This is a genomic window from Pseudomonas sp. GL-B-12 (assembly GCF_019955895.1).
Taxonomy (GTDB): Bacteria; Pseudomonadota; Gammaproteobacteria; order Pseudomonadales; family Pseudomonadaceae; genus Aquipseudomonas.
Genome location: NZ_JAHBCX010000023.1, coordinates 1 through 54,492 on the forward strand (window position 1 = coordinate 1; position 54,492 = coordinate 54,492).

62 protein-coding genes and 1 pseudogene (1 of these 63 only partly in view) are annotated in these 54,492 nt (G+C 60.2%); 16 read left to right on the forward strand and 47 right to left on the reverse strand.

Going from position 1 to position 54,492, the window contains the following annotated elements:
* The first annotated feature begins 94 nt into the window (after positions 1 to 94).
* Complete coding sequence (locus KGA85_RS14465; RefSeq protein WP_223453634.1) at positions 95 to 1,978, forward strand: TonB-dependent receptor domain-containing protein; 1,884 nt, start codon at positions 95 to 97, stop codon at positions 1,976 to 1,978.
* A gap of 166 nt (positions 1,979 to 2,144) precedes the next feature.
* Here KGA85_RS14465 and KGA85_RS14470 read toward each other — a convergent pair whose 3' ends face one another.
* From KGA85_RS14470 to nrdR, 12 genes are all read right to left on the reverse strand, one after another.
* Positions 2,145 to 2,945: a cobalamin-binding protein gene (locus tag KGA85_RS14470; RefSeq protein WP_223533901.1), complete on the reverse strand. Its 801-nt coding sequence runs from the start codon at positions 2,943 to 2,945 to the stop codon at positions 2,145 to 2,147.
* Entirely contained in the window at positions 2,945 to 3,364 is a 420-nt protein-coding gene (locus KGA85_RS14475) for an MFS transporter (RefSeq protein ID WP_223453638.1), read from the reverse strand. The genes KGA85_RS14470 and KGA85_RS14475 overlap by 1 nt, the downstream gene beginning before the upstream one ends.
* The gene (gene ribA / locus KGA85_RS14480) at positions 3,361 to 3,978 is read right to left on the reverse strand and encodes a GTP cyclohydrolase II (RefSeq protein ID WP_150726901.1); all 618 of its coding nucleotides are present in this window, start codon (positions 3,976 to 3,978) and stop codon (positions 3,361 to 3,363) included. Before ribA ends, KGA85_RS14475 begins: the two co-directional genes overlap by 4 nt.
* 233 nt (positions 3,979 to 4,211) lie before the next feature.
* A complete protein-coding gene (locus KGA85_RS14490) occupies positions 4,212 to 4,970 on the reverse strand; it encodes a substrate-binding periplasmic protein (RefSeq protein ID WP_223534529.1) in 759 nt (252 codons plus the stop codon).
* 53 nt (positions 4,971 to 5,023) lie between these two features.
* Entirely contained in the window at positions 5,024 to 5,527 is a 504-nt protein-coding gene (locus tag KGA85_RS14495) for a phosphatidylglycerophosphatase A (protein ID WP_007970166.1), read from the reverse strand.
* Entirely contained in the window at positions 5,524 to 6,489 is a 966-nt protein-coding gene (gene thiL, locus KGA85_RS14500) for a thiamine-phosphate kinase (RefSeq protein ID WP_223453641.1), read from the reverse strand. Before thiL ends, KGA85_RS14495 begins: the two co-directional genes overlap by 4 nt.
* 18 nt (positions 6,490 to 6,507) lie before the next feature.
* Positions 6,508 to 7,008, reverse strand: coding sequence for a transcription antitermination factor NusB (gene nusB / locus KGA85_RS14505; RefSeq protein ID WP_003185935.1), 501 nt, complete (start codon positions 7,006 to 7,008; stop codon positions 6,508 to 6,510).
* On the reverse strand, positions 7,005 to 7,481 hold the full coding sequence (gene ribE / locus KGA85_RS14510; protein ID WP_003228649.1) for a 6,7-dimethyl-8-ribityllumazine synthase: 477 nt from the start codon (positions 7,479 to 7,481) through the stop codon (positions 7,005 to 7,007). Before ribE ends, nusB begins: the two co-directional genes overlap by 4 nt.
* A gap of 91 nt (positions 7,482 to 7,572) precedes the next feature.
* On the reverse strand, positions 7,573 to 8,664 hold the full coding sequence (gene ribBA, locus KGA85_RS14515; protein ID WP_090325554.1) for a bifunctional 3,4-dihydroxy-2-butanone-4-phosphate synthase/GTP cyclohydrolase II: 1,092 nt from the start codon (positions 8,662 to 8,664) through the stop codon (positions 7,573 to 7,575).
* A 16-nt stretch (positions 8,665 to 8,680) separates the two neighbouring features.
* Complete coding sequence (locus KGA85_RS14520; protein ID WP_046041642.1) at positions 8,681 to 9,358, reverse strand: riboflavin synthase; 678 nt, start codon at positions 9,356 to 9,358, stop codon at positions 8,681 to 8,683.
* A 191-nt stretch (positions 9,359 to 9,549) separates the two neighbouring features.
* Positions 9,550 to 10,680 (reverse strand): bifunctional diaminohydroxyphosphoribosylaminopyrimidine deaminase/5-amino-6-(5-phosphoribosylamino)uracil reductase RibD, encoded by a 1,131-nt coding sequence (ribD, locus tag KGA85_RS14525; RefSeq protein ID WP_223453643.1) that lies wholly within the window; start codon positions 10,678 to 10,680, stop codon positions 9,550 to 9,552.
* Entirely contained in the window at positions 10,677 to 11,141 is a 465-nt protein-coding gene (gene nrdR / locus KGA85_RS14530; RefSeq protein WP_003228656.1) for a transcriptional regulator NrdR, read from the reverse strand. The genes ribD and nrdR overlap by 4 nt, the downstream gene beginning before the upstream one ends.
* A 127-nt stretch (positions 11,142 to 11,268) precedes the next feature.
* On the opposite strand from nrdR, the gene KGA85_RS14535 reads away from it, so the two are divergent.
* The 3 genes from KGA85_RS14535 (at position 11,269) to trxA (ending at position 13,438) form a co-directional block, all read left to right on the forward strand.
* Positions 11,269 to 11,733, forward strand: coding sequence for a YbaY family lipoprotein (locus KGA85_RS14535; protein WP_223533898.1), 465 nt, complete (start codon positions 11,269 to 11,271; stop codon positions 11,731 to 11,733).
* On the forward strand, positions 11,730 to 12,383 hold the full coding sequence (locus tag KGA85_RS14540) for a class I SAM-dependent methyltransferase (protein WP_223533897.1): 654 nt from the start codon (positions 11,730 to 11,732) through the stop codon (positions 12,381 to 12,383). Before KGA85_RS14535 ends, KGA85_RS14540 begins: the two co-directional genes overlap by 4 nt.
* A 182-nt stretch (positions 12,384 to 12,565) precedes the next feature.
* Entirely contained in the window at positions 12,566 to 13,438 is an 873-nt protein-coding gene (trxA, locus tag KGA85_RS14545; protein WP_223453648.1) for a thioredoxin, read from the forward strand.
* 28 nt (positions 13,439 to 13,466) lie between these two features.
* Here the strand turns inward: trxA and KGA85_RS14550 are convergent, their stop codons facing one another.
* Positions 13,467 to 13,805 (reverse strand): hypothetical protein, encoded by a 339-nt coding sequence (locus KGA85_RS14550; protein WP_223453650.1) that lies wholly within the window; start codon positions 13,803 to 13,805, stop codon positions 13,467 to 13,469.
* Positions 13,806 to 13,940: 135 nt separating this feature from the next.
* On the opposite strand from KGA85_RS14550, the gene KGA85_RS14555 reads away from it, so the two are divergent.
* From KGA85_RS14555 to KGA85_RS14575, 5 genes are all read left to right on the forward strand, one after another.
* On the forward strand, positions 13,941 to 14,531 hold the full coding sequence (locus tag KGA85_RS14555) for a DUF2796 domain-containing protein (protein WP_223453652.1): 591 nt from the start codon (positions 13,941 to 13,943) through the stop codon (positions 14,529 to 14,531).
* Between the two features lie 134 nt (positions 14,532 to 14,665).
* Positions 14,666 to 15,376, forward strand: coding sequence for an ABC transporter ATP-binding protein (locus KGA85_RS14560; RefSeq protein WP_223453653.1), 711 nt, complete (start codon positions 14,666 to 14,668; stop codon positions 15,374 to 15,376).
* A gap of 1 nt (position 15,377) precedes the next feature.
* Positions 15,378 to 16,643, forward strand: coding sequence for an ABC transporter permease (locus KGA85_RS14565; RefSeq protein WP_056728943.1), 1,266 nt, complete (start codon positions 15,378 to 15,380; stop codon positions 16,641 to 16,643).
* Positions 16,644 to 16,654: 11 nt separating this feature from the next.
* Complete coding sequence (locus KGA85_RS14570) at positions 16,655 to 17,173, forward strand: DUF3299 domain-containing protein (RefSeq protein ID WP_090451674.1); 519 nt, start codon at positions 16,655 to 16,657, stop codon at positions 17,171 to 17,173.
* Positions 17,174 to 17,354: 181 nt separating this feature from the next.
* On the forward strand, positions 17,355 to 18,053 hold the full coding sequence (locus KGA85_RS14575) for an OmpW/AlkL family protein (protein WP_223533896.1): 699 nt from the start codon (positions 17,355 to 17,357) through the stop codon (positions 18,051 to 18,053).
* A 265-nt stretch (positions 18,054 to 18,318) separates the two neighbouring features.
* On the opposite strand, the gene KGA85_RS14580 is transcribed toward KGA85_RS14575, so the two are convergent.
* Together KGA85_RS14580 and KGA85_RS14585 are read right to left on the reverse strand one after the other, a co-directional pair.
* On the reverse strand, positions 18,319 to 19,248 hold the full coding sequence (locus KGA85_RS14580) for an NAD-dependent epimerase/dehydratase family protein (protein ID WP_223453657.1): 930 nt from the start codon (positions 19,246 to 19,248) through the stop codon (positions 18,319 to 18,321).
* A complete protein-coding gene (locus KGA85_RS14585) occupies positions 19,241 to 20,125 on the reverse strand; it encodes a sugar nucleotide-binding protein (protein WP_046041630.1) in 885 nt (294 codons plus the stop codon). The genes KGA85_RS14580 and KGA85_RS14585 overlap by 8 nt, the downstream gene beginning before the upstream one ends.
* Before the next feature lie 216 nt (positions 20,126 to 20,341).
* Here KGA85_RS14585 and KGA85_RS14590 point away from each other — a divergent pair, with 216 nt between their 5' ends.
* Positions 20,342 to 24,649, forward strand: a complete 4,308-nt coding sequence (locus KGA85_RS14590; protein ID WP_223543192.1) for a DNA glycosylase AlkZ-like family protein — start codon at positions 20,342 to 20,344, stop codon at positions 24,647 to 24,649.
* A gap of 115 nt (positions 24,650 to 24,764) precedes the next feature.
* Here KGA85_RS14590 and KGA85_RS14595 read toward each other — a convergent pair whose 3' ends face one another.
* Positions 24,765 to 26,894 carry a mechanosensitive ion channel family protein gene (locus KGA85_RS14595; protein WP_223533357.1) on the reverse strand — a complete coding sequence of 710 codons (2,130 nt, stop codon included), beginning with the start codon at positions 26,892 to 26,894 and terminating at the stop codon, positions 24,765 to 24,767.
* 204 nt (positions 26,895 to 27,098) lie between these two features.
* Between KGA85_RS14595 and KGA85_RS14600 the strand changes: the two genes are divergently transcribed.
* The 4 genes and pseudogenes from KGA85_RS14600 (at position 27,099) to KGA85_RS14615 (ending at position 31,587) form a co-directional block, all read left to right on the forward strand.
* Positions 27,099 to 28,310, forward strand: a complete 1,212-nt coding sequence (locus KGA85_RS14600; protein ID WP_223453663.1) for an MFS transporter — start codon at positions 27,099 to 27,101, stop codon at positions 28,308 to 28,310.
* Positions 28,311 to 28,559: 249 nt separating this feature from the next.
* Positions 28,560 to 29,324, forward strand: a complete 765-nt coding sequence (locus tag KGA85_RS14605; RefSeq protein ID WP_223453692.1) for an endonuclease/exonuclease/phosphatase family protein — start codon at positions 28,560 to 28,562, stop codon at positions 29,322 to 29,324.
* Positions 29,321 to 30,614: pseudogene (gene clsB, locus KGA85_RS14610) on the forward strand (cardiolipin synthase ClsB). Before KGA85_RS14605 ends, clsB begins: the two are co-directional and overlap by 4 nt.
* Positions 30,601 to 31,587, forward strand: a complete 987-nt coding sequence (locus KGA85_RS14615) for a lysylphosphatidylglycerol synthase domain-containing protein (protein WP_223453667.1) — start codon at positions 30,601 to 30,603, stop codon at positions 31,585 to 31,587. The pseudogene clsB and the gene KGA85_RS14615 overlap by 14 nt, the downstream one beginning before the upstream one ends.
* Before the next feature lie 31 nt (positions 31,588 to 31,618).
* On the opposite strand, the gene KGA85_RS14620 is transcribed toward KGA85_RS14615, so the two are convergent.
* From KGA85_RS14620 to KGA85_RS14630, 3 genes are all read right to left on the reverse strand, one after another.
* A complete protein-coding gene (locus tag KGA85_RS14620) occupies positions 31,619 to 32,377 on the reverse strand; it encodes an alpha/beta hydrolase family protein (protein WP_057713108.1) in 759 nt (252 codons plus the stop codon).
* Complete coding sequence (locus tag KGA85_RS14625) at positions 32,367 to 33,476, reverse strand: DUF3182 family protein (protein ID WP_223453670.1); 1,110 nt, start codon at positions 33,474 to 33,476, stop codon at positions 32,367 to 32,369. Before KGA85_RS14625 ends, KGA85_RS14620 begins: the two co-directional genes overlap by 11 nt.
* Positions 33,477 to 33,760: 284 nt before the next feature.
* Positions 33,761 to 34,753 (reverse strand): GlxA family transcriptional regulator, encoded by a 993-nt coding sequence (locus tag KGA85_RS14630; protein WP_223453671.1) that lies wholly within the window; start codon positions 34,751 to 34,753, stop codon positions 33,761 to 33,763.
* Positions 34,754 to 34,854: 101 nt separating this feature from the next.
* On the opposite strand from KGA85_RS14630, the gene KGA85_RS14635 reads away from it, so the two are divergent.
* Positions 34,855 to 35,403 (forward strand): cysteine hydrolase family protein, encoded by a 549-nt coding sequence (locus tag KGA85_RS14635; protein ID WP_223453673.1) that lies wholly within the window; start codon positions 34,855 to 34,857, stop codon positions 35,401 to 35,403.
* A gap of 89 nt (positions 35,404 to 35,492) precedes the next feature.
* Here KGA85_RS14635 and KGA85_RS14640 read toward each other — a convergent pair whose 3' ends face one another.
* Positions 35,493 to 36,011, reverse strand: coding sequence for a single-stranded DNA-binding protein (locus KGA85_RS14640; RefSeq protein WP_223534543.1), 519 nt, complete (start codon positions 36,009 to 36,011; stop codon positions 35,493 to 35,495).
* A gap of 9 nt (positions 36,012 to 36,020) precedes the next feature.
* Positions 36,021 to 37,418, reverse strand: a complete 1,398-nt coding sequence (locus tag KGA85_RS14645) for an MFS transporter (protein WP_223453675.1) — start codon at positions 37,416 to 37,418, stop codon at positions 36,021 to 36,023.
* A gap of 191 nt (positions 37,419 to 37,609) precedes the next feature.
* On the opposite strand from KGA85_RS14645, the gene uvrA reads away from it, so the two are divergent.
* A complete protein-coding gene (gene uvrA / locus KGA85_RS14650; RefSeq protein WP_057713101.1) occupies positions 37,610 to 40,444 on the forward strand; it encodes an excinuclease ABC subunit UvrA in 2,835 nt (944 codons plus the stop codon).
* A 65-nt stretch (positions 40,445 to 40,509) separates the two neighbouring features.
* Here the strand turns inward: uvrA and bfr are convergent, their stop codons facing one another.
* The 26 genes from bfr to rplB all read right to left on the reverse strand — a co-directional run.
* Positions 40,510 to 40,974 carry a bacterioferritin gene (gene bfr, locus KGA85_RS14655; protein ID WP_223453677.1) on the reverse strand — a complete coding sequence of 155 codons (465 nt, stop codon included), beginning with the start codon at positions 40,972 to 40,974 and terminating at the stop codon, positions 40,510 to 40,512.
* Between the two features lie 148 nt (positions 40,975 to 41,122).
* On the reverse strand, positions 41,123 to 42,577 hold the full coding sequence (locus KGA85_RS14660) for a catalase (RefSeq protein WP_223453678.1): 1,455 nt from the start codon (positions 42,575 to 42,577) through the stop codon (positions 41,123 to 41,125).
* Positions 42,578 to 42,814: 237 nt separating this feature from the next.
* Complete coding sequence (rplQ, locus tag KGA85_RS14665; protein ID WP_046041617.1) at positions 42,815 to 43,201, reverse strand: 50S ribosomal protein L17; 387 nt, start codon at positions 43,199 to 43,201, stop codon at positions 42,815 to 42,817.
* Between the two features lie 42 nt (positions 43,202 to 43,243).
* A complete protein-coding gene (locus KGA85_RS14670; RefSeq protein WP_007970428.1) occupies positions 43,244 to 44,245 on the reverse strand; it encodes a DNA-directed RNA polymerase subunit alpha in 1,002 nt (333 codons plus the stop codon).
* A 22-nt stretch (positions 44,246 to 44,267) separates the two neighbouring features.
* Positions 44,268 to 44,888, reverse strand: a complete 621-nt coding sequence (gene rpsD, locus KGA85_RS14675) for a 30S ribosomal protein S4 (protein ID WP_003176404.1) — start codon at positions 44,886 to 44,888, stop codon at positions 44,268 to 44,270.
* A gap of 18 nt (positions 44,889 to 44,906) precedes the next feature.
* Entirely contained in the window at positions 44,907 to 45,296 is a 390-nt protein-coding gene (rpsK, locus tag KGA85_RS14680; protein WP_002555466.1) for a 30S ribosomal protein S11, read from the reverse strand.
* A 30-nt stretch (positions 45,297 to 45,326) separates the two neighbouring features.
* The gene (rpsM, locus tag KGA85_RS14685) at positions 45,327 to 45,683 is read right to left on the reverse strand and encodes a 30S ribosomal protein S13 (protein ID WP_009045849.1); all 357 of its coding nucleotides are present in this window, start codon (positions 45,681 to 45,683) and stop codon (positions 45,327 to 45,329) included.
* Positions 45,684 to 45,813: 130 nt separating this feature from the next.
* Positions 45,814 to 45,930, reverse strand: coding sequence for a 50S ribosomal protein L36 (gene rpmJ, locus KGA85_RS14690; protein WP_002555468.1), 117 nt, complete (start codon positions 45,928 to 45,930; stop codon positions 45,814 to 45,816).
* Positions 45,931 to 45,954: 24 nt separating this feature from the next.
* Complete coding sequence (gene secY, locus KGA85_RS14695) at positions 45,955 to 47,283, reverse strand: preprotein translocase subunit SecY (RefSeq protein ID WP_003228718.1); 1,329 nt, start codon at positions 47,281 to 47,283, stop codon at positions 45,955 to 45,957.
* Positions 47,284 to 47,721 (reverse strand): 50S ribosomal protein L15, encoded by a 438-nt coding sequence (gene rplO / locus KGA85_RS14700; protein ID WP_003228720.1) that lies wholly within the window; start codon positions 47,719 to 47,721, stop codon positions 47,284 to 47,286.
* A 3-nt stretch (positions 47,722 to 47,724) separates the two neighbouring features.
* Positions 47,725 to 47,901 carry a 50S ribosomal protein L30 gene (gene rpmD / locus KGA85_RS14705; RefSeq protein ID WP_003176408.1) on the reverse strand — a complete coding sequence of 59 codons (177 nt, stop codon included), beginning with the start codon at positions 47,899 to 47,901 and terminating at the stop codon, positions 47,725 to 47,727.
* A 2-nt stretch (positions 47,902 to 47,903) separates the two neighbouring features.
* Complete coding sequence (gene rpsE / locus KGA85_RS14710) at positions 47,904 to 48,404, reverse strand: 30S ribosomal protein S5 (RefSeq protein ID WP_003186035.1); 501 nt, start codon at positions 48,402 to 48,404, stop codon at positions 47,904 to 47,906.
* Positions 48,405 to 48,407: 3 nt separating this feature from the next.
* Positions 48,408 to 48,758 (reverse strand): 50S ribosomal protein L18, encoded by a 351-nt coding sequence (gene rplR / locus KGA85_RS14715; protein ID WP_003186037.1) that lies wholly within the window; start codon positions 48,756 to 48,758, stop codon positions 48,408 to 48,410.
* A gap of 10 nt (positions 48,759 to 48,768) precedes the next feature.
* Positions 48,769 to 49,302, reverse strand: a complete 534-nt coding sequence (gene rplF, locus KGA85_RS14720; protein ID WP_003176412.1) for a 50S ribosomal protein L6 — start codon at positions 49,300 to 49,302, stop codon at positions 48,769 to 48,771.
* Positions 49,303 to 49,314: 12 nt separating this feature from the next.
* Positions 49,315 to 49,707, reverse strand: coding sequence for a 30S ribosomal protein S8 (gene rpsH / locus KGA85_RS14725; RefSeq protein ID WP_003186040.1), 393 nt, complete (start codon positions 49,705 to 49,707; stop codon positions 49,315 to 49,317).
* A gap of 209 nt (positions 49,708 to 49,916) precedes the next feature.
* Positions 49,917 to 50,222, reverse strand: a complete 306-nt coding sequence (gene rpsN / locus KGA85_RS14730) for a 30S ribosomal protein S14 (protein ID WP_003176414.1) — start codon at positions 50,220 to 50,222, stop codon at positions 49,917 to 49,919.
* Between the two features lie 13 nt (positions 50,223 to 50,235).
* Positions 50,236 to 50,775 carry a 50S ribosomal protein L5 gene (rplE, locus tag KGA85_RS14735; RefSeq protein WP_003210069.1) on the reverse strand — a complete coding sequence of 180 codons (540 nt, stop codon included), beginning with the start codon at positions 50,773 to 50,775 and terminating at the stop codon, positions 50,236 to 50,238.
* Positions 50,776 to 50,797: 22 nt separating this feature from the next.
* Positions 50,798 to 51,112, reverse strand: a complete 315-nt coding sequence (gene rplX / locus KGA85_RS14740; RefSeq protein WP_003176416.1) for a 50S ribosomal protein L24 — start codon at positions 51,110 to 51,112, stop codon at positions 50,798 to 50,800.
* Between the two features lie 11 nt (positions 51,113 to 51,123).
* Positions 51,124 to 51,492: a 50S ribosomal protein L14 gene (gene rplN, locus KGA85_RS14745; protein ID WP_002555479.1), complete on the reverse strand. Its 369-nt coding sequence runs from the start codon at positions 51,490 to 51,492 to the stop codon at positions 51,124 to 51,126.
* A 23-nt stretch (positions 51,493 to 51,515) separates the two neighbouring features.
* Positions 51,516 to 51,782: a 30S ribosomal protein S17 gene (rpsQ, locus tag KGA85_RS14750; RefSeq protein ID WP_003176419.1), complete on the reverse strand. Its 267-nt coding sequence runs from the start codon at positions 51,780 to 51,782 to the stop codon at positions 51,516 to 51,518.
* 2 nt (positions 51,783 to 51,784) lie between these two features.
* On the reverse strand, positions 51,785 to 51,976 hold the full coding sequence (gene rpmC, locus KGA85_RS14755; protein WP_002555481.1) for a 50S ribosomal protein L29: 192 nt from the start codon (positions 51,974 to 51,976) through the stop codon (positions 51,785 to 51,787).
* Complete coding sequence (rplP, locus tag KGA85_RS14760; protein ID WP_003232424.1) at positions 51,976 to 52,389, reverse strand: 50S ribosomal protein L16; 414 nt, start codon at positions 52,387 to 52,389, stop codon at positions 51,976 to 51,978. The genes rpmC and rplP overlap by 1 nt, the downstream gene beginning before the upstream one ends.
* A 12-nt stretch (positions 52,390 to 52,401) precedes the next feature.
* Positions 52,402 to 53,088, reverse strand: a complete 687-nt coding sequence (gene rpsC, locus KGA85_RS14765) for a 30S ribosomal protein S3 (RefSeq protein ID WP_008065719.1) — start codon at positions 53,086 to 53,088, stop codon at positions 52,402 to 52,404.
* A 13-nt stretch (positions 53,089 to 53,101) separates the two neighbouring features.
* Entirely contained in the window at positions 53,102 to 53,434 is a 333-nt protein-coding gene (gene rplV / locus KGA85_RS14770) for a 50S ribosomal protein L22 (RefSeq protein ID WP_003103908.1), read from the reverse strand.
* A gap of 11 nt (positions 53,435 to 53,445) precedes the next feature.
* Positions 53,446 to 53,721: a 30S ribosomal protein S19 gene (rpsS, locus tag KGA85_RS14775; protein WP_002555486.1), complete on the reverse strand. Its 276-nt coding sequence runs from the start codon at positions 53,719 to 53,721 to the stop codon at positions 53,446 to 53,448.
* A gap of 16 nt (positions 53,722 to 53,737) precedes the next feature.
* Positions 53,738 to 54,492: the 3' portion of a 50S ribosomal protein L2 gene (gene rplB / locus KGA85_RS14780; RefSeq protein ID WP_003176423.1), read on the reverse strand. 70 nt of this gene lie beyond the right edge of the window; the window shows 755 of its 825 coding nt (coding positions 71-825); its start codon lies off the right edge, out of view; its stop codon occupies positions 53,738 to 53,740.

Consider the following 54,492-nt stretch of genomic DNA (forward strand, 5'->3'; position numbering starts at 1 on the left):
ATTCAACTGAGAAGTTGACTGACACTCCGCCTTCGCGAGCAAGCCCGCTCCCACATTTGATTTGTGTGCGCCTCGAAACACCAACGGACTATCAATGAAGTTCTCCCGCCTCGCCCTCCCTCTGTTTCTGCTGCCCACCGCCAACGCCTATGCCGACACCTTCGAACGCGATCAGGCCCTGAAGCTGCCCGACGTGTTGATCAGCGCCAACCGCCAGGTCGAAGCGCGCAACGACAGCAGCGCCGCCAACACCGTATTCACCCGCGAAGACATCGATCGCCTGCAACCCGATAGCGTCACTGATCTGTTGCGCCGGGTGCCAGGCGTGCAAGTCTCGCAGACCGGCGGGCGCGGCAGCCTTCCGGGTGTCTACATCCGCGGCACCCAGTCGGCCCAGAGCCTGGTGCTGGTGGACGGCCAGCGCATCGGCAGTTCGACCTCCGGCGACAGTAACCTGCAACACATCAATATCGAGCAGGTCGAGCGCGTGGAAGTGCTGCGCGGCTCCCGTTCGGTGATTTATGGCAGCGATGCGATTGGCGGGGTGATCCAGATCTTCACCCGCCGTGGCGGCGAACAAGGCCTGCAGCCGCGGATGCACGTCGGCTTCGGCAGCAATCAGACCTGGGAGCGCAGCCTCGGTTTGTCCGGCGGCGATGAACAGACCCGCTTCAACCTCGGCACCAGCCTTGACGAAACCGCCGAGATCAATCGCACCCACGAGTCGTTCCCCAGCGACGGCGACCATGACGAGTACCGAAACCAGTCGTTTAGCCTGAGCTTGAGCCACGCACTCAGCGATGACATCGAGATCGGCGCCAACGCGTTGGATAACCGCGGCAAAAGCGAGTTCGACAACCCGTTCGGGCGCTTCGACATGAATACGTTCGAGTCGGTCCAACAGCAGCCCTACACCGAATTCGATGTGAGCAGTGTCAGCAGTTACATCGACGCGCGCATCAATGATCTGTGGAAAACCCGCATCGAGTTCGGCCACAGCGAAAACCGCGAGAAGACCCTCGACAAGCTCAGCGATGAGCGCAGCGTGTTCAACACCTACCGCGATGCGGTGAACTGGCAGAACGACCTGACGCTCAACGAACGCAACAGTTTGCTGCTTGGTGGTGACTGGTATGAAGACCGCATCAACAGCAGCACCGCATTCGATGAGGACAGTCGCTGGAACCGTGCGGCGTACATCCAGCATCACTATCGGGCCGACAGTTTCTCCACGGAGTTGGGCCTGCGTCACGACGATAACCAGCAGTTCGGCAGCCAGAACACCTGGAGCGGCACCTTCACCCTGCCGCTGAACCCGGACAACGAAGTGCTGCTGACCTACAGCGAAGGCTTCCGCGCGCCTACGTTCAACGATCTGTACTACCCCGACTTCAGCAACCCGGACCTGAAGCCTGAAACCTCGAAAAGCTACGAGCTGCAATGGCGCAGCCAGTTGACCGAGAGCAGTCGCCTGGAGACGTCGCTGTATCGCACCGACCTTGAAGACGCGATCATCTTCGGCAGCAACTCGCGCCCCGAAAACGTCGCCTCGGCGCGGATCAACGGCTTCGAAGCAGCGCTGAAGCAGGAACTGTTCGGCTGGCAGAGCAACCTTGGCGTGGCGATCATCGACCCGCGGGATCGTGATACGGGCCATACCCTGGCCCGTCGCGCGCGACGCACCTTGAGCTGGGACCTGGACCGACAGTTCGATCGCCTGGGCCTCGGCGCCAGTTGGCAAGCGGTCAGCAGCAGCTATGACGACCTGAACAATCAACAGCCGCTGGGCGGTTATGCCTTGTTGGGGCTGCGCAGCAGTTGGGAGCTCAATCGTGAAATCAGTCTGGAGCTGAAGGTCGATAACCTGCTGGACAAGGGTTACAGCCGGGCGCTGTACAGCTTCCAAGGTAGCCAGTACGGGTATCGCGAGGAGGGTCGGGCGTGGATGTTCGGGGTGACATGGACGCCGGAGATCTAAAGCCAGACTCGATCATTTGTGGCGAGGGGGCTTGTCGGATCGCCGCACCGCCCCATTCGGTTGCGCAGCAACCGCAATCAGGCTGATGGGGGATGCCAGATGAAACACCATTGCAGGACTTGGGGCCGCTTCGCAGCCCAACGGGGGCAAGCCCCCTCGCCACGGGTCAGCGATCAGGCGCGATCAACTGGCAGAGCTTTGCAGTTGCCTCAATCATCTGCCCACTCGGCCGCTCCAGGCCCTTGTCCGTCACCAGGCGCAATTGCCCTTGTGCTACCGCCGCCACCTGCGGCCAGGCTTTCCACGCATCAAGCTGCGCCTGTTCGCTGGCCAGAATCACCTCGGGATTACGCTGCAGCACGGCTTCCACACTGACTTGCGGTGCCGGCAGTTTCAGGTCGGCAAACACGTTTTGCGCACCGCAGACCTCCAGCGCATCGCTGATGATCTGCTCACCGCCAACCGTATACAGCGGCCGATCCCAGACCTGATAAAACACCCGTAACGGCTTATCCCGTCGATAGCGTTGGCGCAATTCATCCAGCCGCTGGCGTAAATCGCTGGCCAATGAAGTTCCGCGTTCAGGCCGACCGAGCTGAGCGGCTATGGTCTCGATCTGTGCGGCGAGCTGGTCCAGGCTGTGGGGTTCGGCGACGTAGGTGGGAATATTCAGTCGCTTGAGCTGGTCACGCTGGGCCGGGCCGACGCTACCGGGCCATAGCAGCAACAGATCGGGTTTCAGGCTGAGTAACCGCTCCATATCCAGCTGGCCATAGCGGCCAACGGAGGGCAGGTTCTTGAGTGGCGCAGGCCGTTCACCAGCGTCCAGCACACCGACCAGGAGGTCGGCGGAGCCCAGTTCAACGACGATTTCAGAGAGCGACGGTGCGAGACTGACAACCCGCTCGACCGCGATGGTCGAGCCACTGGCGGCCAGCAGCAACACCGCCAGCCAGCGCGCGCGCATCAACCGAGTTGACGCGGAATACGGTAGAGGTAAAACAGCACGGCGGTCGACAGAGCCAGCAGCATCAGCGGCACGGCTTCGAGACCGACGAACACCGCCAGGGCACCGATCCAGGCCGGCAGCCCGGCGGCAAGGAATGCCGTGCGTCGCTTGGCCGCCAGACTGATCCAGGCGGCAGGCTCTTCAGGGGTATCGAGGGCTTTCTGGGTGGCGATCAGCGCATGTTTGTAGGCACCGAAAAACTTCAGGCTGACAAACATCGAGGCGACTCCGGCGATGAACAACGGCATCGCCAGCACCGGCAGAATGGCTTCACTCTGACCGAACAGCGCGTTGATCACAAACAGCGGCAACAGGGCCAGCGCCAGGTATTGCCACCAGTTGACGGACAGTCGCCGCCGCACCTGACCGCGGGTCACGCCCGGTCTACCTCGCCCTGATGCTCATTGCCCATCATATGGTCGAGCTTGCTGGCCTTGGTCGCCAGGTAGAGTCGGTTATGCGGGTTGTGGCCGGTGTGCAGCGGCACGCGCTCGGCGACCACGATACCCATGTCGGTCAAGGCTTTGACCTTGCGCGGGTTGTTGGTCATCAGGCGCAGGGACTTCACGCCCAGGTGCTCCAGCATCGGCAGGCACATGGCGTAGTCACGCTGGTCGGCGGCAAAGCCCAGGCGTTCGTTGGCTTCAACGGTATCGGCGCCACCGTCCTGCAGCTCATAGGCGCGGATCTTGTTCAGCAGGCCAATGCCCCGGCCTTCCTGGCGCAGGTAGAGCAATACGCCACGACCTTCGCGGGCGATGGCCTGCAAGGCGGCCTCCAGTTGCGAGCCGCAGTCGCAACGCTGGCTGAACAAGGCATCGCCCGTCAGGCATTCGGAGTGCAACCGGCCGAGTACCGGGGCACCGTCGGCGAATTCACCCAGGCTCAGCACAACGTGCTCGCGGCCGGTGGCTTCATCGAGAAAGCCATGCATGGTGAATTGCGCAAAAGGCGTTGGCAGCTTGGAAGCGGCGACAAAAACGACAGGCACCGGTGTGCTCCTGATCTAAAAGTCTGAAGATTCGCAGAGCCGGCATTGTAACAGCAGGTTCCGGAGGACGCTTAGGCTGAATTATCGGCGATAACTATCAAAATGTTTGATAAAAGCCGCACCGCAATCAATGTGGGAGCGGGCTTGCTCGCGAAGGCGTCGTGTCAGTCGACATCATTGTTGCATGACACACCGCTTTCGCGAGCAAGCCCGCTCCCACAATGGGTACATCATCAGCCGTAAGAACCGTGTCGGTTCGAATCAAACGGATACGGCTGTTTCCAGCGTTCAAAAATCGGTTTCAGCTCGCCGCTTTTCACCAATTGCTCCATGCGCTGGTCGAACAGGGCCATTAACGTGCGCGCCTTCGGGGTCTTGGCGAAGCACAGATACAGCGGCAACTCGGCGATATGGGTGCGCCGCAGCTGGGACGGATCCTTGGCGCGGTTGATGACGAAATCGACTTCGGTCAGGGCATCGATGTAGAAGTCGGCGCGATTGTGGATCAGCATCGACACGATGCCGGTACGCCGCTGCACTTCGTCGAAGTGGCGCACATTGGGTAAGTAATCCTGGTAATCGTAGCCGCGGACCCATGCCAGTCGATAATTGCCCAGGGTTTGCGGGGTGGGTACCGGACTGCTGGCCAGGCCCAGGGCATAGATGTGATCGGTGTCGAAGTTCCAATGGGGATAGAGCACACCCTCGGACTCATCACGATAGGAACCGACGCAAGCATCGACTTCGCCACGTTCGGCCAGGCCCAGCGAACGCACGTAGGGCTCGGTGCGGATATCGACCTTGACGCCCGCCGGCTCGAACACTTGCCGTAGCACGTCCCAACCCAGTCCATGACCGTCAGCGGCGGTGTAGTCTTCCCAGTCTTCGCTGGCCAGATGAATCACCGACGGCGGCGTGGCGCCCCCTCCTCCCGCCAGGGCAAAAGAACAAAACATCGCGAACACCATCACCATCAATCCGCGTACAGCCATCCCCCGCTTCCCCCGATATACAGCTCTCATGATCAACGCCTGGAAATCCCCGGTCAGGCGAAAAACCACACCAGCCCCTGCATCGCCAACCAGGCGAACACCCCGGCCAGGACATCATCGAGCATGATGCCGACGCCGCCATGTACGTGCCGGTCAATCCAGCGAATCGGCCATGGTTTGAGAATGTCGAAGAAGCGGAACATCAAGAACCCCGCCAGCAACCACTGCCAACCTTCCGGCACCAGCCACAGGGTAATCCACATCCCGACCATTTCGTCCCAGACGATGCCTTCATGGTCGTGTACCCGCAAATCGTCGGCCACTTTGCCGCACAGCCAGAAGCCGAACAGCATGGTGATGCCCAGCATCAGCCAGTAACCCCAGTCGGGCAGCATCTGCCACAACGGGATAAAGGGCAGCGCAACCAACGACCCCCAAGTGCCGGGCGCTTTTGGCAAGGTGCCCGAGCCGAAGCCGAACGCCAGGAAATGCCACGGATTACGCCAGACCGACGGCGGTACGAATTCCGCCGGGACCTGTTTGGGATGATCTGTCACGGTGACTCCCGAAAATGTTGATAACCCCGGGTTTGCGGGGTGATGTCTTGTCCGTTGGCATCCAGCAGTGTCACACCTTGCCCATTAACGACGCGCCCAATCACATGGATCGGCCAGCCGTCGGCCAGCAATAGCGGCAACTCGACGGACGGTAAGGTGAAAGCCAGGACGTAATCGTCGCCTCCACTCAGGGCCGCAACCTGTGCATCCGATTGGCCGAGAAAGTCGACCAGGCTCTGCGACAGCGGCAATCGATCCCGCTCGACTTCGATACCGACCTTCGACGCCAGCGCGATATGCCCGCAATCAGCGAGCAGACCGTCAGAGATATCCATCGCCGAAGTGGCCTTGCCACGCAACGCCTGACCCAAGCCGAGCTGCGGTTGCGGCGACCAGTAATGCGCCAGCAACGGCTCGGCAATGCTCGCTTCGGCTGTGCGCTGGCCGAGCACCAAGGGCAAGGCACCGGCGGCATTGCCCAGGTCGCCGCCGACACACAGCAGGTCGCCCGGTTGCGCTCCACTGCGGGTCAACGCCAGACCGGCTGGCACGCGTCCGAACACGGTCATGGTCAGGCTCAGCGGCCCGCGGGTCGTGTCACCGCCCACCAGCGCCACGCCGCAGCTTTGCGCCATCTGGTTCAAACCACGGGCATAGGCTTGCAGCCAATCGGCGGTCACCGTCGGCAAGGTCAGGGCAAGGGTAAAGGCAATCGGGGTGGCGCCCATGGCGGCCAGGTCGCTGACGGCCACGGCCAGCGAGCGCTGACCGAGCAGAAACGGATCGCAGGGATCGGCGAAATGCACACCGGCCACCAACGTATCGGTAGAGATCGCCATCTGTTCCCCGGGGGGAACAGCCAGCAAGGCGCAGTCATCGCCAATCCCGAGGGCAACGCCTTCGCCGCCCTGCGCACAAGGCGCGGCGGCGAAGAAATTGCGGATCAGCTCAAACTCGCCCATTGCTGATTCAAACGCCAATCAGCGCTTGAACGCCTTGACTTCAGCTTCACGCAGACGCGGGGCCAGCTTGTCGAGCACACCGTTGACGAACTTGTGGCCGTCGGTGGAACCGAAGACCTTGGCCAGTTCGATACCCTCGTTGATCACAACGCGGTACGGCACGTCGACGCGCTTGAGCAGTTCCCAGGTGGACAGGCGCAGAACCGCCAGTTCAACCGGGTCCAGCTCTTCGATGGTCAAGTCCAGGCATGGCGTGAGCGCGGTGTCGATTTCGGTCTTGAACTGCGGAACCCCGTGCAGGATTTCGCGGAAGTACGCGCCGTCGACATCGCTGAAATCGTTATCGACCCGGAACTGCGCTTCGATCTCGTTCAGCGACTGCTTGGCCATGTGCCATTGGTACAGCGCCTGGGTCGCGAGCTGACGGGCTTCGCGACGCTTGACGCTTTTCGATGGCTTGCCGGCATCCGCAGGCTTTGGATCGCGCGGGTTGAAACGATCGCTTTCGTCGCTAATCACTTGGCCTCCAACTGCGCCAGCAGGCTGACCATTTCCAGAGCGGACAGAGCAGCTTCAGCACCTTTGTTGCCGGCCTTGGTGCCGGAACGTTCGATGGCTTGCTCGATGGAATCAACGGTCAGGACGCCGAAAGCGACCGGAACGCCGAACTCCATGGACACCTGGGCCAGGCCCTTGGTGCACTCGCCAGCCACGTATTCGAAGTGCGGAGTGCCGCCACGAATGACCGCGCCCAGGGCGATGATTGCCGCGAATTCGCCTTTCTGGGCGACTTTCTGCGCAACCAGCGGAATTTCGAAGGCGCCAGGCGCGCGGATGATGGTGATGTCGCTTTCGCTCACGCCGTGGCGAACCAGGGCATCAACTGCACCGCTGACCAGGCTTTCAACGACGAAGCTGTTGAAACGGCCCACTACCAGAGCGTAGCGGCCTTTAGGGGCGATGAAGGTACCTTCGATGGTCTTCAGGGTCATTCGATAGATCTCTTAAAGAGCCGGGACGCGTCTCGTACGCGCCCCTCGGTGATATTTGAACCGCGAATTCAAGGCCGGAAACAACCGGTCATTATTCGGAGGGCACGTATTCTACAACTTCCAGATCGAAACCGGATATCGCATTAAATTTCATTGGTGCCGACATCAGGCGCATTTTGCGCACACCGAGGTCACGCAGGATCTGCGAACCGGCACCGACAATGCTGTAGGTGGTCGGTTTTTTCACTGCGGCGTGGTCGGCGGTTTCGCGGATGTGCGCCAGCAACACGTCGCCATCGAGCGGGTGACCGAGCAACAGCACCACGCCACTGCCAGCCTCGGCAACCGCAGCCATCGCGGCGCGCAGGCTCCAGCGACCCGGTTGCTTGACCATCAACAGGTCGCGCAGCGGGTCCATGTTGTGCACGCGAACCAAGGTCGGTTCTTCGGCACACACGTTGCCCAGGGTCAGCGCCATGTGCACGTCGCCTTCCACGGAATCACGATAGGTCACCAGGTTGAATTGGCCCAGTTCGCTGTCCAGTGGCTGCTCGGCAATCCGCTGAACGGTACGTTCGTGAATCATGCGGTAGTGAATCAGGTCGGCGATGGTGCCGATTTTGATGTCGTGTTCAGCGGCAAAGGCTTCCAGCTCGGCGCGACGGGACATGGTGCCGTCATCGTTCATCACTTCGCAGATCACGCCGCTCGGCTCGAAACCGGCCATGCGCGCCAGGTCGCACGCCGCTTCGGTGTGGCCGGCGCGGGCCAGGGTACCGCCGGCCTGGGCCATCAGCGGGAAGATGTGGCCCGGGCTGACGATGTCTTCAGCCTTGGCATCACGGGCGGCGGCAGCCTGCACGGTGCGCGCACGGTCGGCGGCGGAAATGCCGGTGGTCACACCGGTGGCCGCTTCGATCGATACGGTGAACTTGGTGCCGAAACCGGAACCATTGCGCGGTGCCATCAACGGCAGCTTGAGCAGTTCGCAGCGCTCGCGGCTCATCGGCATGCAGATCAAGCCACGGGCGTGCTTGGCCATGAAGTTGATGTGCTCGGGCTTGCAGCACTCGGCGGCCATGATCAGGTCGCCTTCGTTCTCGCGGTCTTCGTCATCCATGAGGATGACCATCTTGCCTTGGCGGATGTCTTCAACCAGTTCTTCGATGCTATTGAGCGCCACAAGGCACCCCCTTGAGTCAGGATTTGAGGTAGCCGTTTTGGGCCAGAAAGCTTTCGGTAATGGTGCTGCCGGGCTTTTGCGAAGAGCCTGGCTCTGCGGCCTTGTCGCCCAGCAGCAGACGCTCCAGGTAACGGGCCAGCAAGTCCACTTCCAGGTTCACCCGGCGGCCTGGCTGGTACGACGCCATGATGGTTTCGCTCAGGGTGTGGGGAATGATGGTCAGCAGGAACTCGGCGCCATCGACTGCGTTCACGGTCAGGCTGGTGCCGTCGACCGTGATCGAGCCTTTATGGGCGATGTACTTGGCCAGGTCCTTCGGCGCACGGATGCGGAATTCCACGGCGCGCGCGTTCTCGGTACGGGCAACCACTTCGCCCACACCGTCGACGTGACCACTGACCAGATGCCCGCCAAGGCGAGTGGTCGGGGTCAGGGCTTTTTCCAGATTGACCGGGCTGCCGCTTTTCAGGTCGTTCATGGCGGTGCAGTCGAGGGTTTCGCGACTGACGTCCGCCGCAAAGCCATTGCCCGGCAACTCAACGGCGGTCAGGCACACGCCGTTGACCGCGATGCTGTCGCCCAGTTTGACGTCGCTCAGGTCGAGCTTGCCGGTTTCGACGTGAACCCGCACATCACCGCCCTTTGGGGTCAATGCACGAATACTGCCGATGGATTCGATGATGCCGGTAAACATGAGGTTCTCCTCGAGAACTAAGCCAAAGCTTGCGCGATGGCCGGAAATTATACGCCTGCTGCTCAGTCAGCGTGAGAGCGTAGCGAACGAAGGGAAGACAAGGCAAAAACAGGCGAGGAAGCGGAGTTTACGGGTTGTAAATGAGCATTCCGAGCCTGTTTTTAACGCAGTATTACCGAGTGCAGTAGCTCTCACGCTGACTGAGGCAAAGGAATGGCGATGACTCGCCAGTCATCGCCGATCGCACGAATTTCGATGATTTTAAGCTCGGGCGCATCTTTCATTTGCGCGAGCGGCCAGTCCAGCAGCGGTCGCGCCGAAGAGCCCATGAACTTGCCGGCGATGAAGATGTGGAACTCATCCACCAGACCGAGTTGGGCAAAGGCACCTGCCAGACGCGGGCCAGCCTCGACCAACACCTCGTTGACGCCACGGGCGGCAAGTTCAACCAGCAGTTGGCGCAGATCGACCTGGCCGTCGTAGCCCGGCACGATCAGGCATTCCGGACCGTTGGCATATTGCTCTTCCACCGCCACGCAGGTCGCGACCAGCGCCGGGCCGGCCTTGAAGAACGGTGCATCCAGCGGCACTCGCAAACGCCCATCGACCAACACGCGCAGCGGTGGTCGGCTCATGGCCAGTGCCGTTTGTTCGGCATCCAGACCGAGTTCATCGGCACGTACGGTCAAACGGGCGTTGTCCGCCAGCACCGTGTCGGCACCGGTCAGCACAACGCTGGACTGGGCGCGCAGGCGCTGCACTGCCGAACGCGCTGCCGGGCCGGTGATCCATTGGCTTTCGCCGCTTTCCATGGCCGTGCGACCGTCGAGGCTCATCGCCAGTTTGACCCGCACGAACGGCAAGCCGTGTTCCATCCGTTTCAGAAAACCTTGATTAAGCTGGCGCGCCTCGCCTTCCAGCACGCCGCTATCAGTGGCGATGCCAGCCTGGGCCAGGCGTTGCAGACCGCGACCGGCGACTTCCGGGTTCGGGTCCTGCATCGCCGCGACCACGCGGGCCACACCGGCATTGACCAGTGCATCGGCGCAAGGCGGTGTGCGGCCGTGGTGGCTGCAAGGCTCAAGCGTCACGTAAGCGGTGGCGCCACGAGCCTGCTCACCGGCCGCGTGCAAGGCGTGGACTTCAGCGTGGGGCTCGCCGGCGCGCTCGTGCCAGCCTTCGCCGACAATCTGCCCGCCCTGCACGATCACGCAACCGACCCGCGGATTGGGGTGCGTCGTGTAATGCCCCTTGCGCGCCAGTTCCAGGGCACGGGCCATGAAATGAGCATCGAGGATGGCTTGTTCGGCGGTCGTGGTCATTCTTTCACCGGTTCACGGGCCAGGCGATCGATCTCTTCGCGGAACTCGTTGAGGTCCTGGAAGCGGCGATATACCGAAGCGAAGCGGATGTAGGCGACTTCGTCGAGCTTCTGCAGCTCGGCCATCACCAGTTCGCCGACCACGAGGGATTTGACCTCGCGTTCGCCGGTGGCGCGCAGTTTGTGTTTGATGTGCACCAGTGACGATTCGAGGCGCTCGACGCTCACCGGGCGCTTTTCCAGCGCGCGCTGCATGCCGGCGCGGAGTTTTTCTTCGTCGAACGGCTGGCGACTGCCGTCGGTTTTGATCAGGCGCGGCAACACCAGTTCAGCCGTCTCGAACGTCGTGAAGCGCTCGCCGCAGGCCAGGCATTCACGCCGGCGGCGCACCTGTTCGCCCTCGGCGACCAGACGCGAGTCGATGACCTTGGTGTCGTTGGCACCGCAGAAGGGACAGTGCATGGTGGCAGGCAACAAAAAAAGGGAGGGCCATGGTAGCGCATCCCGGTGGCAAGACAAGCCATAGGGTTTGCGGTATACAGACGGGATGATCACTTGATCCATGGAATTCAGCTTTATGGAGCCACCAATGTCGTTACGTCCGCTCATTTTGCTCAGTGTTTTCAGCCTGCTGGTGGCTTGCGGCAGCGATGCACCCAAGCCCCAGCCGCCAACGCCAGGCCCGGCGCCGCAGCAAGCGCAGAAGAAAGCCCGGGAAGCCGCCGACCTCGGCCCACTGCCCGCCTATCAGCGTGAACTGAGCGGCACCTTGCAAGGCGTTCCAGCCGGCGCTGAAGTCGAACTGGCGCTGCTGGTGATCGACGAAAAGGACCGCCCGCAACAATTGCTCGCCAGTTCCAGCCTGATCGGCAACAACCAGGTGCTGGCGTTTCACCTGCGCTTCAATCCGGAATCCTTCCCGGCCGGGGCCCGCGTTGAACTGCGAGGCCGCGCCAGTCAGTCCGGGCAGTTGATCCTGCACTTGCCGTCGCAGCTGATCACCCAGCCGACCACCCAGGCCCTGGGCCAACTGCAATTCGTCAAAGCCCCATGAGTGCACCGCTCGACCTGCAAAAGGCGTTGGGTGAACTGCTCGGTGATGCGCAATTGGTCGCCTGTGAGTTACCAGGGACCGACCTGAAGTTGTGGCTGATCGACGGTGACAACATGGACCGCGCCTTCAGCCCGGAAGAAACCCGGCGCATCCTGCATGAGCCTCCGTACTGGAGTTTCTGCTGGGCCAGCGGCCTGGCCGTCGCCCGTTATCTGGCCGAAAACCCGCATTGGGTCGAAGGCAAGCGGGTGCTGGATTTCGGTGCCGGTTCCGGGGTGGCGGGGATTGCCGCTGCCAAGGCCGGCGCGCTCGAAGTGCTGGCCTGCGACCTCGACCCGCTGGCGATTGCCGCGTGTCGGGCCAATGCCGAGCTCAATAACGTAGAGCTCAACTACTCGACGGATTTTTTCGCCGAGGCCGATCACTTCGATCTGATCCTGGTGGCGGATGTGCTGTACGACCGGGCCAACCTGCCGCTGCTCGACCAGTTCCTCAGCCGCGGCCGAGAGGCGCTGGTGGCGGATTCCCGAGTGCGGGATTTTCGCCACCCGTTGTACCGGCGCATCGAAATGCTTGAAGCCATGACCCTGCCGGATCTGGCCGAGCCCCACGAGTTTCGGCATGTGAGCCTGTACCACGCGCAACGCTAGCTAAAAGCATCGCGAGCAGGCTCGCTCCTACACTGGATCCGTGTCGTTCACAAATCCCCTGTGGGAGCGAGCTTGCTCGCGATGACAGTTTGTCAGGCAACAGAAGACTAGCGACCAACCGCTTCCGGCCGCCCCCCACCAAGTCGTATAGTTGCCCCATTCACGCTTTTACGAGATCCCCCATGAGTCAGGAAACGCCGTACATCTTCGACGCCACGACTGCCGATTTCGACCAGTCGGTGATCGAGAACTCTTTCCACAAGCCGGTGCTGGTGGATTTCTGGGCCGAATGGTGCGCGCCCTGCAAAGTGCTGATGCCGATGCTGCAGAGCATTGCCGAGAGCTATCAGGGTGAGTTGCTGCTGGCCAAGGTCAACTGTGACATCGAGCAAGACATCGTTGCCCGCTTCGGCATCCGCAGCCTGCCGACCGTGGTGCTGTTCAAGGACGGCCAGCCTGTCGACGGCTTTGCCGGTGCCCAGCCCGAATCCGCCGTGCGCACTCTGCTCGAACCCCATGTACAGATGCCGCCACCGGCCGCTGCCGATCCGTTCGAGCAGGCTCAGGCGCTGTTCGATGACAGCCGTTTTGCCGATGCCGAAGCCCTGCTCAAAGTGCTGTTGGGTGAAGACAATACCAACGCCAAGGCACTGATCCTGTACGCCCGCTGCCTGACCGAGCGCGGTGAACTGGGCGAAGCGCAAGCCGTGCTGGATGCGGTCAAGAGCGACGAGCACAAGGCCGCGCTGGCCGGCGCCAAGGCACAGATCAAGTTTCTCGGTTTGGCCAAGGACTTGCCGGATGCCGCCGACCTGAAGGCGCGACTGGCGAAAGACCCGCTGGACGATGAGGCGGTCTATCAACTGGCGATCCAGCAACTGGCCCGTCAGCAGTACGATGCCGCGCTGGATGCTTTGCTGAAGTTGTTCATCCGCAACCGCAGCTACAGCGAAGGCTTGCCGCACAAGACCTTGCTGCAGGTGTTCGAGTTGCTGGGCAACGATCATCCGTTGGTGAGCACGTACCGCCGCAAGTTGTTTGCCGCGCTGTACTGATCACGACCTTGTAGGAGCGAGCTTGCTCCTACAACCAGCGATAGAGCGGCGTATCGGTACCGCTTTCCACCTTCACGTCCGGACTATGGCGCAAACGCACCAGCAGGCGTTTGCCCGCCGCCGCGCTGCCAGTCAATCCTTCCAACTGATCGAGCAGGTCCGGCCCGCTGAGCTGCCCGGCCTTGCGCAGCAAATCCCTGGCGATCTGCCACAGCGCATCATCCTGATTCAGCGGTTTCGCCGCTGGCGCGCTGACCTCGGATTTTTCCACCTGCAACTGCGCGCCTAGTCGCGCCCAGTCCGCGTCGTCCATCTCCAGGGTCAAATCCACCGGCCAGTCGCCGATGCTTCCGCGAATTCGCAACATAGGTCTGCTCCCACACATTTCTTCCCGGCATGCTCCCATGGGACTTGTGCAACGCCAAGCAGGCAGTCAAACTCTGCGCACTTGCGTTATAAGATCACATAACAATTTCTTCATTTTACTTTCCGGAGACTCGCCATGCGTCGTCTGCTTCTCGCTCTGCCGTTTGCCATGTTGCCGCTGGCTGTCGCCCATGCCGCCGACGAACACGATCATGAGCATGGCAGCCTGGGTGCCCACGAACATGGCGTGGGTCGCCTGAATGCGGCGCTGGACGGGCAGACCCTGGAGCTGGAACTGGAAAGCCCGGCCATGAACCTGGTGGGTTTCGAGCACGTCGCCACCAGCGACGCAGACAAAGCCAAGGTCGCCGCCGCCCGCGCTCGGCTTGAGCAACCACTGGCCCTGTTCAACCTGCCAAAAGCCGCCGGTTGCGTGGTGGAAAACCAGGAACTGGAAAGCCCGCTGTTCGGCGACAAGCCCGATGCCGACGATGATCACGATGAAGACGCCAAGGACGAAGACGGCCACGAGCATCACCATGATCACAGCGAAATCCACGCTCGCTATCAGTTCACCTGCGCCACACCAGCGGCACTGAAGTCGCTGGACCTGGCGAATATTTTCACCAGCTTCCCGGCCACCCAAAAAATTCAGGTACAACTGATCGGCCCGAGCGGGCAGCAAGGGGTTGAAGTGACGGCCAAGGCTGCGGCGCTGAAATTCTGATCCACCGCAAATCGAATGTGGGAGCGGGCTTGCTCGCGAAAGCGGCAGTCCATGCAACATCAATGTGACTGTAAAACCGCCTTCGCGAGCAAGCCCGCTCCCACAGGGTTCACCACCAACCAGACCGGTTTCACATGACCCAAGCACTCATCGAACTGTCCGACCTGGGCTTCAGTTGGCCCGGTCACCCGCCGCTGCTGGACATCCCGGCGTTTCGCCTGGAGCGCGGGGAAACCCTGTTTCTCAAAGGCCCCAGCGGCAGCGGCAAGACCACCCTGCTCGGCCTGCTCGGCGGCGTGCAAAAGCCTGATCGCGGCAGCATCCGCCTGCTCGGCCAGGAACTGACGCAACTTTCGGCCGGCGCCCGCGACCACTTTCGCGTCGACCACACCGGCTACATTTTCCAGCAGTTCAACCTGCTGCCGTTTCTGTCGGTGCGTGAAAACGTCGAACTGCCCTGCCACTTCTCGAAACTGCGCGCCGAACGGGCGAAACAACGTCACGGCAGCGTCGATAAAGCCGCCGCCACGCTGCTCGCCCACCTGGGTTTGAAGGATGAGAACATCCTCGGTCGCCGCGCCGACTCACTGTCCATCGGCCAGCAGCAACGGGTCGCCGCCGCCCGCGCGCTGATCGGTCAACCGGAACTGGTGATCGCCGACGAGCCGACCTCGGCCCTCGATTACGACGCCCGCGAGAACTTCATTCGCCTGCTGTTCGCCGAGTGCCGCGAAGCCGGGTCGAGCCTGTTGTTCGTCAGCCATGACCAGAGCCTGGCGCCGCTGTTCGACCACAACCTGTCGCTGGCCGAACTCAATCGCGCCGCCACGCCCGCAGAGGTTTGAGATGTATCTGTTTCGTCTAGCCATGGCCAGCCTGGCTAACCGCCGCTTCACCGCGATCCTCACCGCGTTCGCCATCGCCCTGTCGGTGTGCCTGCTGCTGGCGGTGGAGCGCGTGCGCACCGAAGCCAAGGCCAGCTTCGCCAGCACCATCAGCGGCACCGACCTGATCGTCGGCGCCCGCTCAGGCTCGGTGAACCTGTTGCTGTACTCGGTGTTCCGCATCGGCAACGCCACCAACAACATTCGTTGGGACAGCTTCGAACACTTCGCCAGCAACCCGAAAGTGAAGTGGGCGATCCCGATGTCCCTCGGTGATTCCCATCGCGGCTACCGGGTGATGGGCACCACCGAAGCCTACTTCGAGCATTATCAGTACGGCCGCCAGCAACACCTGCAACTGGCCGATGGCCGGGCGTTTGCCACTGACCCGTTCGAAGTGGTGCTCGGTGCCGAAGTGGCCGATGCACTGCACTACAAACTCGGTGACAAACTGGTGCTGGCCCACGGCGTGGCGGCGATCAGCCTGGTCAAGCACGACGACAAACCGTTCACCGTGGTCGGCATTCTCAAGCGCACCGGGACCCCGGTGGACCGTACGCTGCACATCAGCCTTGGCGGCATGGAAGCGATTCACATCGACTGGCATAACGGCGTGCCGGCCCGGGGCGAGGGGCGCATCACGGCCGATCAGGCGCGCAACATGGACCTCACGCCGCAAGCGATCACCGCGTTCATGCTCGGTCTCAACAACAAGATTTCGACCTTTGCCCTGCAACGGGAAATCAACGAATTCCGCGGTGAGCCGATGCTGGCGATCCTGCCAGGTGTGGCGTTGCAAGAGCTGTGGAGCCTGATGGGCACCGCGGAAAAAGCTTTGTTCGTGGTCTCGCTGTTTGTGGTGCTGACCGGATTGATCGGCATGCTCACGGCGATTCTCACCAGCCTCAATGAACGCCGCCGGGAAATGGCGATCCTGCGCTCGGTGGGCGCACGCCCCTGGCACATCGCGACGCTGTTGGTGCTCGAGGCCTTTGCCCTGGCATTGTCAGGCGTGATCGCCGGCGTGGCGTTGCTGTATGTGTGCATCGCGGCGGCGCAGGGTTATGTGCAAGCCAACTACGGTCTGTTCCTGCCGCTGTCCTGGCCGAGCGAGTATGAATGGACGCTGCTCGGTGGCATCCTGATCGCCGCGCTGCTGATGGGCAGCGTGCCGGCCTGGCGCGCCTATCGCCAATCCCTGGCCGATGGCCTGTCGATCCGTTTATGAGGACGTTGAAAATGCCCCGCGCTGTACTTGCGCTGTTGATGCTGGTCGCCCTCCCCCTGTGGGCAGCCCAGCCAAAAGACCTGACCTGGTCGGAGATGATCCCGCCCGACGCGCCGAAAGAAGTGCCGAACATGACGCCGCTGCACGATCTGTCGCAGATGAGCAGCACGCTCTCGGCAGAGTCGGCGCCAGCAGCCAAACAGGACATGCCCAACGCACCGGTGGTCAAGACCCTCGACGGCCAGAACATTCGCCTGCCGGGCTACATCGTGCCGCTGGAAGTGAGCGAGGAAGGACGCACCACGGAGTTTCTGCTGGTGCCGTATTTCGGCGCCTGCATCCATGTGCCGCCACCGCCGTCGAACCAGATCGTGCACGTCAAAAGCGAAGTCGGCGTGAAGCTCGACGAGTTGTATCAGCCTTACTGGATCGAAGGCGCGTTGCAGGTCAAGGCGTCCACCAGCGAGTTGGCGGATGCCGGGTATCAGATGGAGGCGGACAAGATTTACCTGTATGAATTGCCGGAGTGAGTCCGGTAGTCATGTGTTGCTTGATAGTCAGTCATCGCGATCCGACCTGCTCGCGATGAATCCATCAAAAACACCACAAAATACAACCCCTTCCCACTTTCATTGAGCTGCATCAAAAGACCGAATAGTTAGCCGGCTTACCATTGGACATCGAACATTTTTAACGTCCTTTGGAGCCCCCATGAACAAGTCCATGCTCAGCGCTTCGCTGGTTGCCCTCGCGCTCGCAGCCCCGCTCGCCCACGCCCACGAGGCCGGTGACATCATCCTTCGTGCGGGCGCCATCACCGTTAACCCGAAAGCCGACAGCTCCAGCGTGAAGGTCGATCAGGGTCCGTTGGCCGGTACCAACCTGGGCGGCAAGGCGACCATGGACAGCGACACGCAACTGGGCCTGAACTTCGCCTACATGCTCACCAACAATTGGGGGATCGAACTGCTTGCCGCCACTCCGTTCGAGCATGACGTGAAACTCAAAGGTACCGCCCTGCCTGCCGCCAACGGCAAACTCGGCTCCCTCAAACACCTGCCGCCGACCCTGAGCGTGGTCTACTACCCGCTGGATTCGAAGTCGGCCTTCCAGCCGTACGTCGGCGGTGGCATCAACTACACCTGGATCTACGACGAAAGCCTCAGCAGCGAAGCCAAGTCCGCCGGCTTCAGCAACTTCAACGCGAAGAACTCCTGGGGTCTGGCCTGGCAGGTCGGTGCCGACTACATGCTGACCGAACATGTCATGCTCAACGCCCAGGTGCGCTACATCGACATCGATACCCGCGCCACCGTCGAAAACAACTCGATTGCACCGGGCACCCGCGCCAAGGTCAACATCGACGTCGATCCGTTTGTGTACATGGCAGGTCTTGGCTACAAGTTCTAAAGAACGTTCACGTGGTGGTGAATGAGGCTTGTGTGGCGAGGGGGCTTGCCCCCGTTGGGTTGCGAAGCAGCCCCAGATTCGGCAGAAGCGGTGATTCAGACAAACCGCATTGCCTGCAATTACGACTGCTGCGCAGTCGAGCGGGGCGATGCGGCGATCCGACAAGCCCCCTCGCCACAGGAATTGCGAAAGCTGAAAGTTAAATTCCGGCCGTGAAAAAGGCGCCGGTAAAAAGGCGCCTTTTTCATGTCCGCAGGGCAGCGATCTATCGCCCCAGCAACCGCGCCAGCCCCACGCTCAACGGTGTTTGCGAAGAAGTGCGAAAGCGCTCCAGCAAACGCCGGTTGTTCGCCCGGGAATGACGAATGTCACCGGAGCGCGCCGGGCCGTAGCTCACCGGTGGCAACTTGCCGACCACGGCTTCGAGCGCTTCGAGCATTTGCTTGAGGGTCGTCGCCTGGTTCCAGCCGACGTTGACCGCACCGTCTTCGACCCGGGGCTTCTCGATGGCCTGCACCAGCAAGTCGACCAGGTCTTCGACGTAGACAAAATCCCGGGTCTGCTCGCCATCGCCGAACACGGTGATCGGCAAGCCTTTTAGTGCGCGCTCACTGAATATGCTGATCACCCCGGAGTACGGCGAGGACGGATCCTGGCGCGGGCCGAAGATGTTGAAGAAGCGGAAAATCACCGGCTCCAGCGCATGCTGGCGGCGGTAGAAGTCCAAGTAATGCTCGCTGGCCAGTTTGTCCACCGCGTAAGGCGTCAACGGCGCCTTGGGCGTGTCTTCGTCGATCGACTCACCTTCGCCATTGTTGCCATACACCGCCGCGCTGGAGGCAAACAACACACGTTTGACCCCGGTCTGGCGCATGGCTTCGCAGACGTTCAGCGTGCCGATGAAGTTGCTCTGGTGCGTACGCACCGGATCGTCCACCGAAGCCTGCACCGAAGCCACGGCGGCCAGGTGCGCCACAGCACTGCATCCGGCCATCGCCTGGGCAACCAAAGCCGCATCGGCCACGTCGCCGACGATCAATTCGACCCTGGGATTGTCCAGCGGCAGATTGCTGCGCTTGCCGGTGGACAGGTCATCGAGAATCCGCACCGCATGCCCCTTGGCAAGCAGGGCGTCAGTCAGGTGTGAACCAATGAAACCGGCACCACCGGTGATCAAAACGGGACCGTCAGCCATGGCGATAGAACCTGTCCAGTAGACCGGGAAGCGCCGCACGCCAGGCGCGCGGCTTGATCCCGAAAGTGTGCAGAATTTTCTTGCAGGCCAATACCGCGTGTTGCGGTTCTTCGGCAGCATCCGGACGCGCGGCGTGGGCCTGGGCGGTTGGGGCTTCGATGGCCAGCGGATGCAGGCTGCGGGCTTCGGTCAGAATCGCCTGTCCCAGCGCCAGCGGCGTGGTCGCCTCATGCCCGGCGTAATGGTAGGTGCCCCACAGCGGCGCGGCGCAATCGAGTTGTTTGAGCACAGAAATGATCACACGGGCGGCATCGTCGACCGGCGTTGGATTGCCGCGCCTGTCGTCGGCCATCAGCAGTTCTTCGGGTTGTTCGGCACGGGCCAGGAAGCGGCCAAGGGCGCCATCCGGGCTGTCATCCAGCAGCCAGCCGAATCGCAGCAGCACGTGTTGCGGGCAGGTGGCACGCACGCTTTGCTCGATCCGCCACAAGGCCTGACCCCGCAAACCCAATGGAACGGGTTCGTCTTTTTCACTGTAGGCCGTGGCCCGGGAGCCGTCGAACACGCGATAGCTGGAAGGTTGCAGCAGGACGATGTTGTGGTGCTGGCACAGTTCCGCCAGACGCTCGATCGCGCGCTCCTGGCCGGCCAGACGCGATTCGCTCACTGCTTCTGCCTGAAACCAGTCGAAGTAGTAGGCAAGGTTGATCAATGCATCGGGACGGGTGTCGTCGAGCAGTTGTGTCAGGCTCGCGGCATCCCAGCCGTCTTGCGGCGGGCGGGGGGCGAGGAAACCGATGTCTTCCTCCGCACCGAGGCGAATCAGCGCCTGCCCAAGGGCATTTCCGCCGCCCAGTAACATAAGGCGCATTCGCATAGAGTCAGCAGGCCCAGTCTGATTGAAACGATGGCTTTATCGACACCGCGCCCAGGCGATGTCGTTGATAATTGCCGGAATCGTTGCATTTTGCGGGTTTAGTGCGCAACCGTCACCCGTAAAGTGTAGATGTCCTGGATTTGTGGTGCTGCCACAGGTTTACCGACCAGCCAGTGGTACTTGCATCTTCGGCCCCCCACCCGCATAAATTGCTGCATGAACCTGCCCATTCCCGCAGACAGTGCCCTGAGCGGCTTCCACCCTGCCGTCAGCGCCTGGTTCAGCCACACGTTCCCGGCGGTCACCGCCGCCCAGGCCCGGGCGTGGCCGTTGATCCGCCAGCACCGCTCGACTTTGGTCGCCGCGCCCACCGGTTCCGGCAAGACCCTCACCGCCTTTCTCGCCGTCATCGACGACCTGGTACACCGCGGCCTTGAAAGCCCCGAAGGCTTGCCCGACGCCACCCTGGTGGTCTACGTCTCGCCCCTCAAGGCACTGTCCAACGACATCCAGATCAACCTGCAAAACCCGCTAGCCGGGATTACCGAGCAATTGCGCGTGATGGGCCTGCCGCAATTGCAGATCAGCACCGCCGTGCGCACCGGCGATACACCGCAAAAAGACCGTTCGGCGATGCGCAAGACGGCGCCGCACATTCTGGTGACCACTCCGGAATCCCTTTATGTGCTGCTCGGCTCCGACTCCGGCCGGCAGATGCTGGGCACTGCACAAACGGTGATCGTCGACGAAATCCATGCCATGGCCGCCAGCAAACGCGGCAGCCATCTGGCACTGAGCCTTGAACGCCTGCAAGCACTCTGCCCGGAGCCGCTGCTGCGCATCGGTCTGTCTGCCACGCAAAAACCCATCGAAGCAGTCTCGCGCTTCCTGGTCGGTCACAACCGTCCGTGCGAGATCGTCGACATCGGCCACGCCCGCCCCCGCGACCTGGACATCGAAGTGCCGCCCGTGCCGCTATCGGCCGTGATGGCCAACGATGTCTGGGAACTGGTCTACGACCGCCTCGCCGCCCTCGCCCGCGAGCACCGGACCACGCTGATTTTCGTCAACACCCGGCGCTTGGCCGAACGCCTGAGCCGGCACCTGAGCGAGCGCCTGGGCAAGGATGCCGTGGCGGCCCACCACGGCAGCCTGGCCAAGGAGTTTCGCCTCGATGCCGAACAGCGACTCAAGCGCGGCGACCTGCAAGTGCTGATCGCCACGGCGTCGCTGGAACTGGGGATCGACATCGGCGACGTCGACCTTGTGTGCCAGATCGCCTCGCCGCGTTCGATTGCCGGGTTTCTGCAACGGGTCGGCCGTTCCGGGCACCAGGTCGGCGGTACGCCCAAGGGCCGTTTGTTCGCCACCACCCGCGACGACCTGATCGAATGCGCCGCGCTGCTCGACTGCGTGCGCCGGGGCGAACTCGATACCTTGTTGATCCCGCAAGCGCCGCTGGACGTGCTGGCGCAGCAGATCATCGCCGAGGTCAGTTGCCAGGAGTGGCCGGAGCAAGCGCTATTGCACATGCTGCGCCGCGCCTCGCCCTACGCCGGACTCGACGACAAACACTATCAGGCGCTGCTGCACATGCTCGCCGAGGGTTACAACGGGCGTCAGGGCATCCGTAGCGCCTATCTGCACCGCGACGCCGTGAACCGCACCCTGCGCGGCCGCCGGGGCGCGAAACTGACGGCGGTGACCAGTGGCGGGACCATTCCGGACAACGCCGACTACAGCGTGCTGCTGGAGCCTCAAGGGCTGAACATCGGCACCATCAACGAAGACTTCGCGGTGGAAAGCATTGCCGGGGATGTCTTCCAGTTGGGCAACACGTCCTATCGGATCTTGCGGGTGGAAACCGGCAAAGTCCGGGTCGAGGACGCCCAGGGCCAGCCACCGACCATTCCGTTCTGGCTCGGTGAAGCACCGGGGCGCAGCGCCGAATTGTCCTCGGCGGTGGCGCGCTTGCAGGCACAACTCGACGACCTGCTGGGGGCTGCGCCAGGCAATGTGCAGCCAGCGCTCGACTGGCTGACCGGCACCCTGGGTTTGAATGTTGCCAGCGCCGAACAACTGGTGGATTACCTGGCCCGCGCGCGGCAAGCGCTGGGGGCCCTGCCATCGCAAGACACACTGCTGATGGAACGCTTTTTCGACGAGTCCGGCGGCACGCAACTGGTCATTCACACGCCATTCGGCAGCCGCATCAACCGCGCTTGGGGCCTGGCCCTGCGCAAGCGTTTCTGCCGCACCTTCAACTTCGAATTGCAGGCCGCTGCCAGCGAAGACGCCATCGTGCTGTCGCTGTCCACCAGCCACAGTTTTGAACTGGATGACGTCTGGCGCTACCTGCACAGCAACAGTGCCGAACACATCCTGATTCAAGCCGTGCTCGACGCACCGCTGTTCGGCGTGCGCTGGCGCTGGAATGCCGGCGTGGCCCTGGCCCTGCCGCGCTACAGCGGCGGGCGCAAAGTCCCGCCGCAGATCCAGCGGATGAAAAGCGAAGACCTGATCGCCAGCGTGTTTCCCGATCAAATCGCCTGCGTGGAAAACCTCTCCGGCGAACGGGAGATTCCCGACCATCCGCTGGTAGAACAGACCCTCGACGATTGCCTGCACGACGCCATGGACACGGAGGGCTGGCTGGCCTTGTTGCGGCGCATGGAACGCGGCGACATTCGCCTGATCAGCCGCGACTTGCCGGCGCCTTCGCCGCTGGCGGCGGAGATTCTCAGTGCCCGGCCCTATACCTTTCTCGACGATGCGCCGCTGGAGGAACGCCGCACCCAAGCGGTGCTCAATCGGCGCTGGAGCGACCCGCAATCCACCGACGATCTCGGTGCCCTGGACGCCGAGGCGATTGCCGCCGTGCGCGAAGAAGCCTGGCCGGCGCCCTCCGCTGTCGATGAAATGCACGAGGCCTTGATGAGCCTGGCGTGCATCACCGACGCCGAAGCCGGAGCCAATCCGCAGTGGCTCGACTGGCTCACGACCCTGGCCGACAGCGGACGCGCAAGCCGTTTGCAGATCAACGCCAGGCAATCGCTGTGGCTGGCACTGGAACGCCTGACCTGCCTGCGGGCGATTTATCCACAGGCCGAATTGACGCCATCGCTGCAAGCGCTGCCGGACTTCGATGAGGCCTGGGAACCCGACGACGCCATCCTAGAACTGATCCGCGCACGGCTCAGCGCCTTCGGGCCGCTGGCGCTCGATCGTATTGCCGAACCACTCGGATTGCCCGCTGCGCAGGTCAACCAGGCCCTGGCGCAACTTGAACGCGAAGGCTACGTGCTGCGCGGTCGCTTCACCCCGGGCACCACCCGGGAAGAATGGTGCGAGCGGCATTTGCTGGCGCGGATTCACCGCTATACGGTCAAGCGCCTGCGCCGGGAAATCGAACCGGTGGCGTTGCAGGATTTCATGCGATTTCTGTTCGACTGGCAGCATGTGTCGAGTGCAAGCCAGGGCCAGGGCGCGGCGGTACTGCCTGCCGTCGTCGCGCAATTCGAAGGCTACCCCGCCGCCGCCTCAGCCTGGGACAGCGACATCCTGCCAGCGCGAATCAAGGACTACTCGGCGACCTGGCTCGATGAACTGTGCCGCAGCGGCAGACTGGTGTGGACGCGCCTGACTGCGCACAACAAAAGCGCCAGCACCGCGCTGCGCAGCACGCCGATCGTGTTGCTGCCGCGCAACCGGGTCAGCCTCTGGAGCGACTTGACCGAACAGACGCCGGTCAGCGACCTGTCGCCGAAAACGCAAAAGCTCCACGCAGCCCTCAGTCAGCATGGCGCGCTGTTTTTCGATGAGTTGATCCATGTGGCCCACCTGCTGCGTTCGGAGCTGGAAATTGCCCTGCAGGAACTGGTGGGCGCGGGGCTGGTGAACGCCGACAGCTTCGCCGGGTTGCGCGCACTGATTACCCCGGCCAGCAAGCGCCAGCCTCGCAACAGTCGGCGTGGACGCGGGGCATTCATCGGTGGCATGGACGACGCCGGGCGCTGGGCCCTGTTGCGACGCGCGCCTGCCGCGCCGGTGGTGCAAAACCAGCGGACGCCTGCCGAAACCCTGGAACACATCGCCATGGCCCTGCTGCGCCGCTACGGCGTGGTGTTCTGGCGTTTGCTGGAACGTGAGGCAGACTGGCTGCCGAGTTGGCGCGAACTGCTGCGTACTTTCCATCGCCTGGAGGCACGCGGCGAGATTCGCGGCGGGCGGTTTGTCAGTGGCCTGGCGGGCGAGCAATTCGCCCTGCCCGAGGCGATTCCGTTGTTGCGGGAGGTGCGGCGTCGGCCCCATGACGGCAGCCTGGTCGCAGTGTGCGGGGTCGATCCGCTGAACCTCGCCGGCACGCTATTGCCCGGCGCGAAAGTCCCGGCACTGGCGAGCAATCGGCTGGTGTATCGCGACGGGTTGCCGGTTGCTGCCGAGATTGCTGGCAAGCAGCAATTTTGGGGGGAGTTGGATCAGCGGGTGGGTGCCGAGGTGCGCAACAAACTGATCCGGCATTGAGAGTGTCTGGTCTGGCGCCTTCGCGAGCAGGCTCGCTCACAGTTGATCTGAGTCGTTCACAAATCCCCCTGTGGGAGCGAGCCTGCTCGCGATGAGGCCAGCACGGCAAAAAAAACTATTGAGACCGCGGCCGATCCGGCATCAGCACCGCCGAATGGTCCGACTCATGCGCTGCCTCGGGTGGTGCTTCGACCGGATGCCTCGGCACCAGCGCCTGCTGTGGATAAGTCTGCGCGAAGTTCACCCACGGGCAGTTATCCACAAGCTTTTTCAAACGCTGGTTGAAGGCCCGGCTCACCGCGTATTGACCACCGGACACCGTCCGGAATTGCGCGGTCAGCACCACACCGTTGAGGTCCATCTTATCGACTCCAAACACATCCAGCGGTCCTTGCAGGTTGTAGCGCAGGAACGGGTCGTTGCTGATGGAATGCCCGGCCTCGCGGATCAGTTCGATGGCCTTGTCGACATCGGTGTCGTAGGTGAATTGCACCGAGAAAAACGCATAGGCGAATTGCCGCGATTGGTTGGTCACGGCCTTGATCTGCCCGAACGGCACCGAGTGCACGAAGCCCTTGCCGTCGCGCAGGCGCAAGGTGCGGATGGTCAGGCCTTCGACGGTGCCTGCGTGACCGGAATCGAGCACTACCCAGTCTCCGATGGACAAGGTGTCTTCGATGATGATGAACAGCCCGGTAATCACATCCTGCACCAGTTGCTGGGAACCGAAACCGATCGCCAGGCCGATGACCCCGGCACCTGCCAGGAATGGCGCGACGTTAATTCCCAGGTTGGCCATGGTAGTGATCGCGCAAATCACCACCAGGATGATTTTGATCGCGTTGCGCAACAGCGGCAGGATGGTTTTCACCCGCGTACTCGGCTGGTGCGCCGAGCGCTTGTTGGTCGGTGGTTTCAGGGCTTCCTGAATCGCCGTGTCGAGCACCACCCACACCATCCAGGTCACCAGCAGAATGAAACCGATGTGGCTAAGGGAATCACTGATCGCCCGGCCCACGGCGTTGGTCACTGCGAATTCGAACAGCGACACGCCCCAGATCCGCCCGAGGATATCGATGAACACGATGGCCATGCCGATACGCAGCAATGCATGGGACAGATTGAGAAAGCGCTCCTTGTAGGCGCTGCTGCGGCGCAGCTCCGCTTCGCTGCGCGCCTTGAACAGATGATGCAGCGTGGTACTGAGAAACACCGTGGCAATCAGCAACACTGTGGTGAACAAGGCGCTGCGTAGCACTCTCTGGTTGTCCGCCCCGGCGCCGATCAGGTTGATGATCGAAACCAGTACCATCAACAGAATCGGCCAATACCAGAGCCCGGAAAATATCCGCAGGGTTTCACGCAACGCCGGCTGCCTGAGGCGCTGGGCCAGCGGCAAAATACGGATCACATGGGCGACCGGGCGACGCATGCGGATCACCAGCAAGCCGAAGGATATCGACGCTGCCAACCCGGTGAACACGGCGATGCTGCTGGTGAGATTGTTGCCCAGTTGATGGGCGATCTGCGGGCTGGTCAGAGCGTCGCTCAATGCCACCAGAAAGCCGATAACGAACAAGGGTCGGGGACTGTTCTTGCGGATGATCTGCACCGCCCGCCGCTTGTGCCCGGCATTGAACACCACCACCAGCGACAGCACCAATGACGCGGAAAATATCCCCGCGCTAGTGGCATAAGCCAGACACAGCGCCAGCGCCCTTCCCGCCGATATCGGCAAAAACTGACTGGCATAAATCGTCAAGGGCAGGCTGACCACCGCCGGAAGGGTGTAGGGCAACACGTAGCCGAGCAACGCCTGGCCCCGTTCACGACTGAGCAGCAGACGATGCTCGCACAGACGCCTGGCGGCCATCCGCCCAAGCAGCCAAAGACAGGCAAACACGGCCGCCCACACGCAGGTCAGCAGCAGGAAATCGCCGGCGACGCTCCAGGGCGAACGGGCCGAAGGCTGATTGACCAACTGATCCACTTCATCGGCCGCGCGGTCAGCACGCAGGCGCCAGACGTCGACGAGGTTTTCGTTGAGATCGAGTTTGGTCTGGACCTCGTCGATGCTCGAACTGATGGCCCCCAGTAATCCGCCTTGCACCAGCGGTTCGGGGTGGGCCAACGGCGTCGCAGCAGTCGCGGTGGCCGGCAGCCCCGGTATCGCGGCGGCTTCCAGTTGCTCGCTGCTCACAAACAGCAACGCTCCCAGCAGTATCGCGGTCTTGAGCCTGATCAAAGCACCCGCTCCTTTGGCTGTGTCTGTATGGAACTGATCGAGAAATACCGGGCAAGTTCGGATATAGCTCCCTCGCCACAGACTAACACCCGCGCTCGCGATCTTTGCGCCCAAGGCAAATATCAAATGTCCATCCCTGTATTTTTCTGAACGAGCCAAATCCCGACACTGCGCTCCATCGAATCAACCTCCGGAGTTGTAGCCATGCCCATTGCCTTGCTCGCGCTGACCCTCAGCGCCTTTGCCATCGGGACGACCGAGTTCGTCATCGTTGGCCTGTTACCCACCATTGGCGCCGACCTCGGCGTCAGCCTGCCGTCCGCCGGCCTGCTGGTCAGCCTGTATGCCCTTGGCGTTGCCGTCGGCGCCCCGGTGCTGACCGCCCTCACCGGCAAGGTTCCGCGCAAGTTGCTGCTGTTGTCGCTGATGGTGCTGTTCACCCTCGGCAATCTGTTGGCGTGGCAAGCACCGAGTTATGAGTCGTTGATCCTCGCGCGGATCGTCACCGGTCTGGCCCACGGGGTGTTTTTCTCGATCGGCTCGACCATCGCCACCAGTCTAGTGCCGAAGGAAAAAGCCGCCAGCGCGATTGCCATCATGTTCACCGGCCTGACCGTGGCGCTGGTCACCGGCGTGCCGCTGGGGACATTCATCGGCCAGCATTTCGGCTGGCGTGAAACCTTCCTCGCCGTTTCGGCCCTGGGCGTGATCGCCTTCATCGGCAGCCTGATCTACGTGCCGAAAAATATCGCCCACAGCAAACCCGCATCGTTGCGGCAGCAACTGCAGGTGCTCAAGCAACCGCGCCTGTTGCTGGTGTATGCCATGACGGCCGTCGGCTACGGTGGCTCGTTCATTGCCTTTACCTTCCTCGCACCGATTCTTCAGGACCTTTCCGGCTTCAGCGCCAGCACCGTCAGCCTGGTGTTGCTGGTCTACGGCATCTCCGTGGCCGTCGGCAACATCTGGGGCGGCAAACTGGCGGACAAACACGGCCCGATCAGCGCCCTGAAAATCATCTTTGCCCTGCTCGCCGCCGTGTTGTTCGTGCTGACCTTCACCGCCGGCAATCCTTGGCTGGCGCTGGCCACCGTGCTGGTCTGGGGTGCCGTGGCATTCGGCAACGTGCCGGGGTTGCAGGTGTATGTGGTGCGCCAGGCTGAGCATCACACCCCGCAGGTGGTGGACGTGGCATCCGGCCTGAACATCGCGGCGTTCAACCTCGGCATTGCCGGTGGCGCGTGGGGCGGTGGCCTGATCGTCGCCCACATGGGACTGATTCACACCGCGTGGATCGGTGGCCTGGTGGTGTTGGTGGCGCTGGCATTGACCGCGTGGAGCGGGCGTCTTGATCGCCTCGGCCCGGTCTATGCCGAACCGGTTGAAGGGACGACCCGGATCGTTGCTGGCCACTGAGGGACCCTGTGGGAGCGGGCTTGCCCGCGATGGCGACGGCACATTCAACATGGAGGTGGCTGCCAATCCGCTATCGCGGGCAAGCCCGCTCCCACAATGTTTGTGGTGATTAGTAAACTGTGTACCGTCCGCCGCCCCATCGAAACTTTCGCCACTGCCCCAGAGTCATCCAATGACAGGAGCCGTCAGGCGGGAGACGACATGACAGCGAATCACACCGATATTCCCGCACACTCAAACGCAACCGACATGCGGGTACAGGGTTCGTCCGTCACTTGTCGTTTCACGGTGCTGACGGTCAACACCCACAAAGGTTTCACCGCGCTGAACCGGCGTTTCATCCTGCCGGAACTGCGTGAAGCAGTGCGCAGTGTGTCTGCCGATGTGGTGTTTTTGCAGGAAGTCCACGGTACCCACGAACAGCATCCCAGGCGCTACACCAACTGGCCGGCGATGCCGCAATACGAATTCCTTGCCGACAGCCTGTGGCCGCAGTTCGCCTATGGCCGCAATGCGGTGTATCCGGCGGGCGATCACGGTAATGCGCTGCTGTCAAAGTTCCAGATCATCCGCCACGACAACCTCGACGTGTCCATCAGCGGCCACGAGAACCGCGGAATTCTGCATTGCGTGTTGCGCTTGCCCGGTGATGGCCAGGAAGTGCATGCGATTTGCGTGCACCTGGGGCTGCGCGAAACCCACCGCACAGCACAACTGAAGTTGCTCGCCCAACGCCTGGATGCCCTGCCGGGTGATGCCCCAGTGATTGTCGCCGGGGACTTCAACGATTGGCGCCAGCGCGCCGATGCATTGCTCACGCCCAGCGGTTTGCGTGAAGTCTTCGCCGCGCACCATGGCAAACCGGCGCGCAGTTTCCCCGCGCGCTTGCCGGCATTGCGCCTGGACCGCATCTACGTGCGCAACCTCAAGGCCAGCCATCCGCAAGTGCTGACCTCCCGCCCCTGGTCGCACCTTTCCGACCACGTCCCGCTGTCGGTGGAGATCGAGCTATGAGCAGCCAGTCGATGGAAAACACCACGCTGGAACACATCCCTGCTCCGCCCACTCGCGAGCCGACAGCGGTCGATGTCGAATACGGCTGGCAAGGCAGCAATCGGGTCGAGTTGCTGGAAAACGGTGAGGCGTATTTTCCCCGGGTGTTTGAAGCCCTGCGCCGGGCGCAAAGTGAAATCCTGTTGGAAACCTTCATTCTGTTCGAGGACAAGGTCGGCAATGAGCTGCAACAGATCCTGATCGAAGCCGCTCAACGTGGCGTGCGTACTACCGTCAGCCTCGACGGCTTTGGCTGCGGCGAACTGAGTACCGGGTTCCTCACCGCCCTGACCGCCGCCGGCGTACACCTGCAAATGTTCGACCCGGCGCCGAAACGCCTGGGCATGCGCACCAACTGGTTCCGGCGCCTGCACCGCAAGATTGTGGTCGTGGATGGCACCGTCGCGTTCGTCGGCGGGATCAACTTTTCTGCCGATCATCTGGCCGACTTCGGCCCCGAGGCCAAACAGGATTATTCCGTAGAAGTGCAAGGCCCGGCCGTGGCCGATATCCATCACTTTGCCCTGCTGCAATGCGGCCGCCCAGTGCACGCCAAATACTGGTGGCAACGCCGTCGGCAGCGGCGCTCGGAACTGGCCTTAAGTGATCACGATGGCCAGGTGCGGTTGGTGTACCGCGACAACGGGGAACACCAGACCGACATCGAGGAGGTTTACCGACAGGTATTGCGCCAGGCGCAGCGCCGGGTGGTGATCGCCAACGCCTACTTCTTTCCCGGTTTCCGCTTGCTGCGCGAGATCCGCAACGCGGCTCGCCGAGGCGTGGATGTGCGGCTGATCCTGCAGGGCCAGCCAGACATGCGGGTGGCCAGGCTCGCGGCGCGCATGACTTACGATTACTTGCTCAAGTCCGGGGTGAAGATCTACGAATATTGCGACCGCCCGCTGCACGGCAAGGTCGCGCTGGTGGATGAGGACTGGAGCACCGTTGGCTCGAGCAACCTCGACCCGTTGAGCCTGTCGATGAATCTGGAAGCCAACGTGCTGATCCGCGACCGTGGCTTCAATCGTCATCTGTTCGATCGCCTGGAAGACCTCAGCGACAATCATTGCCAGGCCATGTCTCCCGACATCGCGCCACGCGGGCGTGTCTGGCACATGACCATCGGTTTTCTGGTGTTTCACTTCCTGCGGCATTTCCCGGCGTGGGCCGGTTGGTTGCCGGCGCATAAACCTCGCCTGAAACCCTTCCCTCCCTCCGACCGGGAGCGCTGACCATGAACCGCGCTGATACGCACACGGCAACTCACGCCAAAAGCCCTGGCAAGTCGCACTGGAGCCGCTGGAAACGACCGCTGACGATGCTGTTTTTCCTGATGCTGATCGTGCTGTTCACGATGTTCGCCCAGCGCCTCGAATGGAACGAAGTGTTCGATAACCTGGCCGATTTCAAGGTGCGCACGCTGATCATTGCGTCGGGGCTGACCCTGGTAAGTTTTCTGGTGTACGCCTGCTTCGACCTGATCGGCCGCACCTATATCCGCCAGAACCTGACCTGGAAGCAGATCTTGCCCGTGGGGATCATCAGCTACGCCTTCAACCTGAACCTGAGCGCCTGGGTCGGCGGCATCGCCATGCGTTACCGGTTGTATTCGCGGCTCGGGGTGAGCAAGAGCAACATCGCGAAAATCCTCGGCCTGAGCCTGGCGACCAACTGGTTCGGCTACATGGTGATTGCCGGCGCCGTGTTCAGCAGCGGGCTGGTGCGCATGCCGCCGGGCTGGAAACTCAGCAGTAACGCACTGCAAGGCGTGGGGGTTTTGTTATTGCTGCTGAGCGCCGGGTACCTGGCAGCATGTCGGTTTGCCAAACGTCGGGAGTGGGCGACTCGAGGCATCGAGATTGACCTGCCTTCGCTGCGCATGGCGGTGCTGCAACTGGCACTCGGTGCCCTGAACTGGTCGCTGATGGCGGCGGTGATTTTCACCTTGCTGCCGAGCAAACTGGACTATCCACTGGTACTGGGTGTGTTGTTGATCAGCGCCATCGCCGGAGTCATCACTCACATCCCGGCCGGGCTCGGCGTGCTGGAAGCAGTATTCGTGGCGCTGCTGCAACACGAGGTTTCGCGGGGCAGCCTGGTGGCGGGACTGCTGGCCTATCGGGCGATTTATTTCATCCTGCCGCTGTTGATTACCGTGGTGATGTATTTGCTGGTGGAGGCCAAGGCCAAGGCGTTGCGGATCAAGAAAAAAACCAAGTGATTTTGTGGCGTCCGCAAGCACACCGCAAATCTCAGGATGATTGAATAATGCTCAACCGCTCCCCCACCACCATCTCGGTAATCCAGCCGACGAGGATCGAGGTGTAGGCCTGCTGCGAAACCGGATCACTCAACGCGTGATCGGCGCCATCGATGATGCGATGGGTCAGCGAGTGAGTCTGCTGGCACGCCGCGCGGTAACTCATGATCGTCGAATGGGGTACGTAGTCGTCGGTCTCGGACTGCACCAGCAGGACATCCCCGGTGAATTGCGAGCAGGCATGCAAGGCACGATTGCTGTCGGCACGCACCAGGGTGCTTCGGTAATCACGCAGATCCAGCTTGTCCAGGTCGCGTTTCGGCGCGTGCCATTGCTCGTCGCGATACAGCGCCGGCACCCGCAGCGCCAGCCAGCGCACCGGTCTGAGCGAGGTCAGGATCGAGGCCAGATAACCCCCATAGCTGGTACCGACCACGGCAATCGCCGATGTATCGAGGGCCGGGTGTGCAAGCAGGCGGTCATAGGCCGCCAGCAAGTCGCGCAAATTGTCCTCCCGGGTCACCCGGGACAATGGAATGCCGGTGCCACCGGTGTGCCCGCGCAGGTCGAAGGTCAGGCATACACAACCCAACCCGGCGATGCCTTTGGCGCGTTCCAGATCCCGCTCCTGACTGCCGCCCCAACCGTGCACGAAGAGCACACCGGGGACTTTCGATTTGGGACTCAGGAAGGTCCCGCTCATCTGTTCGTCGTCGATGTCGATCTGAATGGATTCGCTTCTAGCCGTCATAGGATCTAACCGTCACGTACTTGAGGAGAAAGTCACTGGTCTGCGCCGGCCCGCGGTACACCTCGATGGCGTCTGCCGGCAGCGGCTGATCGATGTAGGTTTCCACCGAAGACACACGAATCGCGCACATCCCCGGATCGTTGACGAAACTCTGCAAGGCCGCCACCTCGGCGCTGCTGGCACCGCCCATGCGCCAGGACTGTTCGAGCACGCCACTGCGAGGCTGGTCGTCGCTATCAACGCCCTGGGCGATGTCGTAGTTGCGCCGCGAGGCATAGAAACCTGGGTAGGCTTCATCCGCCGAGTTGTCGAACACCTGTGCCTGATGGATCGCCAGGCGCACGTCTTCCGGCAGATCCAGCTTCAGCAATTGGTCATAGTCACCCGGCACCACCAGCAAGTTGGACCCGCCATACACCTGCTCACCCTGAGCGTCCTCGGTCAAGTATTGATCACCGCAGTAACTGAGTACCTTGCCGCCGATAAAACTCTGACCGACGCTGTGGGTGATCACCTGGCCCAGGTCCTGTTCGAGCACCACGCCTTCGCAGAACGTGGCCTCAGCCTCTGGCCTGGCAAGCACTTCATCGAACTCGTCGAGGCTTTTAATCACTTCCTGACCACGTCCGGCACAGGCATGAATCGGCTTCAGGCGGATCGGCCCGGTGTACAACAGATGCTCCGCCGCCGGGCGCGCATCCTTCAGGGAGAACACGCTGAGTCCGTCGAGCACCACGTTGCGCACCCGCTCGGAAAACAACGGAGCCCAGCCTGGCGGCGCATGGGCGTGGCGGTTGAGCAATCCGTGACTGATGGCTTTGGTGCAGATGAAGTCGTGGTCGACATAACCACCCCACAAATCCTCCGGTCCCTTGACCCCCAGTTGCCGGGCAGCCGCAGCGCCCACCAGGGTCTGGGTCGGCAACAGGTAGAGGTCCCGCCCGTCATGCAACTGCGGGTCGTAGCTGCCACCGTACTTGAGCCGCAAAATCTGCGCCAGCCAGCGGGCCAGTGCACGGTTGGTTTCAACTTCGTGCAGTGGCGCGTCGGCGAGCACCGAATGGGCGACCACCAGTTTCCTGCGGTTTGTTGGGGTCATGCATCCCCCTTCAATCGACGCTTGATGAATGTAGCTGAAGGGGTGCAGAGATCAGGCCAAGGCCCGTTGCGGCAAAAGGGGTTTTAAATCAGCCCGTTGCGTATAAAGTGATGGCATGGGGCCTGTTTTATTCTGCACGACGCCCTTTGATACTCCGGCATTTTGCACGATTCCTGTGGGAGCGAGCCTGCTCGCGATGAGGCCAGCACCATCAACATTGATGTCGCCTGACACACCGCTATCGCGAGCAGGCTCGCTCCCACACTGGATTTTCGGTGTTCCACTTACCGTGCCGCGGCACCCGGCGTCACCCCAAACCGCGTCCGATAATCACTCGGCGCCAGCCCGGTGATTTTCTTGAACGTCGCGCGAAACGCCCCGGGGTCCTGATAACCCACGGTCCAGGCGATGTGGTCAATGGTGCCGTTGGTGAACTCAAGCATTTCCCGGGCCTTGCCGACTCGCAGATGCTGGCAGTATTCCGTGGGTTTGAGCCCGGTGGCCGCGCGGAAACGGCGCAGGAAGGTACGTTCTTCCAACCCTGCTTTTTCAGCCATCGCCGCCAGCGACACATCGGTCGCCCCGGTGCTTTGCAGCCAGTGTTGCACCTTGAGGATCGCCGCATCGCCGTGGCTGAGGATCGGCGCAAAATTGCTGCCGCACTCACTGGCGCTGTCGCTGTGCTCCACCACCAGAAAACGCGCGGTGTTGGTGGCGATGCTTGGCCCCAGCAGCCGGTTGACCAGGCGCAGACCCAGTTCCGACCAGGCCATCAGCCCGGCGGTGGTAATCAGGTCGCCGTCATCGACAATCGGCGTATCGGCATTGAGCCGGATCGCCGGATAACGTTCGGCGAAGGCTTTGGCCGAAGTCCAGTGAGTGGTGGCGCTGCGACCGTCGAGCAAACCGCTTTCGGCCAACAGGATAGAACCCACGCAAACCCCGCCCAGTGTCGCACCGTTGGCATGTTGCTTACGCAACCAGCGGATCAGTCCCTGTGGTGCTTGGCCCGCGGAAAAACCGCCGATCGACGGCGGAATCAACACGGCCACCAGGGCGCGCTCCGGGCCGGGATGGCTGTCGAAGACCCGAACCGGCAGCTGATCGCCTTCGACCTGCCAATGGCTGACCCGCAACAGCGGCAACTGCGCAGACTGATGTTCGGCGGCAATCCGGTTGGCCACCCCGAACAAATCCGTCAAGCCATGCACCGCCGCCATCTGCGCGCCGGGATAGATCAGCACACCGAGTTCGGCGATTGCCCTTTCTGCGTCCATTGTCAGTTTTCCCCCTTCTATTGTCGGTGCGGCCAATCCTCGGATCGCCTGCCAGAGCCAATACTTCATTCCACACCAACACACACTTCGAGGAAACAGTCATGGCCAAGCAAGCGCTCATCGTAGTCGATATCCAGAACGACTACTTCCCCCAAGGCAAGTGGCCGCTGGTCGGTGCCGACGCCGCCGCCGACAACGCCGTCCGCCTGATCAAGGCCTTCCGCGACGCGGGGGATTCGGTGGTGCACATCCGCCACGAGTTCACCTCCGAAGAGGCGCCGTTTTTCACCCCGAACTCCGAGGGCGCCAAGCTGCACCCGAAAGTGCTCAACCGCGCCGACGAACCGGTGGTACTCAAGCACTTCGTCAACTCGTTCCGCGAAACCGAACTGAAATCGATCCTCGACGAACAAGGCATCAAGGAGCTGGTGGTCGTGGGCAGCATGAGCCACATGTGCGTCGACGGCATCACCCGTGCGGCGGCGGATTTCGGCTATACGGTCACCGTGATCCACGACGCCTGCGCCACCCGCGACCTGGAGTTCAATGGTGTGACGGTTCCGGCGGCGCAGGTTCATGCGGCGTTCATGGCGGCCCTGGCGTTTGCCTATGCCAGCGTGGTGTCGACCGACGAGTTCCTGTCTGCCTGAGTCTGCAACTAAATTTCACCGCCCATAAAAAACCCGCACTTCCAAGTGAAGTGCGGGTTTTGTGTTTCAGCTTGAGACTTGCAGCCGCTCTAGAACGGAATATCGTCATCAAAGCTGTCGAAATCCGGAGCCGGCTGAGGAGCAGCCTGCTGTGGAGCCGGGCGCGACTGTTGCGGCGCCGGCTGCTGTGGACGCGGAGCCTGCTGGCGCGGAGCGGATTGCTGGTAGTTGTTACCGCCGCCCTGGCCCTGCTGGTCGCCCTGTGGACGGCCGCCCAGCAGTTGCATGGTGCCTTGCATGTCGACCACGATTTCGGTGGTGTAACGCTTGATACCGTCTTTTTCCCACTCGCGGGTCTGCAGCTTGCCTTCGATGTAGACCTGCGAACCTTTACGCAGGTATTCGCCAGCGATTTCTGCAACCTTGCCGAACATCGACACACGGTGCCATTCGGTCTTTTCGACTTTCTGACCGGTTTGCTTGTCGGTCCACTGTTCGCTGGTCGCCAGACTCAGGTTGGTCACGGCGTTACCGTTAGGCAAGTAGCGAACTTCGGGATCCTGGCCGCAAGTGCCGACCAATATGACTTTGTTAACCCCACGGGCCATAACGTTCTCCTAGGCTACGCACGCTGCCCCGGCCGGGTTGTTCACCAGGCACTCAAGGGTGGTGCGATCCAATAGTTCGGTGTCCAGTTTGATGTAAATCGCCGCCTCTTCTGCGACGATGACTGCATCTGTTACCCCTACGACCGCCTTCAGGCGCTCGACCAGACCCGCTTCGCGCATCGCCTCGGGCGACAACGGCAAGCGCAGGCTCGTGACGTAGGGAGGTTCGCGCATGGTAACAGCAAAGGCCAGCCAGAGGGCAGCCAGACCGGCGCATCCGAGGAACACAACCGACAGACCGCCATGCTGGAACAGCCAGCCGCCAAGAATGCCGCCCAATGCCGACCCGAGGAACTGGCTGGTGGAATAAACCCCCATCGCCGTGCCCTTGCCGCCGGCCGGTGAAACCTTGCTGATCAGCGATGGCAACGAAGCTTCCAGCAGATTGAACGCGGTGAAGAACACCACCGTACCAATCACCAGAGCCCGCAAGCTGTCGCCGAACTGCCAGAAGAATAGCTCAGTGAGCATCAGCGTCACGACGGAGCCGATTAAAACTCGTTTCATTTTGCGTTTCTTCTCGCCGTAGATAATGAACGGGATCATGGCGAAGAAAGAAATCAGCAGCGCGGTCAGGTACACCCACCAGTGCTGCTCTTTGGGCAGCCCGGCTTTCTCGACCAGCGCCAGCGGCAAGGCGACGAAGCTGGACATCAACATCGCGTGCAACACAAAAATGCCCAGATCCAGGCGCAGCAGGTCCGGATGCTTGAGGGTCGGGATCAGCGCCTGGCGCGCGACACCGGACTCACGGTGCTGCAACGGGCCGGTGGAGCGCGGCACCATGAACATCACGATCACGATGCCGAACAGTGCCATACCGCCGGTGGCAAGGAACAGCCCGGACAGCCCGAAGGCACGGGTCAGCAGCGGACCGACCACCATGGCCACCGCAAACGACAGGCCGATGGTCATGCCGATCATGGCCATGGCCTTGGTCCGGTGCTGCTCGCGGGTCAGGTCGGACAGCAAGGCCATGACCGCTGCGGAAATCGCTCCGGCGCCCTGCAGGATCCGGCCGGCAATCACGCCCCAGATCGAGTCGGCATTGGCTGCCAGCAGACTGCCGAGGGCAAAGACGATCAGGCCCAGGTAAATCACCGGGCGGCGACCGATGCGGTCGGAAATGAAACCGAACGGAATCTGGAAAACTGCCTGGGTCAAGCCATAAGCGCCAATCGCCAGACCGATCAGGGCCGGCGTGGCTCCAGCCAGATCCATCCCATAGGTCGCCAGTACCGGCAACACCATGAACATGCCAAGCATACGGAAGGCGAACACCAGGGCCAGACCGCTTGCCGCGCGGGTCTCGCTGCCACTCATGCGCTCGCTGTGGGGATCGTGCATGGAAAAACCTCATGTGAACCGGCGGCGATTCTACCAGTCCCATCGATTGGCAGGGTATATCGCGACGCTTTGACGCGCATTGCTGACACACTCTTCATGTAAGACAGTAGCCCACTCGTTCGATAGTGTGCATCCATCCAGTATTTGGCCGTATACTCCTACGTTTTCGACGCCCGCCAAGCGAGGCCACTTTGGACAAGATCCTGATTCGTGGGGCTCGAACCCACAACCTGAAGAACATCGACCTGACCCTGCCACGGGACAAGCTGATCGTCATCACCGGCCTGTCCGGCTCCGGCAAGTCGTCCCTGGCTTTCGACACCCTGTACGCCGAAGGTCAGCGTCGCTACGTCGAATCGCTGTCGGCCTACGCCCGGCAGTTCCTGTCGATGATGGAAAAGCCCGACGTCGACACCATCGAAGGCTTGTCGCCGGCGATCTCCATCGAACAGAAGTCGACCTCGCACAACCCGCGCTCGACGGTCGGCACCATCACCGAAATCTACGACTACCTGCGCCTGCTTTATGCACGCGTGGGTATTCCCCGTTGCCCGGATCACGACATCCCGCTGGAAGCGCAGACCGTCAGCCAGATGGTCGACCTGGTCCTCGCCGAACCGGAGGGCAGCAAGCTCATGCTGTTGGCGCCCGTCATCCGCGAGCGCAAAGGCGAGCACCTGTCGGTTTTCGAAGAGCTGCGCGCGCAGGGCTTCGTCCGCGCCCGAATCAACGGCAAGCTCTATGAGCTGGACGAAGCGCCCAAGCTCGACAAGCAGAAAAAACATACCATCGATGTCGTGGTCGACCGCTTCAAGGTTCGCGCCGACCTGCAACAACGCCTGGCCGAATCCTTCGAGACCGCGCTGAAACTGGCGGACGGCATCGCCCTGGTGGCACCGATGGACGACGAGCCGGGTGAAGAGATGATCTTCTCCGCACGCTTCGCCTGCCCGATCTGCGGCCACGCGATCAGCGAACTGGAGCCCAAGCTGTTCTCCTTCAACAACCCGGCTGGCGCTTGCCCGACCTGCGATGGTTTGGGGGTGAAGCAATTCTTCGACATCAAGCGCCTGGTCAATGGCGAACTGACCTTGGCCGAAGGGGCGATTCGTGGCTGGGATCGACGCAACGTCTATTACTTCCAGATGCTCGGCTCGCTGGCCTCGCACTACAAGTTCAGCCTGGAAGTGCCGTTCAACGAACTGCCAGCCGATCAGCAGAAATTCATCCTGCACGGCAGCGGTTCGCAAAACGTCGACTTCAAATACCTGAACGACCGTGGCGATATCGTCAAACGCTCGCACCCGTTCGAAGGCATCGTGCCGAACCTGGAACGCCGTTACCGCGAAACCGAATCGGCATCGGTGCGCGAAGAACTGGCCAAGTTCCTCAGCACCCAGTCGTGCCCGGATTGCCGCGGCACCCGCCTGCGGCGTGAGGCGCGGCATGTATGGGTTGGCGAGAAAACCCTGCCGGCGGTGACCAACCTGCCGATCGGCGATGCGTCCGATTATTTTGGCGGGCTCAAGCTCACCGGCCGGCGTGGCGAAATTGCCGACAAGATCCTCAAGGAAATCCGCGAACGCCTGCAGTTCCTGGTCAACGTCGGCCTCGACTATCTGTCGCTGGATCGCAGCGCGGACACTTTGTCCGGTGGCGAGGCCCAGCGTATTCGTCTGGCCAGCCAGATTGGCGCCGGCCTGGTGGGCGTCCTGTATATCCTCGACGAACCCTCCATCGGCCTGCATCAGCGCGATAACGACCGGCTGCTGGGCACCCTCAAGCACCTGCGCGATATCGGTAACACGGTGATCGTGGTCGAGCACGATGAAGACGCGATCCGTCTGGCCGACTACGTGGTGGACATCGGCCCGGGCGCTGGCGTGCACGGCGGGCATATCGTCGCCGAAGGCACACCGGCCGAGGTCATGGCGCACCCGGACTCGCTGACGGGCAAATACCTGTCGGGCCGGGTGAAGATCGAAGTCCCGGCCAAGCGCACGCCGCGCAACAAGAAGCTGACGCTGTCGCTCAAGGGCGCGCGCGGCAACAACCTGCGCAATGTCGACCTGGAGATTCCGATTGGTCTGCTGACTTGCGTGACTGGCGTGTCCGGCTCCGGCAAGTCGACGCTGATCAACAACACCCTGTTCCCGCTGAGCGCCACGGCGCTGAATGGCGCCACTACCCTTGAAGCGGCCGTCCACGACAGCATCAAGGGCCTGGAGCACCTGGACAAGGTCGTCGACATCGACCAGAGCCCGATCGGCCGTACACCGCGTTCCAACCCGGCTACCTACACCGGATTGTTCACACCAATCCGCGAGTTGTTCGCCGGCGTACCGGAGTCCCGCTCCCGGGGCTACGGGCCGGGGCGCTTCTCCTTCAACGTCAAGGGCGGCCGCTGCGAAGCCTGCCAGGGCGACGGCCTGATCAAGGTCGAGATGCACTTCCTGCCGGACATCTACGTGCCCTGCGACGTGTGCAAGAGCAAGCGTTACAACCGCGAGACCCTGGAGATCAAGTACAAGGGCAAGAGCATCCACGAAACCCTCGAGATGACCATCGAGGAAGCGCGGGTGTTCTTCGATGCCGTACCGGCCCTGGCGCGCAAGCTGCAAACGTTGATGGACGTCGGCCTGTCGTACATCAAGCTGGGGCAATCGGCGACCACGCTGTCCGGCGGTGAAGCCCAGCGGGTGAAACTGTCCCGCGAGCTGTCCAAGCGCGATACCGGCAAGACCCTGTACATCCTCGACGAACCCACCACCGGGCTGCACTTCGCAGATATCCAGCAACTGCTGGACGTGTTGCATCGCCTGCGCGACCACGGCAACACAGTGGTAGTGATCGAACACAACCTGGACGTGATCAAGACCGCTGACTGGCTGGTGGACCTGGGTCCGGAGGGCGGTTCCAAGGGCGGGCAGATTATTGCCGTCGGCACGCCGGAGGAAGTGTCAGAGATGAAGCAATCTCATACCGGTTACTACCTCAAGCCGCTGCTGGAACGTGACCGGGCTTAACCGGGCCCCATGAAAAAGCCCCTGTCACTTCATCAGTGACAGGGGCTTTTTTGTATTCGCAGCAATCAGGTGTGGGATTGCAGGTAGTTCTCAAGCCCGATCAACTTGATAAGACCCAACTGCTTCTCGAGCCAGTAGGTGTGATCTTCTTCGGTGTCATGCAATTGAACCCGCAGCATTTCGCGGCTGACATAGTCCTTGTGCTGCTCGCAGAGCTTGATGCCCTTGCACAGCGCAGCACGGACCTTGTATTCCAGGCGCAAGTCCGCTTCGAGCATCTCGGTCACCGTGGTGCCGATATCGAGATCGTCCGGACGCATGCGCGGCGTGCCTTCGAGCATCAGAATCCGGCGCATCAGGGCATCGGCGTGCCCTGCTTCCTCTTCCATCTCGTGGTTGATTCGTTCGTAGAGCTTGGTGAAACCCCAGTCCTCATACATCCGCGAGTGGACGAAATATTGATCACGCGCGGCCAGTTCGCCGGTCAGCAACGTGTTGAGGTAATCGATCACATCTGGGTGGCCTTGCATCGCCCTACATCTCCCTGCTTGAAAGTTGTAGTTTGAACCAACATGCCCGTATCGTCACTCGCAAGACGCAATAAAAGCGAAGATATTCTGAGAAAACCAGCCGAAATAACGCAAAAACCGCCCAAACAAGGGCGGTTCTGCTTCTCATTTAGACTTCGTTAAGCTGTACGTTGAGCAGCTTTGCGATTGCTTCTCCATACGCCGGGTCGGCCTTGTAGAAGTGCTGCAACTGACGGTCAACCACATCACTCGACACACCCGCCATCGCACCGGCGATATTGCCAACCAACAGTGATTTCTGCTCTTCAGTCATCAAGCGGAACAACGCGCCGGCGTGACTGTAGTAATCAGTATCTTCACGGTGGTCGTAACGATCGGCGGCACCACTGAGGGCCAACGCGGGCTCTGCGTAACGAGGCGCCTGCTTCGGCGACTCGACGTAGCTGTTCGGCTCGTAGTTCGGCGTCGAGCCGCCATTGCTGCCAAAAGCCATCGAGCCATCGCGCTGGTAAGTGTTGACCGGACTCCGCGGAGCGTTGACGGGCAACTGCTGGTGATTGGTGCCGACACGGTAGCGATGAGCGTCCGCGTAGGCGAAGACCCGACCTTGCAGCATACGATCCGGCGACAGACCAACACCCGGGACCATATTGCTGGGACCGAACGCCGCTTGCTCGACTTCCGCGAAGTAGTTCTGCGGATTGCGATTGAGCTCAAGTTCTCCGACTTCAATCAGTGGAAACTCTTTCTGCGACCAGGTTTTGGTGACATCAAACGGGTTCTCGTAGTGCGCCGCCGCCTGAGCCTCGCTCATGATCTGAATGCACACGCGCCATTTCGGGAAATCACCCTGCTCGATGGCATTGAACAAGTCGCGCTGGGCGTAATCCGGATCAGTACCCGCCAGGCGCGCAGCCTCAGCAGGAGCAAGGTTCTTGATCCCCTGCTTGGTCTTGTAGTGCCACTTCACCCAGTGACGCTCACCTTGGGCGTTGATAAGGCTGTAAGTGTGGCTGCCGAAGCCGTGCATGTGGCGGTATCCGTCAGGAATACCCCGGTCGGAGAACAGGATGGTGACCTGGTGCAGCGCCTCGGGCGAATGCGACCAGAAGTCCCACATCATCTGGGCACTCTTCAGGTTGCTTTGCGGCAAACGCTTCTGGGTGTGGATAAAGTCTGGAAACTTCAGTGGATCGCGAATGAAGAACACGGGGGTGTTGTTGCCGACGATGTCCCAGTTGCCTTCCTCGGTGTAAAACTTCAAGGCAAACCCGCGCGGATCACGCTCGGTATCGGCCGAACCGCGTTCACCGCCCACGGTGGAAAACCGCAGGAAAGTCGGGGTTTGCTTGCCGACTGCCTCAAACAGCTTCGCGCTGGTGTATTGAGTGATATCGCGCGTCACGGTGAACGTACCGTAGGCACCCGAGCCTTTGGCGTGTACACGGCGCTCAGGGATGTTTTCACGGTTGAAGTGGGCCAGCTTCTCGATCAGGTGAAAGTCGTCGAGCAGCAGCGGGCCACGAGGGCCGGCGGAGCGGGAATTCTGGTTATCGGCAACAGGAGCGCCACTGGCGGTGGTAAGCGTTGTGTTTTGGCTCATGCGATCTTCCTTCCTCTGTCGGTCTTGAACTGCCGGCTATCGGCTGAGAGGGAGTATTGATCATCAATATGACAGCCACAAATTCATTAACTTGCAGACATCGATAGAGAAAAACTAATGATCATCCCCATCACATCATGACGATGTGGACGAAGGAGACGCTTGTACAAACAGCGCGTTTCTTACAGGCACAAAAAACCGGGCACTAGGCCCGGTTCTTTGTTTCAGACTGACGTCTTACTCGGCAGATACAGCTTCGCCAGCAGTAGCACGATCAACCAACTCGACGTACGCCATAGGCGCGTTGTCGCCAGCGCGGAAACCGCACTTGAGGATGCGCAGGTAGCCACCCTCACGGGTAGCGTAACGCTTGCCCAGGTCGTTGAAGAGCTTACCAACGATAGCTTTCGAACGAGTACGGTCGAAAGCCAGACGGCGGTTAGCAACGCTATCTATCTTGGCCAAAGTGATCAGCGGCTCGGCAACGCGGCGCAGTTCTTTAGCTTTTGGCAGAGTAGTTTTGATCAGCTCGTGCTCGAACAGCGACACCGCCATGTTTTGGAACATGGCCTTGCGGTGCGAGCTGGTGCGGCTCAGGTGACGACCACTTTTACGATGACGCATGGTTCATTCCTTACCAAACACTACGTTCGGTGATTACGACGATCAGGCAGTCGCCTTGTCGTCCTTCTTAAGACTTGCAGGCGGCCAGTTGTCGAGGCGCATGCCGAGGGACAGACCGCGGGAGGCCAGAACGTCCTTGATTTCAGTCAAGGATTTCTTGCCCAGGTTCGGAGTCTTCAACAGCTCTACTTCGGTACGCTGAATCAGGTCACCGATGTAGTAGATGTTTTCCGCCTTAAGGCAGTTAGCCGAACGTACAGTCAGTTCCAGATCGTCAACCGGGCGAAGCAGGATCGGATCGATCTCGTCTTCCTGCTCGACAACCACTGGCTCACTGTCACCCTTGAGGTCGACGAACGCAGCCAACTGCTGTTGCAGGATGGTTGCAGCGCGGCGAATTGCCTCTTCAGGATCCAGAGTACCGTTGGTTTCCAGATCAATAACCAGCTTGTCCAGGTTAGTACGCTGCTCGACACGGGCGTTTTCCACCACGTATGCGATACGGCGAACCGGGCTGAACGAAGAGTCAAGCTGCAAGCGACCGATGCTGCGGCTTTCGTCTTCATCGCTCTGACGCGAATCTGCCGGTTCATAACCACGACCACGAGCTACTACGAGCTTCATGTTCAGGGCGCCGTTAGACGCCAGGTTAGCGATTACGTGATCGGGATTAACGATCTCGACATCATGATCCAGCTGAATATCGGCAGCGGTAACCACCCCCGAACCCTTCTTCGACAAGGTCAGCGTAACTTCGTCACGACCGTGCAGCTTGATAGCCAGACCTTTAAGGTTCAACAGGATTTCAATTACGTCTTCCTGTACACCTTCGATGGCGCTGTACTCGTGGAGCACACCGTCAATCTCGGCCTCGACTACTGCACAGCCGGGCATTGAGGACAACAGGATGCGGCGCAGCGCGTTGCCCAGGGTATGGCCAAAGCCACGCTCGAGAGGCTCGAGAGTGATCTTGGCGCGGGTTGGACTGACAACCTGCACATCAATGTGGCGGGGTGTCAGGAACTCATTTACCGAAATCTGCATGGATGCACCTATTTTCTAGCCCTTACTTGGAGTAGAGCTCGACAATCAGGCTTTCGTTGATGTCGGCGGACAGATCACTGCGAGCTGGAACGTTCTTGAAAACGCCCGACTTCTTCTCAGTGTCTACTTCTACCCATTCTACGCGGCCACGTTGGGCACACAGATCGAGAGCTTGGACAATGCGAAGTTGATTTTTTGCTTTCTCGCGAACAGCGACCACGTCACCAGCACGAACCTGGTAGGACGGAACGTTAACGGTCTGACCGTTTACGCTGATCGACTTGTGCGATACCAGCTGACGGGATTCGGCACGAGTCGAACCAAAGCCCATACGGTATACAACGTTGTCCAGACGGCATTCGAGCAGTTGCAGCAGGTTTTCACCGGTTGCACCTTTCTTGCCAGCAGCTTCTTTGTAGTAGCCGCTGAATTGACGCTCGAGAACGCCGTAGATACGACGGACCTTCTGCTTTTCACGCAGTTGGGTGCCGTAGTCGGACTGGCGACCGCGGCGTTGGCCGTGGATACCAGGTGCTGCTTCAATGTTGCACTTCGATTCGATCGCGCGCACGCCGCTCTTCAGGAAGAGATCGGTGCCTTCGCGACGAGCGAGTTTGCATTTTGGACCAATGTAACGAGCCATTCTTTACAATCTCCTGGATTACACGCGGCGCTTCTTCGGCGGACGGCACCCGTTGTGCGGGATTGGCGTCACGTCGGTGATGCTGGCGATCTTGTAGCCACAGCCGTTCAAAGCGCGGACTGCGGATTCACGACCTGGACCTGGACCTTTGACGTTGACGTCGAGGTTTTTCAGGCCGTATTCCAGCGCAGCTTGACCAGCACGTTCAGCAGCTACTTGAGCAGCAAACGGGGTGGACTTGCGGGAACCGCGGAAACCCGAACCACCGGAGGTAGCCCAGGAAAGAGCGTTACCTTGACGGTCGGTGATGGTCACGATGGTGTTGTTAAAAGATGCATGGATGTGGGCGATGCCATCAACCACTGTCTTTTTAACTTTTTTACGAGGACGAGCAGCAGGTTTTGCCATGATTAAATTCCTGTCGATTCGCTGGGGCGATTACTTGCGGATCGGCTTACGCGGACCTTTACGGGTACGCGCGTTGGTCTTGGTACGCTGACCGCGTACTGGAAGACCGCGACGATGACGCAGACCGCGATAGCAACCGAGGTCCATCAAGCGCTTGATTTTCATGTTGATTTCGCGACGCAGGTCACCTTCAGTGGTGAACTTCGCCACTTCGCCACGCAGCTGTTCAATTTGCTCGTCGCTCAGATCTTTGATCTTTGCTGCTGGGTTTACCCCAGTCTCTGCACAAATTTTCTGTGCAGTAGTGCGACCAACACCATAGATGTAGGTCAGCGAGATAACAGTATGCTTGTTATCTGGAATGTTAACGCCTGCAATACGGGCCATTCAGTGGGACTCCAATTGACAGCTACCTACGCCCCGGAAGCCAAGAAATAGGGCGCGAGATAATATCGCTGTAATAACAAATAATCAACCCGGCAGCGCACTAGCTGCCGGGCTTGAAGCACAATCACACTCAGCCTTGGCGCTGTTTGTGACGCGGTTCCGCGCTGCAAATTACTCGAACAACACCTTCGCGGCGAATAATCTTGCAGTTACGGCACAGCTTTTTCACCGATGCACGAACTTTCATCACCAACTCCTCGAACCTTATGGGTCAGCGCAGCATGCCGCTGCCGTAACCCTTCAGGTTGGCTTTCTTCATCAGGGATTCGTACTGGTGCGAAACGAGGTGCGATTGTACTTGGGACATGAAGTCCATCACAACCACGACGACGATCAGCAACGAGGTCCCGCCAAGGTAGAACGGTACGTTGGCTGCAACCACCAGGAACTGGGGCAACAGGCAGACGGCCGTCATGTAAAGAGCACCGAACATGGTCAAGCGAGTCAGAACGCCATCAATGTAGCGCGCAGACTGCTCACCTGGACGGATGCCCGGAATAAAGGCACCGGACTTCTTCAGGTTTTCCGCTACGTCTTTCGGATTGAACATCAACGCCGTATAGAAGAAGCAGAAGAAAATAATCCCTGCACTAAACAGCAGAATATTCAACGGCTGACCAGGAGCGATCGACTGCGAGATGTCCTGCAACCAGCCCATACCTTCAGACTGACCGAACCAGGCACCCAACGAAGCCGGGAACAGCAAAATGCTGCTCGCGAAAATAGCCGGAATAACACCGGCCATGTTCACCTTCAGCGGCAAGTGGCTGGTCTGCGCAGCGAAGACCTTGCGGCCCTGCTGACGCTTGGCGTAGTGAACAGCAATACGACGCTGACCACGCTCAATGAACACCACGAAACCGATAATCGCTACTGCCAGCAAACCGATGGCAACCAAGGCGAAGATGTTGATATCACCCTGACGTGCAGACTCGAAAGACTGCCCGATCGCTCTCGGAAGACCGGCGACGATACCCGAAAAAATCAACATCGAGATACCGTTGCCAACACCACGCTCAGTAATCTGCTCACCCAGCCACATCATGAACATCGCACCAGCCACAAACGTGGATACCGCGACGAAATGGAAGCCAAAGTCACCAGTGAACGCAACGCCCTGCCCCGCCAGACCAATGGACATGCCAATGGCCTGGACGAGAGCGAGGACGACAGTGCCGTAGCGGGTGTACTGGCTGATCTTGCGACGGCCAGCTTCACCTTCCTTCTTCAACTGCTCCAGCTGCGGGCTGACGGCGGTCATCAGTTGCATGATGATCGATGCCGAGATGTACGGCATGATCCCCAGTGCAAAGATGCTCATCCGTTCCAGCGCGCCGCCGGAAAACATGTTGAACAAGCTAAGAATGGTCCCCTCATTCTGTCGAAACAGGTCCGCGAGTCGGTCCGGGTTGATACCTGGAACCGGGATGTGTGCGCCTATTCGGTAGACGATAATCGCCAGGAACAGAAAACGCAGACGAGCCCAGAGTTCAGACATACCGCCTTTGCCGAGCGCAGAGAGAGCACCTTGCTTAGCCATTTATTCCTCGAACTTGCCGCCAGCTGCTTCGATAGCCGCACGCGCACCTTTGGTGGCGCCGATTCCCTTGCCGATAGTGACAGCGCGAGTCACTTCACCGGACAGCATGATTTTCACACGCTGTACGTTGACGTTGATCACGTTGGCATCTTTCAGGGACTGCACGGTGACGATGTCGCCTTCCACTTTAGCCAGCTCGGACAGACGCACTTCTGCGCGATCCATGGCCTTCAGGGAAACGAAACCGAACTTCGGCAGGCGACGATGCAGCGGCTGTTGACCGCCTTCAAAGCCTGGAGCAATGGTGCCACCGGAGCGGGAGGTCTGACCTTTGTGACCACGGCCACCAGTCTTACCCAAACCGCTACCGATACCACGGCCCGGACGATGCTTTTCGCGACGGGAACCCGGCGCTGGACTCAGATCATTGAGTTTCATCGATTAACCCTCGACACGCAGCATGTAGTAAGCCTTGTTGATCATCCCGCGATTCTCGGGAGTATCCTGGACTTCTACAGTGTGACCGATGCGACGCAGACCCAGACCCTTAACGCACAGTTTGTGGTTAGGGATGCGGCCGGTCATGCTTTTGATCAGCGTTACTTTTACGGTAGCCATGATCAGAAGATCTCCTTGACGCTTTTGCCACGCTTGGCGGCAATGGATTCAGGAGACTGCATTGCTTTCAAACCCTTGAAAGTGGCGTGAACCACGTTTACCGGGTTAGTCGAGCCGTAGCACTTGGCCAGAACGTTCTGAACGCCAGCAACTTCGAGGACAGCACGCATAGCGCCGCCAGCGATGATACCGGTACCTTCAGAAGCAGGCTGCATGTACACCTTCGAAGCGCCGTGAGCGGACTTCATTGCGTACTGCAGAGTAGTGCCGTTCAGGTCAACTTGAATCATGTTGCGGCGAGCAGCTTCCATTGCCTTCTGGATCGCAGCAGGCACTTCACGCGACTTGCCACGGCCGAAGCCAACACGCCCTTTACCATCACCAACCACGGTCAACGCGGTGAAAGTGAAGATACGGCCGCCTTTAACGGTTTTGGCTACGCGGTTAACTTGAACCAGCTTCTCAATGTAGCCTTCGTCGCGCTTTTGGTCGTTATTTGACATAACTTAGAACTCCAGCCCAGCTTCACGAGCAGCATCAGCCAGCGCTTTAACGCGGCCGTGGTACTTGAAGCCAGAGCGGTCGAAAGCCACTTGCGAGACGCCAGCGGCCTTAGCACGCGTAGCGACCAGCTGGCCAACCTTTGTGGCCGCGTCGATGTTGCCGGTGGCACCATCACGCAGTTCTTTATCCAAAGTCGAGGCGCTTGCCAGGACTTTGTTGCCGTCGGCCGAGATGACCTGGGCGTAGATGTGCTGCGACGAGCGGAACACGCAGAGACGCACGACTTCGAGTTCGTGCATTTTCAGGCGTGCTTTGCGAGCGCGACGCAGTCGAGTAACTTTTTTGTCGGTCATTTGCTATGCCCTACTTCTTCTTGGCTTCTTTACGACGGACGACTTCGTCCGCGTAGCGCACACCTTTGCCTTTGTACGGCTCTGGTGGACGGAAGTCGCGGATCTCAGCGGCCACTTGACCTACCAGCTGCTTATCGATGCCCTTGATCAGGATATCGGTCTGGCTAGGAGTCTCAGCGGTGATGCCTTCCGGCAGTTCGTAATCCACTGGGTGCGAGAAGCCAAGGGCCAGGTTCAAAACCGTGCCTTTTGCTTGCGCCTTGTAACCAACACCGACCAGCTGGAGCTTGCGCTCGAAGCCTTGGCTTACGCCTTGGACCATGTTGTTTACCAACGCACGCGTGGTACCGGCCATTGCGCGAGTTTGTTGATCGCCATTGCGAGCAGCGAAACGCAGCTCACCAGCTTCTTCAACGATCTCAACGGACGAATGGATGTTCAGTTCAAGAGTACCCTTGGCACCCTTCACCGAAAGCTGCTGGCCTGCGAATTTTACTTCGACACCGGCTGGCAGCTTAACGGGGTTCTTAGCGACGCGAGACATGCTTATCCCCCCTTAGAACACAGTGCAAAGAACTTCGCCGCCGACACCGGCAGCGCGCGCAGCACGATCCGTCATCACACCTTTGTTGGTGGAGACGATAGACACACCGAGACCGCCACGAACTTTTGGCAGATCATCGACGGACTTGTACTGACGCAGGCCTGGACGGCTAACGCGCTTCACTTCTTCGATAACCGGACGGCCTTCGAAGTACTTCAGCTCGATGGACAGCAGTGGTTTGATTTCGCTGCTGATCTGATAACCCGCAATGTAACCTTCGTCCTTCAGGACTTTGGCAACAGCTACCTTCAACGTGGAAGATGGCATGCTTACGACGGACTTTTCAGCCATCTGGGCATTACGGATACGAGTTAGCATGTCCGCTAACGGGTCCTGCATACTCATGGGCTAGACGCTCCTAATACAAAAAAATTAGCCTTGCGGCTATTACGTGTCGCCGAGAATCTCCGAGCATGAAAAACACGGGCTCAGGCGAGCCGGGTATTCTAGACACACCCCAGAAATGAATCAAGCCCCAAAAGGGGCTTGATCCAGATTCAAGGCCACCGGCGGTCAGGATCTTGCGATCCTGGACACCGAGACTTTGACAGTACTTACCAGCTGGCTTTAACCAGACCCGGTACGTCACCACGCATGGCAGCTTCACGCAGCTTGTTACGGCCGAGGCCGAACTTGCGGTAAACGCCGTGTGGACGACCGGTCAGGCGGCAGCGGTTACGCATGCGCGAAGCGCTTGCGTCACGTGGCTGCTTCTGCAGGGCTACTGTAGCTTCCCAACGCGCTTCTGGACTTGCGTTCAGATCAACGATGATAGCTTTCAGTGCTGCACGCTTCTTGGCGTACTTGGCAACCGTGAGCTGACGCTTCAGCTCGCGGTTTTTCATGCTCATCTTGGCCATGGTCCTACTCCAATCAGTTGCGGAACGGGAATTTGAACGCACGCAGCAGAGCGCGGCCTTCATCATCGTTCTTGGCAGTGGTGGTCAGGGTGATGTCCAGACCGCGGAGAGCATCGATCTTGTCGTAGTCGATTTCCGGGAAGATGATCTGCTCTTTCACGCCCATGCTGTAGTTGCCACGACCATCGAAGGACTTGGCATTCAGGCCGCGGAAGTCGCGAACCCGAGGCAGGGAGATCGACAGCAGACGATCCAGGAACTCGTACATACGCTCACGGCGCAGGGTCACTTTGACGCCGATCGGCCAACCTTCACGGACTTTAAAGCCAGCGATGGATTTGCGAGCGTAGGTCACAACGACTTTCTGGCCGGTGATCTTTTCCAGGTCAGCAACAGCGTGCTCGATGACTTTTTTGTCGCCGATCGCTTCGCCCAGACCCATGTTCAGGGTGATTTTGGTAACGCGCGGAACTTCCATCACGTTCGAAAGCTTAAGTTCTTCCTTAAGTTTCGGAGCAATTTCCTTCCGGTAAATCTCTTTTAGTCGTGCCATGGTCTCATCTACCTAGCAGTGTTCAAGCATCAACCGCTTTTTGGGTCGACTTGAAGACACGAATTTTCTTGCCGTCTTCTACTTTGAAACCAACGCGGTCAGCCTTGTTGGTTTCGCCGTTGAAAATGGCGACGTTAGAAGCATCCAGTGGAGCTTCTTTTTCGACGATACCGCCCTGCACGCCCGACATCGGGTTAGGCTTGGTATGACGCTTGACCAGGTTCAGACCACCAATAACCAGACGGTTGTTAGCGAGAACCTTAAGCACCTTACCGCGCTTACCTTTGTCTTTGCCGGCGATCACGATGATCTCGTCGTCACGACGAATCTTTTGCATGTCGGATCTCCTTACAGCACTTCTGGGGCGAGCGAGACGATCTTCATGAACTTCTCAGTACGAAGTTCACGGGTCACTGGCCCAAAGATACGGGTGCCGATCGGCTCTTGCTTGTTGTTCAGAAGAACAGCAGCGTTGCCATCAAAGCGGATAATGGAGCCATCAGCACGACGTACGCCGTGACGAGTGCGGACTACAACAGCAGTCATCACTTGGCCTTTTTTCACTTTACCGCGAGGAATTGCTTCCTTCACGGTAACTTTGATTATGTCACCGATACCAGCGTAACGACGATGGGAGCCACCCAGCACCTTGATGCACATAACACGGCGAGCGCCGCTGTTATCGGCCACATCGAGCATGGATTGAGTCTGAATCATATAATTTCTCCGACCCCTAGTCCTTAGACTTCCACAGCGCGTTCGAGAACATCAACCAGCGCCCAAGACTTGGTCTTGGCCAAAGGACGAGTTTCACGAATAGTGACTTTGTCGCCGATGTGGCACTGATTGGTTTCGTCGTGCGCGTGCAGCTTAGTCGAACGCTTAACGTATTTACCGTAGATCGGGTGCTTAACGCGACGCTCGATCAGAACGGTGATGGTTTTGTCCATCTTGTCGCTGACAACACGGCCAGTCAGCGTACGGACAGTTTTTTCGGCTTCAGCCATGATTACTTACCTGCCTGCTGGTTGAGCACAGTCTTCACGCGAGCGATGTCACGCTTAACTTGCGAGAGCAGATGAGACTGCCCCAACTGGCCAGTTGCTTTCTGCATACGCAGATTGAACTGGTCGCGCAGCAAGCCGAGCAGTTGCTCGTTCAGCTGCTGTGCGGATTTTTCACGAAGTTCATTCGCTTTCATCACATCACCGTCCGTTTAACAAAGGCGGTGGCGAGCGGCAGCTTTGCAGCAGCCAGGGCAAAAGCCTCACGCGCCAGCTCTTCAGTTACACCCTCGATTTCATACAGGACTTTGCCTGGCTGAATCTGGGCTACCCAGTATTCGACGTTACCCTTACCTTTACCCATCCGAACCTCGAGAGGTTTTTTGGAGATCGGCTTGTCCGGGAATACACGGATCCAGATCTTGCCGCCACGTTTAACGTGACGGGTCAGTGCACGACGCGCTGACTCGATCTGACGAGCGGTGAGACGACCACGAGCTACAGACTTCAGCGCGAACTCGCCGAAGCTGACTTTGCTACCGCGCTGAGCCAGACCACGGTTGTGGCCTGTCATCTGCTTGCGGAACTTCGTACGCTTTGGTTGCAACATTTGGCGTACCCCTTACTTAGCAGCTTTTTTACGAGGCGCTGGTGCTTGTGGTTTCAGTTCTTCTTGGCGACCACCAATTACTTCGCCTTTGAAGATCCAAACCTTTACACCGATCACACCGTAAGTGGTGTGAGCTTCGTAGTTGGCATAGTCGATGTCGGCACGCAGGGTGTGCAATGGCACACGACCTTCGCGATACCATTCAGTACGTGCGATTTCAGCACCGCCGAGACGACCGCTCACTTGGATTTTGATGCCTTTGGCACCAATGCGCATGGCGTTCTGTACAGCGCGCTTCATAGCGCGACGGAACATTACGCGACGCTCCAGCTGCTGAGCTACGCTCTGCGCAACCAGCATACCGTCGAGCTCCGGCTTGCGGATCTCTTCGATATTGATGTGCACAGGCACACCCATTTGCTTGGTCAGGTCCTGACGCAGTTTCTCAACATCCTCACCCTTCTTCCCGATAACGATACCTGGACGAGCGGTGTGGATGGTGATACGTGCAGTTTGGGCCGGACGATGGATATCGATACGGCTTACGGACGCGCTTTTTAGTTTGTCTTGGAGATACTCACGCACCTTCAGATCTGCGAGCAAATAGTCCGCATAAGTCCGACCGTCTGCGTACCAGACGGAGGTGTGCTCCTTGACGATTCCCAGGCGAATGCCAATGGGATGTACTTTCTGACCCATCTCTTCGACTCCGTTACTTGTCAGCAACCTTGACAGTGATATGGCAAGACCGCTTGACGATGCGATCAGCACGGCCTTTGGCACGTGGCATGATGCGCTTCAGCGAACGCCCTTCGTTGACGAAAACGGTGCTGACCTTCAGGTCATCAACGTCTGCGCCTTCGTTATGCTCGGCGTTGGCTACGGCCGACTCCAGCACTTTCTTCATGATCTCGGCGGCTTTCTTACTACTGAAAGCCAACAGGTTGAGCGCTTCGCCCACCTTCTTCCCGCGGATCTGGTCGGCGACCAAGCGGGCTTTCTGGGCGGAGATTCGAGCGCCCGACAACTTAGCGGCTACTTCCATTTCCTAACCCCTTAACGCTTGGCTTTCTTGTCTGCCACGTGCCCGCGATAAGTGCGGGTACCGGCGAACTCGCCCAGTTTGTGGCCGACCATGTCTTCGTTCACGAGAACTGGGACGTGCTGACGACCGTTGTGTACTGCGATGGTCAAACCGACCATTTGTGGCAGGATCATCGAACGACGCGACCAGGTTTTCACCGGTTTGCGATCGTTCTTTTCCGCCGCCACTTCGATCTTCTTCAGTAGGTGAAGATCGATAAAAGGACCTTTTTTCAGAGAACGTGGCACTGTCGTATCCCTCTATTTACTTGCGACGACGGACGATCATTTTGTCGGTACGCTTATTACCACGAGTCTTCGCGCCCTTAGTCGGGAAGCCCCATGGCGATACCGGATGACGACCACCAGAGGTACGACCTTCACCACCACCATGTGGGTGGTCAACCGGGTTCATGGCAACACCACGAACGGTTGGGCGAACGCCACGCCAGCGTTTGGCACCAGCTTTACCCAGCGAACGCAGGCTGTGCTCGGAGTTCGAGACTTCGCCCAGGGTCGCACGGCATTCAGCCAGGACTTTACGCATTTCACCGGAACGCAGACGCAGGGTAACGTACACGCCTTCACGAGCGATCAGCTGAGCCGAAGCACCAGCGGAACGAGCGATCTGAGCGCCTTTACCTGGCTTCAATTCGATGCCGTGTACGGTGCTACCAACTGGAATGTTGCGCAGTTGCAGAGCGTTGCCCGGCTTGATCGGTGCCAGGGCACCTGCGATCAGCTGGTCGCCAGCGCTCACGCCTTTAGGGGCGATGATGTAGCGACGCTCGCCATCTGCGTACAGCAGCAGAGCGATGTGAGCAGTACGGTTTGGATCGTATTCGATACGCTCGACAGTGGCAGAGATGCCATCTTTGTCGTTGCGACGGAAGTCGACCAGACGATAATGCTGCTTATGACCACCACCGATGTGACGAGTGGTAATACGGCCATTGTTGTTACGACCACCAGTCTTCGATTTCTTCTCGAGCAGCGGTGCGTGAGGAGCGCCTTTATGCA

What these genes read in the sequence shown, in the direction of transcription:
- KGA85_RS14465 (WP_223453634.1), top strand. Translation starts at nt 95, where the DNA reads ATGAAGTTCTCCCGCCTCGCCCTCCCTCTGTTTCTGCTGCCCACCGCC.
- KGA85_RS14470 (WP_223533901.1), bottom strand. Translation starts at nt 2,945, where the DNA reads ATGCGCGCGCGCTGGCTGGCGGTGTTGCTGCTGGCCGCCAGTGGCTCG.
- KGA85_RS14490 (WP_223534529.1), bottom strand. Translation starts at nt 4,970, where the DNA reads ATGGCTGTACGCGGATTGATGGTGATGGTGTTCGCGATGTTTTGTTCT.
- thiL (WP_223453641.1), bottom strand. Translation starts at nt 6,489, where the DNA reads ATGGGCGAGTTTGAGCTGATCCGCAATTTCTTCGCCGCCGCGCCTTGT.
- ribE (WP_003228649.1), bottom strand. Translation starts at nt 7,481, where the DNA reads ATGACCCTGAAGACCATCGAAGGTACCTTCATCGCCCCTAAAGGCCGC.
- KGA85_RS14520 (WP_046041642.1), bottom strand. Translation starts at nt 9,358, where the DNA reads ATGTTTACCGGCATCATCGAATCCATCGGCAGTATTCGTGCATTGACC.
- ribD (WP_223453643.1), bottom strand. Translation starts at nt 10,680, where the DNA reads ATGACCACGACCGCCGAACAAGCCATCCTCGATGCTCATTTCATGGCC.
- nrdR (WP_003228656.1), bottom strand. Translation starts at nt 11,141, where the DNA reads ATGCACTGTCCCTTCTGCGGTGCCAACGACACCAAGGTCATCGACTCG.
- KGA85_RS14535 (WP_223533898.1), top strand. Translation starts at nt 11,269, where the DNA reads ATGTCGTTACGTCCGCTCATTTTGCTCAGTGTTTTCAGCCTGCTGGTG.
- KGA85_RS14540 (WP_223533897.1), top strand. Translation starts at nt 11,730, where the DNA reads ATGAGTGCACCGCTCGACCTGCAAAAGGCGTTGGGTGAACTGCTCGGT.
- trxA (WP_223453648.1), top strand. Translation starts at nt 12,566, where the DNA reads ATGAGTCAGGAAACGCCGTACATCTTCGACGCCACGACTGCCGATTTC.
- KGA85_RS14550 (WP_223453650.1), bottom strand. Translation starts at nt 13,805, where the DNA reads ATGTTGCGAATTCGCGGAAGCATCGGCGACTGGCCGGTGGATTTGACC.
- KGA85_RS14555 (WP_223453652.1), top strand. Translation starts at nt 13,941, where the DNA reads ATGCGTCGTCTGCTTCTCGCTCTGCCGTTTGCCATGTTGCCGCTGGCT.
- KGA85_RS14560 (WP_223453653.1), top strand. Translation starts at nt 14,666, where the DNA reads ATGACCCAAGCACTCATCGAACTGTCCGACCTGGGCTTCAGTTGGCCC.
- KGA85_RS14565 (WP_056728943.1), top strand. Translation starts at nt 15,378, where the DNA reads ATGTATCTGTTTCGTCTAGCCATGGCCAGCCTGGCTAACCGCCGCTTC.
- KGA85_RS14570 (WP_090451674.1), top strand. Translation starts at nt 16,655, where the DNA reads ATGCCCCGCGCTGTACTTGCGCTGTTGATGCTGGTCGCCCTCCCCCTG.
- KGA85_RS14575 (WP_223533896.1), top strand. Translation starts at nt 17,355, where the DNA reads ATGAACAAGTCCATGCTCAGCGCTTCGCTGGTTGCCCTCGCGCTCGCA.
- KGA85_RS14580 (WP_223453657.1), bottom strand. Translation starts at nt 19,248, where the DNA reads ATGGCTGACGGTCCCGTTTTGATCACCGGTGGTGCCGGTTTCATTGGT.
- KGA85_RS14585 (WP_046041630.1), bottom strand. Translation starts at nt 20,125, where the DNA reads ATGCGAATGCGCCTTATGTTACTGGGCGGCGGAAATGCCCTTGGGCAG.
- KGA85_RS14590 (WP_223543192.1), top strand. Translation starts at nt 20,342, where the DNA reads ATGAACCTGCCCATTCCCGCAGACAGTGCCCTGAGCGGCTTCCACCCT.
- KGA85_RS14600 (WP_223453663.1), top strand. Translation starts at nt 27,099, where the DNA reads ATGCCCATTGCCTTGCTCGCGCTGACCCTCAGCGCCTTTGCCATCGGG.
- KGA85_RS14605 (WP_223453692.1), top strand. Translation starts at nt 28,560, where the DNA reads ATGCGGGTACAGGGTTCGTCCGTCACTTGTCGTTTCACGGTGCTGACG.
- KGA85_RS14615 (WP_223453667.1), top strand. Translation starts at nt 30,601, where the DNA reads ATGAACCGCGCTGATACGCACACGGCAACTCACGCCAAAAGCCCTGGC.
- KGA85_RS14620 (WP_057713108.1), bottom strand. Translation starts at nt 32,377, where the DNA reads ATGACGGCTAGAAGCGAATCCATTCAGATCGACATCGACGACGAACAG.
- KGA85_RS14625 (WP_223453670.1), bottom strand. Translation starts at nt 33,476, where the DNA reads ATGACCCCAACAAACCGCAGGAAACTGGTGGTCGCCCATTCGGTGCTC.
- KGA85_RS14630 (WP_223453671.1), bottom strand. Translation starts at nt 34,753, where the DNA reads ATGGACGCAGAAAGGGCAATCGCCGAACTCGGTGTGCTGATCTATCCC.
- KGA85_RS14635 (WP_223453673.1), top strand. Translation starts at nt 34,855, where the DNA reads ATGGCCAAGCAAGCGCTCATCGTAGTCGATATCCAGAACGACTACTTC.
- KGA85_RS14640 (WP_223534543.1), bottom strand. Translation starts at nt 36,011, where the DNA reads ATGGCCCGTGGGGTTAACAAAGTCATATTGGTCGGCACTTGCGGCCAG.
- KGA85_RS14645 (WP_223453675.1), bottom strand. Translation starts at nt 37,418, where the DNA reads ATGCACGATCCCCACAGCGAGCGCATGAGTGGCAGCGAGACCCGCGCG.
- bfr (WP_223453677.1), bottom strand. Translation starts at nt 40,974, where the DNA reads ATGCAAGGCCACCCAGATGTGATCGATTACCTCAACACGTTGCTGACC.
- KGA85_RS14660 (WP_223453678.1), bottom strand. Translation starts at nt 42,577, where the DNA reads ATGAGCCAAAACACAACGCTTACCACCGCCAGTGGCGCTCCTGTTGCC.
- rplQ (WP_046041617.1), bottom strand. Translation starts at nt 43,201, where the DNA reads ATGCGTCATCGTAAAAGTGGTCGTCACCTGAGCCGCACCAGCTCGCAC.
- KGA85_RS14670 (WP_007970428.1), bottom strand. Translation starts at nt 44,245, where the DNA reads ATGCAGATTTCGGTAAATGAGTTCCTGACACCCCGCCACATTGATGTG.
- rpsD (WP_003176404.1), bottom strand. Translation starts at nt 44,888, where the DNA reads ATGGCTCGTTACATTGGTCCAAAATGCAAACTCGCTCGTCGCGAAGGC.
- rpsK (WP_002555466.1), bottom strand. Translation starts at nt 45,296, where the DNA reads ATGGCAAAACCTGCTGCTCGTCCTCGTAAAAAAGTTAAAAAGACAGTG.
- rpsM (WP_009045849.1), bottom strand. Translation starts at nt 45,683, where the DNA reads ATGGCCCGTATTGCAGGCGTTAACATTCCAGATAACAAGCATACTGTT.
- rpmJ (WP_002555468.1), bottom strand. Translation starts at nt 45,930, where the DNA reads ATGAAAGTTCGTGCATCGGTGAAAAAGCTGTGCCGTAACTGCAAGATT.
- secY (WP_003228718.1), bottom strand. Translation starts at nt 47,283, where the DNA reads ATGGCTAAGCAAGGTGCTCTCTCTGCGCTCGGCAAAGGCGGTATGTCT.
- rplO (WP_003228720.1), bottom strand. Translation starts at nt 47,721, where the DNA reads ATGAAACTCAATGATCTGAGTCCAGCGCCGGGTTCCCGTCGCGAAAAG.
- rpmD (WP_003176408.1), bottom strand. Translation starts at nt 47,901, where the DNA reads ATGGCTACCGTAAAAGTAACGCTGATCAAAAGCATGACCGGCCGCATC.
- rpsE (WP_003186035.1), bottom strand. Translation starts at nt 48,404, where the DNA reads ATGTCAAATAACGACCAAAAGCGCGACGAAGGCTACATTGAGAAGCTG.
- rplR (WP_003186037.1), bottom strand. Translation starts at nt 48,758, where the DNA reads ATGACCGACAAAAAAGTTACTCGACTGCGTCGCGCTCGCAAAGCACGC.
- rplF (WP_003176412.1), bottom strand. Translation starts at nt 49,302, where the DNA reads ATGTCTCGCGTCGCTAAGAACCCCGTTAAGCTGCCAGCCGGTGTCGAA.
- rpsH (WP_003186040.1), bottom strand. Translation starts at nt 49,707, where the DNA reads ATGAGTATGCAGGACCCGTTAGCGGACATGCTAACTCGTATCCGTAAT.
- rpsN (WP_003176414.1), bottom strand. Translation starts at nt 50,222, where the DNA reads ATGGCCAAGATGAGCATGAAAAACCGCGAGCTGAAGCGTCAGCTCACG.
- rplE (WP_003210069.1), bottom strand. Translation starts at nt 50,775, where the DNA reads ATGGCACGACTAAAAGAGATTTACCGGAAGGAAATTGCTCCGAAACTT.
- rplX (WP_003176416.1), bottom strand. Translation starts at nt 51,112, where the DNA reads ATGCAAAAGATTCGTCGTGACGACGAGATCATCGTGATCGCCGGCAAA.
- rplN (WP_002555479.1), bottom strand. Translation starts at nt 51,492, where the DNA reads ATGATTCAGACTCAATCCATGCTCGATGTGGCCGATAACAGCGGCGCT.
- rpsQ (WP_003176419.1), bottom strand. Translation starts at nt 51,782, where the DNA reads ATGGCTGAAGCCGAAAAAACTGTCCGTACGCTGACTGGCCGTGTTGTC.
- rpmC (WP_002555481.1), bottom strand. Translation starts at nt 51,976, where the DNA reads ATGAAAGCGAATGAACTTCGTGAAAAATCCGCACAGCAGCTGAACGAG.
- rplP (WP_003232424.1), bottom strand. Translation starts at nt 52,389, where the DNA reads ATGTTGCAACCAAAGCGTACGAAGTTCCGCAAGCAGATGACAGGCCAC.
- rpsC (WP_008065719.1), bottom strand. Translation starts at nt 53,088, where the DNA reads ATGGGTCAGAAAGTACATCCCATTGGCATTCGCCTGGGAATCGTCAAG.
- rplV (WP_003103908.1), bottom strand. Translation starts at nt 53,434, where the DNA reads ATGGAAGTAGCCGCTAAGTTGTCGGGCGCTCGAATCTCCGCCCAGAAA.